47 protein-coding genes are annotated in these 52,548 nt (G+C 36.8%); 35 read left to right on the top strand and 12 right to left on the bottom strand.

Annotated elements, in window-relative coordinates:
- Nucleotides 1-135: 135 nt before the first annotated feature.
- On the bottom strand, nt 136-1,572 hold the full coding sequence (locus AAIE21_RS18940) for an MDR family MFS transporter (RefSeq protein WP_343268197.1): 1,437 nt from the start codon (nt 1,570-1,572) through the stop codon (nt 136-138).
- A gap of 110 nt (nt 1,573-1,682) precedes the next feature.
- Nucleotides 1,683-2,954 (bottom strand): BaiN/RdsA family NAD(P)/FAD-dependent oxidoreductase, encoded by a 1,272-nt coding sequence (locus AAIE21_RS18945; protein ID WP_343268198.1) that lies wholly within the window; start codon nt 2,952-2,954, stop codon nt 1,683-1,685.
- A gap of 150 nt (nt 2,955-3,104) precedes the next feature.
- Here AAIE21_RS18945 and AAIE21_RS18950 point away from each other — a divergent pair, with 150 nt between their 5' ends.
- Both AAIE21_RS18950 and AAIE21_RS18955 read left to right on the top strand, forming a co-directional pair.
- The gene (locus tag AAIE21_RS18950) at nt 3,105-4,757 is read left to right on the top strand and encodes a putative polysaccharide biosynthesis protein (RefSeq protein ID WP_343268199.1); all 1,653 of its coding nucleotides are present in this window, start codon (nt 3,105-3,107) and stop codon (nt 4,755-4,757) included.
- A gap of 42 nt (nt 4,758-4,799) precedes the next feature.
- Entirely contained in the window at nt 4,800-5,534 is a 735-nt protein-coding gene (locus tag AAIE21_RS18955) for a pseudouridine synthase (RefSeq protein WP_343268200.1), read from the top strand.
- 84 nt (nt 5,535-5,618) lie between these two features.
- On the opposite strand, the gene AAIE21_RS18960 is transcribed toward AAIE21_RS18955, so the two are convergent.
- Entirely contained in the window at nt 5,619-5,840 is a 222-nt protein-coding gene (locus tag AAIE21_RS18960) for a DeoR family transcriptional regulator (protein WP_000805512.1), read from the bottom strand.
- A gap of 357 nt (nt 5,841-6,197) precedes the next feature.
- Between AAIE21_RS18960 and pepV the strand changes: the two genes are divergently transcribed.
- The 4 genes from pepV (at nt 6,198) to AAIE21_RS18980 (ending at nt 11,897) form a co-directional block, all read left to right on the top strand.
- Nucleotides 6,198-7,604 carry a dipeptidase PepV gene (gene pepV / locus AAIE21_RS18965; protein ID WP_343268201.1) on the top strand — a complete coding sequence of 469 codons (1,407 nt, stop codon included), beginning with the start codon at nt 6,198-6,200 and terminating at the stop codon, nt 7,602-7,604.
- 111 nt (nt 7,605-7,715) lie between these two features.
- Nucleotides 7,716-8,270, top strand: coding sequence for an RNA 2',3'-cyclic phosphodiesterase (gene thpR, locus AAIE21_RS18970; RefSeq protein WP_343268202.1), 555 nt, complete (start codon nt 7,716-7,718; stop codon nt 8,268-8,270).
- Nucleotides 8,271-8,699: 429 nt separating this feature from the next.
- Nucleotides 8,700-10,841 (top strand): type I pullulanase, encoded by a 2,142-nt coding sequence (gene pulA, locus AAIE21_RS18975; RefSeq protein WP_343268203.1) that lies wholly within the window; start codon nt 8,700-8,702, stop codon nt 10,839-10,841.
- A gap of 258 nt (nt 10,842-11,099) precedes the next feature.
- Complete coding sequence (locus AAIE21_RS18980; protein ID WP_343268204.1) at nt 11,100-11,897, top strand: phosphotransferase; 798 nt, start codon at nt 11,100-11,102, stop codon at nt 11,895-11,897.
- Between the two features lie 4 nt (nt 11,898-11,901).
- Here AAIE21_RS18980 and AAIE21_RS18985 read toward each other — a convergent pair whose 3' ends face one another.
- On the bottom strand, nt 11,902-12,180 hold the full coding sequence (locus AAIE21_RS18985; protein WP_343268205.1) for a YtzH-like family protein: 279 nt from the start codon (nt 12,178-12,180) through the stop codon (nt 11,902-11,904).
- A gap of 278 nt (nt 12,181-12,458) precedes the next feature.
- On the opposite strand from AAIE21_RS18985, the gene trmB reads away from it, so the two are divergent.
- From trmB to AAIE21_RS19015, 6 genes are all read left to right on the top strand, one after another.
- The gene (trmB, locus tag AAIE21_RS18990; RefSeq protein ID WP_343268206.1) at nt 12,459-13,112 is read left to right on the top strand and encodes a tRNA (guanosine(46)-N7)-methyltransferase TrmB; all 654 of its coding nucleotides are present in this window, start codon (nt 12,459-12,461) and stop codon (nt 13,110-13,112) included.
- A gap of 72 nt (nt 13,113-13,184) precedes the next feature.
- Nucleotides 13,185-14,048 carry a YtnP family quorum-quenching lactonase gene (locus AAIE21_RS18995; protein WP_343268207.1) on the top strand — a complete coding sequence of 288 codons (864 nt, stop codon included), beginning with the start codon at nt 13,185-13,187 and terminating at the stop codon, nt 14,046-14,048.
- Between the two features lie 183 nt (nt 14,049-14,231).
- Entirely contained in the window at nt 14,232-15,791 is a 1,560-nt protein-coding gene (locus tag AAIE21_RS19000) for a fatty acid--CoA ligase (protein WP_343268208.1), read from the top strand.
- Nucleotides 15,788-16,933, top strand: coding sequence for an acyl-CoA dehydrogenase family protein (locus tag AAIE21_RS19005; protein ID WP_343268209.1), 1,146 nt, complete (start codon nt 15,788-15,790; stop codon nt 16,931-16,933). The genes AAIE21_RS19000 and AAIE21_RS19005 overlap by 4 nt, the downstream gene beginning before the upstream one ends.
- A gap of 131 nt (nt 16,934-17,064) precedes the next feature.
- On the top strand, nt 17,065-17,937 hold the full coding sequence (locus tag AAIE21_RS19010; RefSeq protein ID WP_343268210.1) for a 3-hydroxyacyl-CoA dehydrogenase family protein: 873 nt from the start codon (nt 17,065-17,067) through the stop codon (nt 17,935-17,937).
- Complete coding sequence (locus AAIE21_RS19015; protein ID WP_343268211.1) at nt 17,934-19,085, top strand: thiolase family protein; 1,152 nt, start codon at nt 17,934-17,936, stop codon at nt 19,083-19,085. The genes AAIE21_RS19010 and AAIE21_RS19015 overlap by 4 nt, the downstream gene beginning before the upstream one ends.
- 156 nt (nt 19,086-19,241) lie before the next feature.
- On the opposite strand, the gene AAIE21_RS19020 is transcribed toward AAIE21_RS19015, so the two are convergent.
- Nucleotides 19,242-19,553, bottom strand: coding sequence for a PepSY domain-containing protein (locus AAIE21_RS19020; protein ID WP_098491931.1), 312 nt, complete (start codon nt 19,551-19,553; stop codon nt 19,242-19,244).
- Between the two features lie 142 nt (nt 19,554-19,695).
- Here AAIE21_RS19020 and AAIE21_RS19025 point away from each other — a divergent pair, with 142 nt between their 5' ends.
- From AAIE21_RS19025 to AAIE21_RS19085, 13 genes are all read left to right on the top strand, one after another.
- The gene (locus tag AAIE21_RS19025) at nt 19,696-20,769 is read left to right on the top strand and encodes a M42 family metallopeptidase (protein ID WP_343268212.1); all 1,074 of its coding nucleotides are present in this window, start codon (nt 19,696-19,698) and stop codon (nt 20,767-20,769) included.
- 517 nt (nt 20,770-21,286) lie between these two features.
- Nucleotides 21,287-21,796: a DUF84 family protein gene (locus AAIE21_RS19030; RefSeq protein WP_343268213.1), complete on the top strand. Its 510-nt coding sequence runs from the start codon at nt 21,287-21,289 to the stop codon at nt 21,794-21,796.
- 82 nt (nt 21,797-21,878) lie between these two features.
- Nucleotides 21,879-22,193 carry a thioredoxin family protein gene (locus tag AAIE21_RS19035; protein WP_343268214.1) on the top strand — a complete coding sequence of 105 codons (315 nt, stop codon included), beginning with the start codon at nt 21,879-21,881 and terminating at the stop codon, nt 22,191-22,193.
- Between the two features lie 79 nt (nt 22,194-22,272).
- On the top strand, nt 22,273-23,085 hold the full coding sequence (locus AAIE21_RS19040; protein ID WP_343268215.1) for a DUF1444 domain-containing protein: 813 nt from the start codon (nt 22,273-22,275) through the stop codon (nt 23,083-23,085).
- Entirely contained in the window at nt 23,082-23,696 is a 615-nt protein-coding gene (gene ytpR, locus AAIE21_RS19045) for a YtpR family tRNA-binding protein (protein WP_343268216.1), read from the top strand. Before AAIE21_RS19040 ends, ytpR begins: the two co-directional genes overlap by 4 nt.
- Before the next feature lie 149 nt (nt 23,697-23,845).
- Nucleotides 23,846-24,193, top strand: a complete 348-nt coding sequence (locus AAIE21_RS19050; RefSeq protein WP_343268217.1) for a thiamine transporter — start codon at nt 23,846-23,848, stop codon at nt 24,191-24,193.
- A gap of 219 nt (nt 24,194-24,412) precedes the next feature.
- Complete coding sequence (locus AAIE21_RS19055; protein WP_343268218.1) at nt 24,413-25,378, top strand: N-acetylmuramoyl-L-alanine amidase; 966 nt, start codon at nt 24,413-24,415, stop codon at nt 25,376-25,378.
- Between the two features lie 526 nt (nt 25,379-25,904).
- A complete protein-coding gene (locus tag AAIE21_RS19060; protein WP_343268219.1) occupies nt 25,905-29,741 on the top strand; it encodes a DNA translocase FtsK in 3,837 nt (1,278 codons plus the stop codon).
- A 60-nt stretch (nt 29,742-29,801) separates the two neighbouring features.
- Complete coding sequence (locus AAIE21_RS19065; protein ID WP_343268220.1) at nt 29,802-30,920, top strand: nicotinate phosphoribosyltransferase; 1,119 nt, start codon at nt 29,802-29,804, stop codon at nt 30,918-30,920.
- 251 nt (nt 30,921-31,171) lie between these two features.
- A complete protein-coding gene (murC, locus tag AAIE21_RS19070; RefSeq protein WP_343268221.1) occupies nt 31,172-32,482 on the top strand; it encodes a UDP-N-acetylmuramate--L-alanine ligase in 1,311 nt (436 codons plus the stop codon).
- 187 nt (nt 32,483-32,669) lie between these two features.
- A complete protein-coding gene (locus AAIE21_RS19075) occupies nt 32,670-33,218 on the top strand; it encodes a GNAT family N-acetyltransferase (protein WP_343268222.1) in 549 nt (182 codons plus the stop codon).
- 147 nt (nt 33,219-33,365) lie between these two features.
- On the top strand, nt 33,366-33,764 hold the full coding sequence (locus tag AAIE21_RS19080) for a PH domain-containing protein (protein WP_343268223.1): 399 nt from the start codon (nt 33,366-33,368) through the stop codon (nt 33,762-33,764).
- Nucleotides 33,765-33,776: 12 nt separating this feature from the next.
- A complete protein-coding gene (locus AAIE21_RS19085) occupies nt 33,777-33,962 on the top strand; it encodes a hypothetical protein (protein ID WP_343268224.1) in 186 nt (61 codons plus the stop codon).
- A 132-nt stretch (nt 33,963-34,094) separates the two neighbouring features.
- Here the strand turns inward: AAIE21_RS19085 and AAIE21_RS19090 are convergent, their stop codons facing one another.
- Complete coding sequence (locus AAIE21_RS19090; protein ID WP_033796453.1) at nt 34,095-35,210, bottom strand: aminopeptidase; 1,116 nt, start codon at nt 35,208-35,210, stop codon at nt 34,095-34,097.
- 142 nt (nt 35,211-35,352) lie between these two features.
- Between AAIE21_RS19090 and AAIE21_RS19095 the strand changes: the two genes are divergently transcribed.
- Both AAIE21_RS19095 and ytxJ read left to right on the top strand, forming a co-directional pair.
- On the top strand, nt 35,353-35,901 hold the full coding sequence (locus tag AAIE21_RS19095) for a DUF948 domain-containing protein (protein ID WP_343268225.1): 549 nt from the start codon (nt 35,353-35,355) through the stop codon (nt 35,899-35,901).
- A gap of 1 nt (nt 35,902) precedes the next feature.
- Nucleotides 35,903-36,229: a bacillithiol system redox-active protein YtxJ gene (ytxJ, locus tag AAIE21_RS19100; RefSeq protein WP_343268226.1), complete on the top strand. Its 327-nt coding sequence runs from the start codon at nt 35,903-35,905 to the stop codon at nt 36,227-36,229.
- 50 nt (nt 36,230-36,279) lie between these two features.
- Here the strand turns inward: ytxJ and AAIE21_RS19105 are convergent, their stop codons facing one another.
- The 3 genes from AAIE21_RS19105 to AAIE21_RS19115 are packed head-to-tail and all read right to left on the bottom strand — an operon-like array spanning nt 36,280 to nt 41,121.
- Complete coding sequence (locus AAIE21_RS19105; RefSeq protein WP_481858692.1) at nt 36,280-38,100, bottom strand: ABC transporter substrate-binding protein; 1,821 nt, start codon at nt 38,098-38,100, stop codon at nt 36,280-36,282.
- Nucleotides 38,101-38,132: 32 nt separating this feature from the next.
- Entirely contained in the window at nt 38,133-39,647 is a 1,515-nt protein-coding gene (locus AAIE21_RS19110; protein WP_343268227.1) for an ABC transporter permease, read from the bottom strand.
- Between the two features lie 13 nt (nt 39,648-39,660).
- Complete coding sequence (locus tag AAIE21_RS19115; RefSeq protein ID WP_481858693.1) at nt 39,661-41,121, bottom strand: ABC transporter permease; 1,461 nt, start codon at nt 41,119-41,121, stop codon at nt 39,661-39,663.
- A 129-nt stretch (nt 41,122-41,250) separates the two neighbouring features.
- Here AAIE21_RS19115 and AAIE21_RS19120 point away from each other — a divergent pair, with 129 nt between their 5' ends.
- From AAIE21_RS19120 to ccpA, 3 genes are all read left to right on the top strand, one after another.
- Complete coding sequence (locus AAIE21_RS19120) at nt 41,251-42,978, top strand: ABC transporter ATP-binding protein (protein WP_343268228.1); 1,728 nt, start codon at nt 41,251-41,253, stop codon at nt 42,976-42,978.
- A 287-nt stretch (nt 42,979-43,265) separates the two neighbouring features.
- Nucleotides 43,266-44,336, top strand: coding sequence for a bifunctional 3-deoxy-7-phosphoheptulonate synthase/chorismate mutase (locus AAIE21_RS19125; RefSeq protein WP_343268229.1), 1,071 nt, complete (start codon nt 43,266-43,268; stop codon nt 44,334-44,336).
- Between the two features lie 274 nt (nt 44,337-44,610).
- On the top strand, nt 44,611-45,609 hold the full coding sequence (gene ccpA, locus AAIE21_RS19130) for a catabolite control protein A (RefSeq protein WP_343268230.1): 999 nt from the start codon (nt 44,611-44,613) through the stop codon (nt 45,607-45,609).
- 119 nt (nt 45,610-45,728) lie between these two features.
- On the opposite strand, the gene AAIE21_RS29620 is transcribed toward ccpA, so the two are convergent.
- A complete protein-coding gene (locus AAIE21_RS29620; RefSeq protein ID WP_481858694.1) occupies nt 45,729-45,923 on the bottom strand; it encodes a DUF3949 domain-containing protein in 195 nt (64 codons plus the stop codon).
- A 251-nt stretch (nt 45,924-46,174) separates the two neighbouring features.
- On the opposite strand from AAIE21_RS29620, the gene AAIE21_RS19135 reads away from it, so the two are divergent.
- The 3 genes from AAIE21_RS19135 to AAIE21_RS19145 all read left to right on the top strand — a co-directional run bounded on the left by AAIE21_RS19135 (nt 46,175) and on the right by AAIE21_RS19145 (nt 49,229).
- Nucleotides 46,175-46,477 (top strand): hypothetical protein, encoded by a 303-nt coding sequence (locus AAIE21_RS19135; RefSeq protein ID WP_343268231.1) that lies wholly within the window; start codon nt 46,175-46,177, stop codon nt 46,475-46,477.
- A 71-nt stretch (nt 46,478-46,548) separates the two neighbouring features.
- Entirely contained in the window at nt 46,549-48,579 is a 2,031-nt protein-coding gene (locus AAIE21_RS19140; RefSeq protein ID WP_343268232.1) for a hypothetical protein, read from the top strand.
- 2 nt (nt 48,580-48,581) lie between these two features.
- Entirely contained in the window at nt 48,582-49,229 is a 648-nt protein-coding gene (locus AAIE21_RS19145; RefSeq protein ID WP_343268233.1) for a putative bacteriocin export ABC transporter, read from the top strand.
- A gap of 120 nt (nt 49,230-49,349) precedes the next feature.
- Here the strand turns inward: AAIE21_RS19145 and dhp61 are convergent, their stop codons facing one another.
- Nucleotides 49,350-49,652, bottom strand: coding sequence for a protein Dhp61 (dhp61, locus tag AAIE21_RS19150; protein ID WP_343268234.1), 303 nt, complete (start codon nt 49,650-49,652; stop codon nt 49,350-49,352).
- A gap of 190 nt (nt 49,653-49,842) precedes the next feature.
- On the opposite strand from dhp61, the gene AAIE21_RS19155 reads away from it, so the two are divergent.
- Nucleotides 49,843-50,115 carry a DUF3917 domain-containing protein gene (locus AAIE21_RS19155; RefSeq protein WP_343268235.1) on the top strand — a complete coding sequence of 91 codons (273 nt, stop codon included), beginning with the start codon at nt 49,843-49,845 and terminating at the stop codon, nt 50,113-50,115.
- A gap of 50 nt (nt 50,116-50,165) precedes the next feature.
- Here the strand turns inward: AAIE21_RS19155 and mscL are convergent, their stop codons facing one another.
- Nucleotides 50,166-50,564 (bottom strand): large conductance mechanosensitive channel protein MscL, encoded by a 399-nt coding sequence (gene mscL / locus AAIE21_RS19160; RefSeq protein WP_343268236.1) that lies wholly within the window; start codon nt 50,562-50,564, stop codon nt 50,166-50,168.
- Nucleotides 50,565-51,074: 510 nt separating this feature from the next.
- Between mscL and AAIE21_RS19165 the strand changes: the two genes are divergently transcribed.
- Nucleotides 51,075-52,548 (top strand): MSCRAMM family protein (locus AAIE21_RS19165; protein WP_343268237.1); only part of this gene is annotated, 1,474 nt, incomplete at its 3' end.

Consider the following 52,548-nt stretch of genomic DNA (forward strand, 5'->3'; position numbering starts at 1 on the left):
ACAATGAGTGGAAGTCTCTTTCTGTTCTTCATAGCCACAATTTATATGTTAGAAAATCAAATTGGATTTATATATATGGGAGTTCCGCTAATATGCTAAAGAGGCTGATCGCTATAAGCGATCAGCCTCTTTTTTTTACTGTTCAGCTGTCTGCCCAGCTGGCTTTAATAGAAGCCAACCGATGAATAGTGTAAGCAGTGCGAGCGCAAATGTACTCATATAAATAACATGTACGCTAGAAGCTAATGCTTCTTGTGAGTCCGTCACTATGTTAGTTGCTGCCCCATGTCCGCCAGAGGAAACTAAATCAAGATTTTTAATGCCTTGTGCATGAATCATCGTATTAAAGATCGTTCCAAAGATAGCAGCACCTAATGTTTGGCTAAATGTATTAATAAATGTATTTAAGCCGACGGCTGTTCCGCGTGTATGCGCTGGGACAGCTGCTTGGATTGTTACCATATAAATTGGTGTGATAAGGCCCATTCCTAAACCGAACAATCCAACGGCAACATAAATAAGAAATGCTGGTGAATGAGTTGATAATGTAAATAATAAGAAGGTAGCAATGGATAAAATGCTAGCTCCAAGTAAAATAATTTGTTTCGTTTGTAACTTACCAACTAAATTCCCAGAGAAAATGGCACCAAATGTCCACAAAACAGGAATTGGCATTAGAATAAGTCCAGCTTCTGTCGCATTTTTTCCTAATACACCTTGGCTCCAAATTGGAAGGTACATGGTAATACTAATAATCATTGCACCAGCAATAAGTGTTAATATGTTTACCGTTGATAACGTCCGATTAGAGAAAAGGGCTAACGGAATTAATGGCTCCGGAGATTTTTTCTCAACGAATAAGAAAATAATGAATGAAACAGCTGCAAAGATTAAGAGGCCAATAATTGTAATGTCGCCCCAGTTTTGTTTACTGCTCCCTGTTAAGAGTGCATAGAGTAACGCAATTGTACTTAGTGAGAAGATGATTGCACCAGGATAATCGATATGGTGTTTTGCTGGTTTAATCGACTCTTTATAAGAAATTGCAATCATCGCACAAGCAAGAATTCCAAATGGAACGTTTAAGAAAAAGATGTAACGCCAAGAAAGAGAATCCACTAAAAATCCACCTACTAGCGGCCCAATAACACCAGAAACGCCCCAAACAGCACTCATCCAGCCTTGTGCTTTTGCGCGATCTTTCGCTTCGCTATATAAGTCTCCGATAATTGTCATTGTAATTGGCATAACAGCACCAGCACCTATACCTTGAAGAGCGCGAAAGACAATTAATTGTTCCATCGATGTCACAATTCCGCACAGCGCAGAACCGATTAAAAAGATGGCCGCGCCAATGAGTAGTACTTTTTTACGGCCGAATAAATCGGCTAGTTTTCCATAGATTGGAGTCGAGACAGCTGTTGCTAGCATATAGATTGCATATACCCAGCTAACAAGTTCGACACCAGATAAATCGCTCGTTATACGAGGGATTGCTGTACTTACAATCGTTCCTTCCACAGCGGAAAGAAACGTCATTAACATTAAAGATATCATGACTTTTTTTCGCATATGTTTTCCCCTTTGTTTCGATTATTCAACAATATAAAATATAAAGCTACTAAGCTATATAAAGCAACAAAAAAGAAACAGGAGTGGAAAGAATCCACCCATGTTTCTTTTTAGTACTGTATTTTTACATTTTGTCCTGCAGTTGTTCCGGCAATTCGGCCTGTAACAAGGGCAGAAGTAATATTATAGCCACCTGTATAGCCGTGAATATCAAGAACTTCTCCGCAAAAGTATAAGCCGTTCATGAATTTAGAAGCCATTTCTTTCGGATAAATTTCTTTAACAGAAACGCCGCCTCCTGTAACGAATGCTTTTTCAAGTGGCTGTGTGCCATTTACAGTTACTTTAAACTCTTTGAAGTCTTTTACAAGTGCACGAATCTTTTCGTGAGAAACTTGCCCAGCTTGCTCGCTACCATCAATTCCGTTTCTTTCTAATAAGAATAGGAAATAACGTTCAGGAACATATCCTTTTAACACATTTTTGATTCCTTTTTTCGGTTCTTCTTTCATTTGTTTCATCATGCGCTGGAAGATCTGTTCGCTATTTTCTTCTGGCAATGCATCGATGCTCATTTCTACCGCGCGCATTTTAAATTTTTTCATCGTTTTTACGACGAACTGACTACAGCGAAGAGCAGCTGGTCCTGAAAGACCAAAGTGAGTAAAGAGCATGTCCATTTTATGAGAAATGACAACTTTGCCTTTTGGATTTAATACACTTACATTTACATCGCGTAAGGCAAGACCTTGCAGTGTACGGTCACGAATAAATGGTTCATTTGAAGTAATTGGAACTTCTGTTGGGAACAGCTCTGTAATTGTATGTCCAGCTTTTTCAGCCCAAGCATAACCGTCCCCAGTTGAACCGGTGTGAGGGACGGATTTTCCGCCAACAGCGATAACAACATGATTTGTTTCCAAAACTTCACCTGTTTTGAGAACAACGGATTTCGTTTGCCCGTTTTCATATTCAATCGTTTCAACAGGTGTATTCGTACGCATCTTAACACCTAGTTCCTGTAATCTCGTTAATAAAGCATCGACCACAGATTGCGCTTTATTAGATACAGGAAACATGCGACCGTGATCTTCTTCTTTTAGCTTTACGCCAAGCTTTTCGAAGAATGTAATAATATCTTCATTATTAAAGATAGAAAAGGCACTGTATAAAAAGCGACCGTTTCCTGGTATATGTTTTACAATTTCATCAAGTGGTAAGCGGTTTGTTACGTTACAGCGACCGCCACCAGAAATTGCAAGTTTACGTCCTAGTTTATTTCCTTTATCAAGAAGCAAGACGCGCGCGCCTTCTTCAGCAGCACCGATTGCGGCCATTAATCCTGAAGGGCCTCCTCCGATGACAATAACATCATAATGCATAGTATATCGACCTCGTTTTCTACATTTCCTGCCTAAAAGAATAGCATGTTTTCGTAGAAAAGAAAAATTCAGTGAGGTACTGTTTCGCTGAAGAATTGTGGTACAATACAAAGGTTAGAGTTCAGCGTTATATATGTAGGAGGATCATCTATGTCCGATTCAAAATTTCTGCGCGGAACGCTTATTGTGACGTTAGGAACTTTTTTAGTTAAGTTCTTAGGCATGATTTACGTCTTTCCATTTCATGCATTAGTGGGCACAGAAGGCGGAACGCTCTATACGTATGGATATATTCCATATACGATTTTTTTAAGTATTGCAACGGCGGGAGTGCCGCTTGCTGTTTCAAAATTTGTTTCTAAATATAATGCGCTTGGAGACTATAAGACGAGCCGGAGAATGTTCCGCTCAGGAATGGTTATGATGATTGCAACAGGAATCCTTTCCTTCTTAGTTCTTTACATGTCTGCGCCATTATTTGCTAAGGCAATGCTTGGTAAACAAAGTATACACAATAGTATAGAAGACGTTACGATGGTTATTCGCCTCGTAAGTTTTGCGCTTATTGTTGTACCAGCAGCAAGCTTAATTCGTGGTTATTTCCAAGGTCATCAATCAATGGGACCAACTACGGTATCACAAATTATTGAACAAATTATTCGTATTGTCTTTTTATTAGCGGGTAGTTTTATTGTTGTTAAAGTAATAGGAGGATCAGTAGCAGCAGCAGTTGGAGTGGCAACTTTTGCAGCGTTTGTTTCAGCTGTGGGAGCGCTCGGTGTGTTAATATGGTACTGGTTAAAACGCAAAAAGCATCTCGATCAATATTTAATTGAACAAACTATACCAGAATCAACAGTAAGTACGGCTCAATTATTTAAAGAATTATTTGCATATGCAATTCCTTATGTTGTTATTGGGTTAACAATTCCTTTATATCAACAAATTGATACATTAACATTTAACTCTATTATGCAAGCGATTGGGCAAGGGGATATTGCAGAGCGAGCACTTGGTATTTTTACGATGTGGACGCATAAGTTAATTATGATTCCTGTTTCCCTAGCAACAGCATTTAGTTTAACGCTTGTTCCAGCAATTACAAAATCATTTACAGAAAAACAATTTCGTTATTTAAAACTACAAATTACACAAACGTACCAGGCAAATATGTTTTTAACATTACCGGCAGTAGTAGGTATTTCTACGCTTGCGTATCCGATTTATACAGCGTTTTATGAAAAGGATCCATTAGGTGGACAAGTGCTTATGTGGTATGCACCAGTAGCTTTATTATTTGCTTTATTTACAGTAACGGCAGCGATATTGCAAGGTATTAACCAGCAAAAACATGCGATTATTGCGCTTGGTATGGGTGTTGTTTTAAAGTTTTTATGTAATGTTATTTTAATCCGTTATTTCGGTGCAATTGGTGCTATTGTAGCGACGGGCATCGGATTCCTAGCTTCCATTTGGTATACGAATAAACAAATTCAAAAATATGCACACTATTCATTCGGTGTTGTATATAAGCGAACATTCCAAATTGCAGTGTTAACACTTGCGATGGTCATTTTCGTAAAACTATCACAATGGCTGCTATCCTTTATGATTTCGCCTGAGAGCCGATTTGGGGCGCTCGTTACAGTTGCGATTTGTGCAGGTATTGGTGGCCTTGCTTACGGATTGTTAGCAATTCGCACAGGTGTACTTGAAAGAGTATTTGGCGGAGAAGCTTTAGAGAAGATTCAGCGTAAGCTTGGTGGTAAGTTGAAATTAAAGATGAAATCAAAAGGGGCGTAATACACGTCCCCTTTTCTATGATAAATATAAGAAGGTGAAAGAATGAGATTAGATAAATTATTAGCAAATATGGGATACGGAAGTAGAAAAGAAGTAAAGAAATTATTAAAAGACGGTGTTGTAAAAATTGATGGAACGTCAGTAAAAGATGCGAAGTTTCATGTGAATGTAGAAGAACAAGAAGTGACGATTCACGGTGAGATTGTTGAATATAAGGAATTTGTATATTTAATGCTGCATAAACCACAGGGCGTTATTTCGGCAACAGAAGATGATAACCATGAAACAGTTGTCGATTTATTGGAATTGGAAGATGCAATCTTTGATCCGTTTCCAGTTGGAAGACTTGATATTGATACAGAAGGCTTTCTATTATTAACAAATGACGGGAAACTTGCGCATCAGCTACTATCTCCGAAAAAGCACGTGCCGAAAAAATACTATGCACATGTAGCTGGCATTGTAACAGAAGAAGATATCGAAGAATTTGCAAAAGGTGTTATTCTAGATGATGGCTATGAAACGAAGCCAGGTGAGCTTACAATTTTGAAAAGTGACGATGTGTCTGAAATTGAGCTTGTTATTACAGAGGGAAAATTCCATCAAGTGAAGCGTATGTTTGAAGCTGTTGGGAAAAAAGTTGTCTATTTAAAGAGAACAGAGATGGGACCTTTAGTGTTAGATGAAGAATTAGAACTTGGTCAGTACCGCGAATTAACAGATGAAGAAGTAGAAATGTTAAAAACGTATCAAGTTCAAACAGAGAATCAAGATTGAGACCGATTCCCTAAAAATAGAAAGAACCCCTTTCTGATTTCACAGAAAGGGGTATGTATTATATTTTAGATACAATTGTTTTCGTTATGAGGTCATTCTCACTTTCTTTCCTGTTGTTGTCCACTTACCGCGGCAAGGGCTATACACGAGCTCATTAAACTGCAACACATTCAGATCACGTTGTATTGTTCGTGGTGTGATCCCGAACTCATCTACAAGGTCTTTCGTCGTTACCGTACCATTCTCATTGATGTACATATAAATTGATTTAATGCGTGTTAGCATACGAGTAGTCGTAGGTTTCAAGAGAAAACCACTCCTCTACTAGTTTTTTTGACCCCATTCAGGAAAGAAGGTCCTTACTCCCATTGTACTCCACTTGACAAATTTCATGCTTTAACCTAGTTAAATTTTACAAAAGTTTAACAAATAATGAAATAGAAAAATATTGGTAGTTGATACTCTATGTCTCTTCTATCAACTACCACATAAATTTCTACGTAAACCGCCAAATTCCTGCAAATTTTTTTAGAAAAATAAAAGAAAAACTAATGCGAAGTATCTGAAATGTTAAAATTGTTCGTTATTGAATGTTCTCTTGTTGGCATATCGGATTTTCGTTTGCTATGATGAAAGAGAGAATATAGAAGAGGTGAATCAGTTATGTCAGCAATTAATTGGACAGAAGAAGTTGAGAAAAGAAAAGATGAATTAATTCATGATGCGCAGCAATTCCTGCAAATTAAAAGTGTATGGGAAGAAGAAACAGCAAAAGAAGGTGCACCGTTTGGAGAAGGTGTAGCGAAAGCATTATCCTTCATGTTACATAAAGGGGAAGTAGAAGGATTTACTTCTAAAAATTTAGAAGGGTATGCAGGGCATCTGGAAATGGGACAAGGAGAAGAATTAGTTGGTATTCTTTGTCATGTTGACGTTGTGCCAGAAGGAGATGGCTGGACAACTCCTGCATACAGCGCTGATATTCGTGATGGAAAGATTTTTGCACGTGGTGCGATTGATGATAAAGGACCGACAATGGCGGCTTATTATGCAATGAAAATTGTAAAAGAATTAGGATTGCCACTTTCAAAACGCGTTCGCATGATTTTAGGAACGGATGAAGAAAGCAACTGGAAGTGTGTAGATCATTATTTCAAAAATGAAGAAATGCCAACAATTGGTTTTGCACCAGATGCAGATTTCCCGATTATTAATGCGGAAAAAGGAATTTCTGATATACAAGTTGTGCAAAAGAATAGTGAAGCAAAAAGCGGAGAATATGAGCTTGTTTCATTTTCTTCAGGGCGCCGTTTAAATATGGTTCCTGATTTTGCTGAAGCAGTGATTACGACTGAAAAAGCAGCGACGATTAGAAATGCTTACGAACAATACTTACAAACTGCTAAGAAGACAGGTAAAGCAGATGTAGAAGGAAATATTGTGACGTTACAAGTAGAGGGAGTTTCCGCTCACGGTTCTACTCCTGAAAAAGGTGAAAACGCAGGTCTCTTGTTAGCGAACTTTTTAACAACGGTTGCTCTTGACGGTAAAGGTGCTTCATTTGCGGCATTTGTTACAGAAACTTTTACAGATGATACGCTTGGAGAAAAAGCAGGAATCGCTTATAAAGATGAAATTAGCGGATCATTAACAGTGAATGTGGGGCGCCTTTCTTATACGAAAGAAGAAGGCGGAAACTTTGGTTTAAATGTACGCTACCCAGTAACAACGAATTTTGAAGAGACAGTGCAGAAATTAAAAGACTATGTCGGCAATAACGGCTTCCAAGTAGCTGATTATTCTAACTCACGTCCGCATCATGTTGATAAAGATCACGTTTTAATTCGTACATTGCAACGTGTGTATGAAGAACAAACAGGAGAAAAAGCAGAGTTATTAGCAATTGGCGGTGGTACATATGCTCGTTCACTAGAGGCTGGTGTAGCATTCGGCCCGCTATTCCCTGGAAAAGAAGAACTTGCTCATCAAAAGGATGAGTATATTGAAATAGAAGATTTACTAAAAGCAACAGCAATTTATGCACAAGCAATTTATGAATTAGCGAAATAGGTTGATTGTATGCTGAAATATGACCGCTCTCCATTTGGAGGGCGGATTTCTTTATATTGTTGGAATGAGATACAAAAGAAAAGCAACAATAACAAAAAGGAGAAGATATAGATGGTTCCACATTATTTTTTAGCGGTTACTCTGCCGAATCATATAAAAGAAACGCTCGCGAGCTTTAAAGAAGAAATGAAGGACAAGTTACCCTTTCGTTCGTGGGTACATAAAGAAGACTATCATATTACACTTGCTTTTTTAGGGAGCGCGGAGCAGGAACAACTGCAAGGAATAGAGAAAGGGTTACAACTCCTTGTGAATAAACCAGAGTTAGAGCTCACGCTGCAAAACTTTTCTACATTCGGCTTAGTAGAGAGCCCACGCATATTTTGGGCTGGATTAAAAGAAAATCAAGCATTATTTGATTTGCAAAAACAGGTGCATGCGATTTGTGAGAAAAACGGTTTTTCTCTTGAAACACGTCCTTATCATCCGCACATTACTATTGCCCGTAAGTGGAGTGGAGAAGGAAAATTTAATCCTAAAAATTTAAAACAAATGGATGCAGTATTGTTTAAGGCTGATACCGTTACATTGTACGAATCTCACGTCCATCAAACTCCAAAGTATAAGCCAATTTATGAAATGAAGTTACAGAATCTTAAAGTGTAAAAACGTTTCTTATGAATGTGAATATACTATAGAAAATAGTAAGTTTGTGTAATTTTCGATTTATCCCGCTATTTTCGAGCGGTAAGACCCCCACCTCAAGATTCAGAGAGAAACAAGAAAGCTGAGTGGAGATGAAGAACCCCCCCCGCTGATGGAAGTTTCACTTTATCTTTAGGGGATACTTATTTCGTACAGATATATAAATCCATTTTGATTTTTCAACACAAAATCCCCTGCTATGTAAAGCAAAAAGTGACTGCTGCTTGTTTTCTCTTTTTGTTTTAACGTTGCACGGGGCAGGGAGAGGGTCTGACCGCTTCTATGCATGGCCAGTTGCTCTCTCCCACCTAAAAAGAAAGGGTTTATGTCGGTTTTTCAATTTATATTCATATAGTTTCATTTTAATTTCGAGAATGATGGTGATTTTTTATGCTGAAAGTAAAGCGTCCATTTGAAGCTTATTTAGATGAAATGAATAAAATTACAATTTTGCTCCCGCATACGTATGGAACAAGCCGGACATTTTTTATGCAGGAAGGAAATCGTGTATGGGAGCTTAAGATTGCTCAAATCATATCTCTTCCAGATATAACAAAGTATGAATGCTATATAGAATATCCACTTGATTTAGGAAAGTATTATATAGTGCGAGATGAGCGAAATGAAGAAACAGATTTACAAATTGGAGCGGTTATTCGCACGGATGTATTTGATGAAAAATATTATTATGATGGTAGTGATTTAGGAGCTTGTTATGGAAAGGAAAAAACAACTTTTAAAATGTGGGCACCAACTGCACGACTTGCGAAAGTAAGAATTTATAAAAACGATAAAGAGTATATGGATTATGAGATGCAAAGAGAAGAGAATGGTGTTTGGTCCCATGTTTTACAAGGGAATTTTGAGGGAGCGCAGTACACATTTCTCGTTTGTATTAATTTAATATGGAATGAAGCTGTAGATTCATATGCAAAATCCGTATCAGTGAATGGTAAGTATGGAGTTGTGGTTGATCTTGAGAAGACATATATAAAGAAGCAAAATGTGTTACCGAAACTAGATTTTTTTACCGATGCAATCCTTTATGAAGTCCATATTCGTGATGCCACTATGCATCCCAATAGTGGTGTGGTAAAAAAGGGGACATATGCGGGATTAACGGAAGAGAATACGAAGGGGAAACTTGGGACAGAGACGGCTTTTTCTTATATAAAAGAATTAGGAATTACACATGTTGAAATTTTACCTCTTCATCATTTTGCTGGAGTAGATGAAACACGTCCGTTTGCGGCGTATAACTGGGGCTATAACCCATTATATTACAACGTTCCAACAGGAGTGTATGCAAGTGATCCTACCGCCCCTTATAATCGAATCAAGGATTGTAAACAACTTATTGAAAAATTTCATGAACATGGACTCCGCGTGATTTTGGATGTTGTATACAATCATGTATATGAAAGAGAAACGTCACCTTTTGAAAAGCTTGTACCAGGATATTATTTCAGACATGATGAAAATGGTATGCCATCAAATGGAACGGGAGTTGGGAATGATATAGCATCAGAGCGAAAAATGATGCGGAAATTTATTGTTGATTCTGTTCTATATTGGCTTACGGAATATAACGTTGATGGTTTTCGATTCGATTTAATGGGAGTTTTAGATGTAGAAACAATGAATGAATTAGAAAAGGAAGTAAGGAAAATAAAAAAGGATGCGCTGTTATTAGGTGAAGGCTGGGATTTACAAACACCGCTTCCGCTAGAGGAGAAAGCAACGCTTAACAATGCAAACAAAATGCCGCGAATTGCGCAGTTCAATGATCAATTTCGTGATGCGATAAAAGGTAGTACGTTTGATGTAAGTAAACGTGGTTTTGCATTTGGAGGAAGTGTAGACCCTGTACATTTACAATATGTGTTAACAGGAAGTCTTATAAATGAAAAAGGAGACGGATTATTTTTAGAGCCGATTCAAAGTATTAACTATGTAGAATGTCATGACAATATGACGATGTGGGATAAACTCGTGCGCAGCAATCAGGAAACAGAAGAAGTGCAAAAAAGGCGTCATCGCCTAGCGACAGCGATGACATTACTCTCACAAGGAATACCATTTTTACATGCAGGACAAGAATTTTATCGTTCTAAGAAAGGAAATGAAAATAGTTACAATGCGCTTGATGAAATTAATCAGCTTGATTGGGATCAGAAAGAGCAAGAAATCGAAACGATTGCGTATATACAAGGCTTGATTGCGATTCGTAAGGCGCATAGAGCGTTTCGCTTACAGGCGGCTCACCTTATAAAGAAGCATATGACATTTTTACAAGTATCTCCTACTGTTGTTGCGTATCATTTACAAAATGTAGGAGAGTTCGGTCCTTGGAAGGAAATTGTTGTTTTATTTCATAATGGTGTGCAATTAGAGACGGTTTCGCTGCCAAAACATGAAATGTGGTACGTATTAGCAGATAGTGTAAAAGCAAAAGTACAGCCAATTTCTTCATTTCAAGGAAGTGAATTTCAAGTGGCTCCTATTAGCTCGTATATATTGACGATAATGTGACAAATAGCTACTTGACGATGAGAATGTAATAAATGTAGAATTGACAAAGGTGACGATTTCGATAAGTTGTCATTCTAATATTGTTTTTGTAAAATAAAGTAAAAGGATGGGCGATTCGTTTGTCCTCATCTCTTGGCTTATGCCAAGTTTTCTTTCATTTAACTACAGTAAAAAAAATATATGAATCCACAACATGTTTAAAAGGTGTTGCGGTTTTTCTTTTCATAACTATAAAAGATAAGGATTTGTTAACGGGTAATGAATATGGAATGGTTGGAACAATTATTAGGAGAAGAGTGGAGTCTTATACCAGCTGGTGGGGCAACGGGCGATGCGTATATTGCACAAAATGGACAACAAAAGCTATTTTTAAAGCGTAATACATCGCCTTTTTTAGCGGTATTGTCGGCAGAAGGAATTGTTCCAAAATTACTTTGGACAAGAAGAGTGACAAACGGTGATGTGATTTCAGCTCAAAAGTGGCTTCAAGGGAAAAAGCTAGAGCCAGAGGAAATGAAACTTGAACGTGTTGCGAAGCTTTTAAAAAAAATACATTCGTCTAAAGCACTTGTGCAGATGATACAAAGGCTTGGAAAGCAGCCACTACATGCACAGGAGTTATTAGAACAATTGTATTTCATTTTAAGAGGAGACATAAGAACGGATGAAACGATTCAGACAGGGCTGGGGTATTTAAAAGCTACACTGAACGATATTGAATATGATGAGTTTGTCGTATGTCACTGTGACGTGAATCATAACAATTGGTTATTATCGGATGAAGATGAATTATTTTTAATTGATTGGGATGGGGCTGTTATTGCAGATCCTGCCCTTGATCTTGGCATGTTATTACATTGGTATGTTCCGCGTCACGAATGGGACGAGTGGTTAGCGTATTATGGGATTCAAATGAATGAATCATTGGTTCAGCGTATGAAGTGGTATGTAGTGGCACAAACTATTTTATCTGTTCAATGGCATACAACAAAAAAACAGCAAGCAGAAGCTGAATATTGGCATCAATATTTACAGCAACTACTTGCTTCAGAGTAAAAAGTTAAGAAAAATTGTCCATTCCAGAAATCCATTGCGTAAGTTGCTCTTGATTACTAGAAATATGATTGTCTAAATCAGGAGAATATTTACCCGATTGACTATAGTAATATACATCGTTTAGCATTGCTTTTACATCGCTGTTTACACTATCGTTTGCAAGTAGTGATTGAATGAGCCGTTCTAATTGTTCGCACTCAGAAACCGTTCCACAGCAATCACTTTGGTGATTGACTAAAATATCTTTTAAAATTTCTAATTGATGTTGTTGATTGATCGGCATGACTGGATCATCCTTTCGATTGTTGTTCAATTTGAACAAGTAAGAGAAATTTTCTATTTCATCATGGAGTAGCTAATCAGTGGCTAACGAAACGTTTCTACAGAAGTGAAAGTTTCGTTCTATGCTCTTTGTAGTTTGTATCAAAATGATACACCTTATACTTGAAAGAAACGGACCGAGTGCTCGTACGTACTTGGTTTTTTGTTTGATAGATTGATTAAAAAAGAAAGAAGGAATAAACCTTCTAAAAATAGTCTGGTAAAGAGAGGGAGACATCTATGCGTTTAAGACATAAACCATATGCAATGGATCGAATTAATGAGTATTCACAGTTTGTGATTGGAAATCCAGAGGAGCGTCGTGGCAATTGGAAAGAAGTGTTTGGAAATGATAATCCAATCCATATTGAAGTAGGTACAGGTCGTGGCCGTTTCGTTTATGAGATGGCAAAAGCAAACCCGCATATTAACTATATCGGAATTGAGAAATTCACAAGTGTTATTGTAGATGCACTTGATAAGTTAATTGAAGAAGAAGTACCAAATTTAAAATTGATTAATAAAGATGCTGAAGATTTAACAGTTTTCTTTGCGGAAGGCGAAATTGATCGTGTGTATTTAAACTTCTCAGATCCATGGCCAAAAAATCGTCATGCCAAGCGTCGTTTAACGTATAAAACGTTTTTACGTAATTATGAAGAAGTGTTAGTAACGGGCGGGGAAATTCATTTTAAAACAGATAACCAAAGTTTGTTTGAATACTCTCTTATGAGTATGGCTGAATATGGTATGCTACTAACATTCCTTAGCTTAGATCTTCATAATAGTGATTTCGAAGGCAATATTATGACAGAATACGAAGAGAAGTTCTCTAGTAAAGGACACCGTATTTATCGTGTTGAAGCGAAATATCGCATGGAACCTACGCAGTAATGTGTAGGTTTTTTCTTGCGAAAAACATTCTGAATTTTGTGTTAAAATCAAATAGAAAAGGGGGAATATAGGATGGAATGTTTACAAATAGGAGAAATAAAAGTGGCATGGCTGCGTGGCGGAAACACTCATTTAGATGGAGGTGCAATGTTTGGGGTTGTACCGAAAGTAATGTGGTCACGAAAATATAAACATAATGATACAAATCATATTTATTTACGGACAGACCCATTGCTTGTGCAAACGAAAGATGGAAACATGCTTATCGATTCAGGAATTGGAAATAATAAAATGAATGAAAAGATGAAGCGGAATCAAGGTGTAACGGAAGAATCATCAGTTGAAATTTCTCTAGAGGAGCGTGGTCTAAAGCCAGAAGATATTCATTCCATATTAATGACACACCTTCATTTCGATCATGCGTCAGGATTAACGAAATGGGAAAATGGTAAGCTTGTTCCGACATTTCCAAATGCAAAAGTGTACGTGTCAGAAACAGAATGGAACGAAATGAGAAACCCTAATATTCGTTCTCGTAATACATACTGGACAGAAAATTGGGAGCCAATTGTAGAGCGAATTGTCACCTTTAAAGAAGAAATCCAAATTTCAGATGAAGTAAGAATGGTGCACACAGGTGGGCATAGTGATGGTCATGCTGTGATTGTTCTCGAAAGCCAGGGGGAAACAATGCTGCATTTGGCAGATTTACTGCCAACGCATGCCCATCAAAATGTACTATGGATTATGGCTTATGATGATTACCCAATGACATCTATTGAACATAAGCAGAAGTGGCTGAAGTATGGAGTGGAGAAAAAGGCATGGTTTACATTTTACCATGATGCGTATTACCGTGCTGTGAAGTGGGATGAGGAAGGAAATATGTTTGAGAAAGTAGAAAGAAAAGAAGTGAATGTATCAAGCGAAGTGTAAGAAAGATGGAAGCATGGAGGGGAGGGCCCTCCATGCTTCCTGACAACTACAAACTATTTCGTTGTCAGGATTTGTCGAAAGAATAAACTTTAAAATATTCTGAAAATTGTTATAATATCTCTGAGCTACTGCATTAACACACGTTCTATATGATAAGCGTTTTATTTGAAAGGGGGAAACATATTGTATATAACGATTGGAAATTTGCTTGAACTGACCACTGGAAGATATCCAAATAAAGAAGCCATTGTTGAACCGGAAAAAAATATTCGCTGGACGTATACGGAATGGAACGAACAAGTGAATAAGCTAGCTTATGCGCTTCAAAAAAGTGGTATAAAAAAAGGTGACCGCGTCTCGACATTCCTGTTTAATAGTAGTGAACTAGCAACTACATGTTTTGCTTGTGCGAAAATTGGTGCCGTATTTAACCCAATTAATTTTAGATTAAAGCCACAAGAACTCAGTTATATATTAGAAGATGCCTCTCCAAAAATCGTACTTTTTGAACAGCAATTATCCTCTCAAGTGCAAAGCATTCATAAACAATTTCCTCATATTCAGTTCTGGTACATTGACCAAACTCATCCGTCGTTTTCTATTTCATATGAAGAAAAACTATCCAATGCATTACCACAATTTGAAGCAGTAGAAGTAAAAGAAGATGATATTTGTTCCATTATGTATACAAGTGGAACAACTGGTTACCCAAAGGGGGTACTTCACCGGCACCGAGAAATTATCGATCAAAGTTTGATGGGAATCGCATATTTACATTATACCGAGAATAGTCGTGGTCTTGTAACAGCACCAATGTTTCATTGTGCAGAGCTGCATTGTTGCTTCGTTCCAAGGGTACATAGCGGTGGTGCGAATATTATTCTACACCATTTCGATGCAAAGAATGTTCTTGAAACAATTGAAAAAGAAAAGGTTACTGTTATGTTTGCGGCACCTACAATGTGGAATATGATGTTGCAGGAAGATTTAATGCGGTATGATTTATCTTCTCTTCGGTACGGTTTGTATGGAGCAGCTTCAATGGCACCAGCACTTGTAAAAGCATGTGATGAAAAATTGAACGTTTCATTAGTACAAGCTTACGGTATGACAGAAATGGGGCCGGCAGTTACTTTTTTACGAGAGAATGAGCAGCTTACTAAAGTAGGTTCTGCAGGAAAAGCTGCCTATAATCATGAAATTCGTATTGTCCGTCCAAATGAAGAAGGGCCATCTGAGCCCAATGATATAGTAAGGCCGTATGAAATCGGAGAAATTATTATGCGAGGTTCCTGTTTGATGAAAGGGTATTACAACAATGAAGAGGCGACAGCAAAAGCGCTATATAAAGGATGGTACCATTCAGGAGATTTAGGCTATGTAGATGCAGATGGTTATTTGTATGTTGCAGATCGCGTTGACGATATGGTTGTTAGTGGTGGAGAAAATATTTATCCACGTGAAGTCGAGGATTTTTTGTATACGCATGAAAGCATTTTAGATGTTGCGGTACTTGGAGAGAAAGATGAGCTTTGGGGAGAGAGTGTTCTAGCGTACATCGTTTCAAAAGATCAGTCTCTCACCGCAGAAATATTAGATGAGTACTGTAAAGCAAGTGATAAACTTGCTGATTACAAGCGTCCGCGTCGCTATGTATTTGTTGAACAACTCCCAAGAAATGCAAGTGGTAAAATACAAAAGTTTATTTTGCGTAAAGCAGGAGCAGAAGGGAGGATAGGATGAAACATAAGTATTTACAGGAGGAGCATCACATTTTCCGTGATGCTTTTCGCAAATTTTTAGAAAAGGAAGCATATCTATACTATAACGATTGGGAAAAAGAGGGGATGATTCCTCGTTCTTTCTGGACGAGCATGGGGAGTAAAGGTTTTCTTTGTCCCATGGTAGATGAGCGGTATGGTGGAGCAGGTGCTGATTTTGGATATTCGGTTGTCATTAATGAGGAACTTGAAAAGGTTGGATCAAGTTTAATTGGAATTGGTTTGCATAATGATATTGTTGTTCCATACTTCACGCAGTACGGAACAGAAGAACAAAAGAAACGCTGGTTACCAAAATGCGTAAGCGGTGAATATATAGCTGCAATTGCGATGACAGAGCCAGGAGCAGGTTCTGACTTGGCGAGTATTCGAACAACGGCAAGGAAAGAAGGTGATTATTATGTCGTGAATGGTGAAAAAACATTTATTACAAATGGTATTCATGCGGATTTAGTCATTGTTGTTTGTAAGACAGACACAAATGTTAAACCAGCTCATAAAGGAATGAGCTTGCTCGTTTTAGAAAGAGGAATGGAAGGATTTAAAAGAGGGAAAAAACTAAAAAAAATTGGTTTACATAGCCAAGATACAGCAGAACTTATTTTCGAAGATGTAAAAGTCCCTGCCGCGAATTTGTTAGGGGAAGAAGGAAAAGGCTTTTATTATCTTATGGAAAAGCTGCAGCAAGAACGTCTCATCGTTGCAATTGCAGCGAAAACAGCGGCGGAAGTAATGTTACACATAACGCAAAAGTATGTAAAAGAGAGAAAAGCATTTGGGAAAAGTATAAGTGATTTTCAAACTGTACAGTTTCGATTAGCAGAGATGTATACGGAAATTGAAATTGGTAGAACATTTGTAGATGAATGTATTACCGCTCATATGAATGGTGAGAATATCGTAACAAAAGTATCGATGGCGAAGTGGTGGTTAACAGATCTTGCAAAAAAGGTGTCAGCAGAGTGTATACAATTGCACGGAGGATATGGCTATATGGAAGAATACGAGATTGCGCGGCGTTATCGTGATATTCCGGTAAGTTCGATTTATGCTGGAACGAATGAGATTATGAAAAATATAATTGCAAAAAGTATGGGCTTATGATGCTGAAAGGAATAACAGTTATTGATGTTTCTCATTATATTGTCCGCGAATATTCAAGACTATTTCGAAACGAATGATTTGTTTGGATGCATTACATAGAAAAAATGAAAAGTAATGATAGGAGGGTAATGATGATTCAAAATATCGCAGTAATTGGTGTAGGAATTATGGGAAGTGGAATTGTCCAAGCGTTAGCGATGGGTGGTAAACAGGTGAAAATGTATGACGTATCAGAAGAAAGTTTACAAAAGGCTTATGGAACGATCACCAAAAGCTTGAGTCGTTTCGTTACCGCAGGACGTATGACAGAGGAGGAGAAGAATTGTATTCTAGCTCATATTACTTCTACAGTTATACTGGAAGAAGCTTGCCAAAATGTAGAACTTGTTATTGAAGCGGTACCGGAAATATTACAGTTGAAGAAGGAGATTTTTCAAAAGCTAGATTTCTATACAGCGCAATCTACTATTCTAGCAACAAATACGTCTGAGCTAAGTGTAACTGCGATTGCAAGTGCAACGAGTCGCCCCGAAAAAGTAGTGGGAATGCACTGGTTTAATCCTGCTCCTGTTATGAAGCTCGTTGAAATTGTGCGAGGAGTAGTTACGGCAGAAAGTACGATACAAGCAGTAAGAGCGGTGTCAGAAGAACTTGGGAAAGAAACGGTAGTTGTGAAAGATATGCAAGGATTTGTGACCACGCGGGCAATTGCTATTCATATGTTAGAGTGCATGCGTATGTATGAAGAAGGCATTACAAGTAAAGAGGAGATTGATAAAGCAATTAAGCTTGGTTTGAACTATCCTATGGGACCATTTGAATTAGCAGATTATGTAGGGCTAGATACAATGCTATTTGCGAGCAAAGGACTAACAGAAGCATTTGGTGATAGATTTAGAGCACCGCAAACACTTGTGAAACTTGTAGAAGCAGGGCATCTTGGAAGAAAGACTGGGAAAGGCTTTTATGATTATTCCAAAGGGAAAGTAGGAGAGAAAATATGAAGCGAGATGTTGTCATTGTTGAAGCTGTACGTACGCCAGTTGGTAAAAGAAATGGAGCGTTTCGTTTACTTCATCCCGTACAACTTGCGGCAGCTGCACTAGATGAAGTAACAAAACGGGGAAATATAGAGAAAGAGATCATAGAAGATATTGTTATGGGTTGTGTAACGCCAATTAACGAACAAGGTTTTAATATTGGAAGACTTTCGGCACTTGAAGCAGGTTTTCCTATAACAGTTCCGGCAGTAACGATTAATCGTCTTTGCGGTTCTGGGCAACAGGCTATTCACTTTGCCGCGCAAGAAATTAAATCAGGAGATATGGACATTACAATTGCAGCTGGTGTAGAACATATGACAAAAGTTCCTATTTTAAGCGATGGAAATGAACAGACTATCCCAAGTAGTCTTCATGAAAAGTATCAAATTGTACATCAAGGTGTATCTGCTGAGATGATTGCAGAAAAATACGGTATTACCCGTGAACAGTTAGATACTTACGCACTAGAAAGTCATAGACGAGCACTTCAAGCTACCGAATCTGGACACTTTCAGCGAGAGATTGTCCCACTGCGCGGTGTAGATAAAGAAGAAAATGAAATAGTAGTTGAAAATGATGAAGGACCGAGAAGGGATACTTCTTATGAAGCGTTGGCCAATTTAAAAACGGTGTTTAAAGAAAATGGAGTGATTACAGCAGGGAATGCAAGCCAAATTAGTGATGGTGCTGCAGCAATCTTGTTAATGGATAGTGAAAAAGCGAAAGAGCTGGGGTGTAAAGCGCGTGCTCGTATTGTGAATCAAGTGGTTGTTGGCTCTGATCCGACGACAATGCTTGATGGCGTTATCCCCGCAACGAAAAAAGTGCTGCAAAAATCAAATTTAACAATTCAGGATATGGATGTTATAGAGATTAATGAAGCATTTGCATCGGTTGTTTTAGCATGGCAAAAGGAAATGGAAGCAGATTTGCAAAAGGTCAATGTTAATGGTGGTGCAATTGCATTGGGTCATCCACTTGGGGCAACTGGTGCGAAATTAATGACTTCTCTTCTTCATGAATTGGAGAGGAGGCAGGGAAGATACGGCCTGCTGACAATTTGCATTGGACATGGGATGTCGACTGCAACGATAATTGAAAGAATGTGAAAAGGCGTGCAGAAATTCGTCTGCACGCTGTTATGTGGCTACTGCCTGTAAAATATCGATTGGTGAGAGTTAATAATCAGTTGGTGAGGAAGCAAACTTCCACTGATTAAATTTTCACTTTAGTTAAACGTATGTTTTCAGATTTTTAGAGTTCCTTTAAGCAGCGTTTACTTCTAAAACTGTACCTGTTTTTGCATCTACTAAAAATTCAAATCGTTCTTGAATGTCATTCAAAATTGTTGTAAGACCGCCGCGGTATACTTCATACGCGACATCATATTTTTCAAATGTCTCTGGAACCATATGTACCCAAGAGCCAGTAACTTCGCCTTTATGACTTAATGCTTGTTTCACCATTTTCAATGCTTTTTCTGAAGAAATATGGGATTGTTCTTGCACTTTGTTTGCAACAAGATAACCAGCTGCAAAACCAACACCAACACCAGCTAGTAAACCTTTCCAGCTCATATATTCACCTCACTTCTATAAAATAGTGTATTGATAATAATTATAATGCAATTTTAATGAAAAAAGAAGAAACTAGAAACATTTCGAAAATTTCGTTACAATAAAAGAGGTATTCTACTAAGGTTTGAAAGAAGGGAACTTCGTGAATAAAGAGACATTAGAATTATTTCGTACGTTAACAGAATTACAAGGTACATCAGGGTTTGAACATGATGTGCGCCGTTTTATGAAACAAGAGCTAAGTAAATATGCCGATGAAATCGTCCAAGACGGTTTAGGTAGCGTGTTCGGTCTGAAAAAAGGGGATGAAAATGGCCCACGCGTACTTGTTGCTGGTCATATGGATGAAGTTGGCTTTATGGTTACGCAAATTACGAAAAATGGGATGATTCGTTTTCAAACGCTAGGAGGCTGGTGGAGTCAAGTATTACTAGCACAGCGTGTACAAATTATGACGAAAAATGGACCGGTTGTTGGGGTTGTTGGTTCCATTCCACCTCACTTATTAAGTGATGCGCAACGTGCAAAACCGATGGATATAAAAAATATGTTAATTGATATCGGTGCAGATAGTTATGAAGATGCACTTGAAATTGGTGTGAAACCGGGTCAACAAATCGTTCCAATTTGCCCGTTTACACCGATGGCAAATGAAAAGAAAATCATGGCAAAAGCTTGGGACAACCGTTACGGCTGTGGCCTTGCGATTGAATTATTAAAAGAATTAAAAGACGAAACGCTGCCAAATACATTATATTCTGGTGCGACTGTGCAAGAAGAAGTAGGTCTTCGCGGCGCACAAACAGCTGCAAATATGATTCAGCCAGATATTTTCTATGCGCTTGATGCAAGTCCAGCAAATGATGCATCTGGGGATAAAACGCAGTTTGGCCAATTAGGTAAAGGAGCGCTTCTTCGTATTTATGACCGTACAATGGTAACACATAGAGGAATGCGTGAATTTATTTTAGATACAGCAGAAACACATAACATTCCGTACCAATACTTTATTTCGCAAGGTGGTACAGATGCAGGTCGTGTACATACAAGTAACTCTGGTATTCCGTCAGCGGTAATTGGTGTTTGCGCTCGTTATGTTCATACACATGCATCTATTTTACATGTTGATGATTATGCAGCGGCGAAAGAATTGATTACGAAGCTTGTGAGAGCAACAGATAAAACAACGTTGGAAACAATTAAAAATAACGCTTAAAGGAAGGGCCTAAAAGCCTTTCTTTTTTTAGATTAGAGAGAGGACCCAGCCGTGTGTGGAAGCGGTTGGTGCCTATTTTCGTCTCGTGTCATGTGAACCACGAAAGAGGGAATGAGAGGGTGATCTGTTTGTGCTTTCATAGCTGGAAACTATGGAGTGTGAAAGCGAAGGATTATCTCCCCCTTTTCTTTTTTGGGATTAGAGAGAGGACCCAGCTATGTGTAGAAGCGGTCAGTGCCTGTTTTGGCCCCGTGCCATGTGAAACCAAAAGGGAAAAATGAGTGGTGGTCTTCTTTTGGTTTCATAGCCAAAATATATCTGTTGGGAAATCGAAGAAGGTATATATGGTGAAGAACTGAGAGGAAATCATTCTTTTAAGGTAGAAGAGGGCGTCCATTCATGCATAGAAACACTCGGGTTTTCTGTTTATCCCCATACAGAGCCAAAATAAAGAAAGAACAAGAGTATCAATTATCTTTTGTTTTTTGTAGCACTTATTTATATAGAGGTGAATGAGATGAAAGTAGCAGTTGGATCGAAAAATCAAACGAAAGTAGGAGCCGTGCAAGAAGTATGGAAAGAGGCGAATATTACTTCTGCCTCGGTTCCTTCAGGAGTCGCAGCGCAACCATTTTCTGATGAAGAAACGATGCAAGGTGCAATCAATAGAGCAAAGCGAGCGCTAGAAGCAGAGAAAGCTAACATCGGGTTTGGATTAGAAGGCGGCGTTATGAAAACAGAGCATGGTTTGTTTATGTGTAACTGGGGGGCTTTAGCAACGAGTACAGGTAAAATATTTGTAGCGGGCGGTGCACGTATTAAGTTACCAGATGATTTTCTTGCTCCTCTTGAAGGTGGGAAAGAACTGAGTGAAGTGATGGAGGAATTTGTAAAACGAAAAGACATTCGTAGCCATGAAGGTGCAATCGGTATTTTTACAGATCATTATGTTGATCGGACACAATTATTTGTACATGTTGTAAAGCTGTTAGTTGGGCAATATAAGTATGATGAAAAACAAGCATAAACCTTGCACCATACGTGATGTATGGTAGTATAAAAGAAGATTAAACATGAAAAGATACACTTCGTTAGAGGAGGAAATATAGATGAAATCATTAGAAAGCATGGAGCAATTTCAAACGTTAAAAAATGAAGAGAAAGTGATTTTTATGTTTTCAGCAGAATGGTGCCCAGATTGCCGTTTTGTTGATCCATTTATGCCGGAAGTAGAAGAGAAATATAATGATTTCTCATTTTACTATGTAGATCGTGATGAATTTATTGATCTATGCGTAAAATTAGACGTATTTGGCATTCCTAGCTTTGTAGCGTACAATAAAGGTGAAGAAACTGGACGCTATGTAAACAAAGATCGTAAAACACAAGAGCAAATTGAAGCGTTTATTGAAGGGTTAAAATAAGGCGAGTAGCCAATTAAATTGTAAAAACAACCTCTACCTTCGCGGGGGAGGTTATTTTTTTGGAAGGGAGGCAAACGACATGAAAATGACAAGTAAAAAAATGAAAGAAGAGCTAATAAAGAGGTTGGCTCGCCCGGAATGGGAATTTCATTATGATAGCGAAAAAGATGCACTTCGCATTGAACAAAAAGATACGAAAAAAGGTATTACTGTGTCACTCCCAGGAGTTGTAGCGAAATGGGAAGTGAAAAAAGAAGCGGCAATTGAAGATGTTGTCTATTACGTACAAGAGGCGTTAGTTGCGATGCATAAAGAAGAAAGCAGTGCAGCAAAAATTCTGCCAGTTATTCGCTCTACTTCTTTCCCGCAACAAGCGGAGGAAGGCAATCCGTTTTTAATGACAGATCATACAGCAGAAACACGTATTTATTATGCATTAGACTCTAATAAAACATATCGATTAATTGATAAGCGTTTGTTACAAAAGCTAGGGCTTACTGAGCAGCAAGTACGTGAAATGGCATTGTTTAATGTACGTTCATTAGGCTATACATTTAAACAAGATGAAGTAGCAGGAAATACATTTTATTTCTTAAACACAAATGATGGCTATGATGCGAGTCGTATTTTGAATGAATCGCTATTACAATCAATGCGTGAGAAGATTTCAGGCGATATGGTTGTGGCTGTTCCACACCAAGATGTATTAATTGTTGCTGATATCGTGAACGAAATCGGTTATGATATTATTGCACAAATGACAATGAAGTTTTTTGCTGAAGGTCATGTTCCGATTACATCACTTTCATTTGTATATGAAGATGGAGACTTTGAACCAATCTTTATTTTAGCAAAAAATCGGAAGAAGACAGATGGAAAAGAGAAAGGATGAACAAAGTGAACGTTTTTTACAACCTTGAAGGAATTGGCGACACATTAATTGTTGCTTTACAAGATATTACATTAGAAAATCGTACGTTTGACCGCAAAGAAGATGTTGCTCGCGTTTATGATCGTGAAAGCAATGTAACAGGAGGATTTAACATTTTTAATGCGTCTTCTTATGTAGAAGTAAAGGAAAATGGAAACCTTACTTTAACAAAAGAGCTAGTTGCAAAAATCAATGAGATTTTAGCAGAAAATGGCTTTGAAGAAAAAGTAGAAGCTGATCTCACACCGAAATTTGTTGTTGGTTATGTAGCTGAAAAAGAAAAGCATCCAAATGCTGATAAATTAAATATCTGTAAAGTAGAAATCGGTACAGATACATTACAAATCGTATGCGGTGCACCAAACGTTGATGCAGGACAAAAAGTTGTTGTTGCAAAAATTGGTGCTGTAATGCCAAGCGGTATGTTAATTAAACCGGCAGAGCTTCGCGGCGTTCCGTCTGCTGGAATGATTTGCTCGGCACGTGAATTAGAGCTTCCAGATGCTCCACAGGAAAAAGGTATTCTTGTATTAGAAGACAGCTATGAAGTTGGACAAGAATTTAAATTTTAATTGATATAGAAAAGTAGCCTCATTATAAAATGAGGCTACTTTTTTTTGCAGAAATGTCCCTAGATTGTAACGCTTTTCCCAAAAAAACATATTGTATTTCAAAAACAATTTAGTTAAAATTTAGAAAAAATAGAAGGGGATAGGGATGCATGAAACAACATCCAAAAGTAAAAGAGCTTTTAGGGCTTATTGAAACTTCGAAGAAACATGATATTGAATTACAATCATTTGAAATATATTTATTTCACGAAAATGAATTGGAAAAGGGACAAATTGGATATCGATATGATAAAAACAAAAATTCGCTTATTGGTGGGAAAAAGGGAGATTGGCAAGAGGATTGGATCGTTATTGGATATGAGACGGATATGGGTGATCCTATCTTTGTTGATATAGGCGATCCACTTCATCCGATATACACAGCCGAAAAAGGGTCAGAGATATGGAAACCAGTTTGTATCGCACATAGCATTGATGAGATTATGAAACAATTTTAAATATGGAAATACAAAGTGAAAAGCCTGATTGAAAACCTTTCTCTTAAGGTGGAAGAGAGCGTCGATCCAAGTATAGAAGCGTACCTTATGCGGAGTGAAAACAAAGAGAGAATAAGAGTAGGTCTTCTTTTTTCTTCATAGCCGCGATCTATATGTGAAAACCTAAATAAAAATTGAAAAACCGGCATGAAATCTTTCTTTTTAGATGGGAGAGAAACAATGAAGTATATAAAAATAATGTGTGTAGTTGCAGTACTTGGAATATATATGGGCGCATGCTCGAAGGAACAAGAAAAAGAAACACTATCTACTGTTCAAGAAGAGAGTAAAAAGGTTGTAGAAAACACGAAAGAAGCCCCGCCAGAGAAGCAAGAGAAGAAAGTAGAAACTGAATTACCAGTGGAACAAAATGGAGAACAAGAGAAAAAAACTGAACAAGAGCTATCCACGGAGCAAGATCAAAAACAAGAGCCAAAGGTAGAACAAGTACCACCGGCTGAGGAATCGGCGAAAACGCCTGAGGTAAAAGCAGCTGCTGAGCAAAAACAAGGGCAGTTCCTTGTTGTGATTGATCCAGGGCATCAAGAGAAAGCAAATTTAAATTTAGAACCAATTGGTCCGGGGGCAACTGAGAAAAAATATAAAGTGACCGATGGAACGACCGGCGTTGTGACGAAAAAACGAGAATCTGTTCTCGTATTAGAAGCTGCTGTTATGTTGAAAGAGAAGCTCGAAGCAAAAGGTATACAAGTGCTTATGACGAGAACGTCGCATGATGTTGATATAAGTAATAAAGAGCGAGCGACATTCGCAAATGATCATCAAGCAAATTTATTTTTACGCCTTCATGCGGATGGTTCAGAAAATCCGGCGCAAAAAGGGTTTGCTGTGTTGACGCCAGCCGAAGGAAATACATATACAAAAGGAATTTATGCAGAAAGCTTACAAGTTTCTCAGGTTATTGTGAAGAAAATGAAAGAAAATAGCCAGGTGAAAGTAAATGGGATTAAGTTTCGTGATGATCTTTCTGGATTCAATTGGTCAAAAGTTCCGGGTGTTTTACTGGAGCTAGGATTTATGTCGAATCCTGAAGAAGATCAGAAACTATCAGACGCACAGTATCTAGGCTCTTTACTGCAAAGTGTGGCGGAGAGTGTAGAAGAATATCGGAAGAGTAAAGCTTAGTCGGCAGTCTTATATAGGAGACTGCTTTTTTATATAAACAAAAAGTGGAAAACGATATAAAATCTTTCTTTTAAGGTGGGAGAGAGGGGCCGTCCATGGATAGAAGCGGTCAGAGCCTTTTTTAGCTCCATGCCGAGTGAAACTAAAAAGAGAAAACGAGTGTAGGTCTTCTTTTAATTTCACATCCGGAACTTAGGAGCCAGTAAGGAAAACCGGATTTACAAAGTGAAAAATCGATAGAAAGCCTTTCTTTTAAGTTGAGAGAGAGGGGCTACCCATGGATGGATGCTGTCAGATTATCCTCTTGTTTTATGCCAAGTAAAACCAAAGAGAGAACACGAGAAAAGGTCACCTTTTGTTTGTTATGGCACCGACTTATATGTTGGAAAATCAAAAAAGATTTGTATTATACTTACTGAAAATTTGAATATGGTGGACAAAATACAAGAACGCAATTTTACCTGCACTTTTTGCCGAATGCTGATACAATAAAGGATGTTACTATTTAGTAGAAAGAGTGGTAAGCATGTTAGATTGGATGAAAAAGCTGTTTAACAAAGAGGAACATCAGGAAGAAAAAACAGCGATGAATAAAGAAGTACCGAAGAATACTGAAAGTAAGCCGAAAATTCCTCGTGTAAACCACTACACTGCAGCAAGAGAAGCACAAATGGCTAGTCGGAATTCAGGTGTGAAATGTCGATTTCCGTTAGTACCTGATGATGGATTTGATGAGGAGAATGTGGAAGAATCAACACAGGTTGAAGAGCAACAGCTGCCGAGAGTAACGAATATGGAGAGGCGTGGGCCGAGATATGTAGAAGAACCAATTCATACATTTGTCCCTCAACAAGCTGAACGAGAAATTGAGCCAGAGCCTTTCGTGCCAAAAAAATCTGTTCCAGCACAAGAAAGCAATCGAAGACCATTTCGTCCAACAGAAATGATTTCGCCGATTTTTGGATATAAACGTCCATCCGCGGAGCAACAAAAAGTGAAGGTGGAAGAAAAAGGGCAGGAAGACCTTGAAATATCGGTTGAAGGTAAATCAGTTGTCGATGCTTGGTTGGAGAAAAAAGGATACTCACTTACGAATTTCTCAGACGAATCTGTTACTCCTTCTAAGGAGTATGATCAGCACCAAGAAAGTAAAAAAGAGGAAAAGTCCGTTGTTGATCAGTGGTTAGAGAAGAACGGTTATGATTCCGAACGTGCACTTACTTCGTTAGAGGAGCAAGAAAAGGTAGATGTCACTTCAGACTCTCATCCATTTGTAACTGATGGCTTGTTACATAAATCAGTTGGACAGGATCATAAGAAAGAAGAGCATACTGCTGAAACCGTACAGGTATTTGAGTCAGAACCAGATGCAGTGGTGTTATCAGAATATGATAACGGAGGAAATGAAGAATCTCTACAAGGTGAATTATTAGATTCTACTGTAGAGAACATGGATACAACGTCAACGGAAGAAAGTGAATATAAGAGAGAAATAGAAGAAGAACAGCTAGTGAAGAAAACTACTGTGGAAGAAAATGCTGTTGAAGTAGTAGAGGAAACAGCGAAAGAGGTTAAAGAAACTGCACCGGAAGCAGAAGAAGTGGAAGAGCCTGAAGCAACGCCGGAAATTGAAGAAGTGGAAGAGCCTGAAGCAACACCGGAAGCAGAAGAAGTGGAAGAGCCTGAAGCAATGCCGGAAGTTGAAGCAGTGGAAGAAGCAGAAACAGCACTGGAAGCAGAAGAAGTGGAAGAGCCTGAAGCAACGCCGGAAATTGAAGAAGTGGAAGAGCCTGAAGCAACGCCGGAAATTGAAGAAGTGGAAGAGCCTGAAGCAACGCCGGAAATTGAAGAAGTGGAAGAGCCTGAAACAACGCCGGAAATTAAAGCGGTGGAAGAAGCAGAAGCAACACCGGAAGCAGAAGAAGTGGAAGAGCCTGAAGCAATGCCGGAAGTTGAAGCAGTGGAAGAAGCAGAAACAGCACTGGAAGCAGAAGAAGTGGAAGAGCCTGAAGCAATGCCGGAAGTTGAAGCAGTAGAAGAAGCAGAAACAGTGCCAGCAGTTAAAATAGAAGAAGAATCTGTTCAAGTAGTAGTTGAAGAAACTGCAGAACAAGAGAAGGTTGTTTCTAAAGTAGAAAATAGTATTTCTGAAACACCGTTAGTAGCGGATGAGAATACGAAAGAAGCTGTTCAAAACTTTGCAAATGTATTAATCGAAGAGGCAGAAGAAAAGCAAGAGGTTGCTTTGGAGCAGACTGCTATGCAAAAAGAAGAGCCGAAGCGTGAGAAAAAGCGCCATGTGCCGTTTAATGTTGTGATGTTAAAACAAGATAGAAGAAAGTTGATGGAGAGGCATGCGGTTAGAGTGCAAAAACCGCAGACTCCTGTAAAACAAGCTGAAGAAACTTCGCAAGTGAACGCACAGCCTGTGCAACAAATGGAAGAGAAACCAGCACAGCAAGTTATAGCGGAAACTCAAGTGGAAGAGAAACCAGCACAGCAAGTTATAGCGGAAACTCAAGTGGAAGAGAAACCAGCACAGCAAGTTATAGCGGAAACTCAAGTGGAAGAGAAACCAGCACAGCAAGTTATAGCGGAAACTCAAGTGGAAGAGAGACCAGCACAGCAAGTTGTAGTGGAAACTCAAGTGAAAGAGAGACTAGTAGAACAAGTTGTGGTAGAAACTCAAGTGGAAGAGAGACCAGTAGAACGAGTTGTAGTGGAAACTCAAGTGAAAGAGAGACTAGTAGAACAAGTTGTGGTAGAAACTCAAGTGGAAGAGAGACCAGTAGAACGAGTTGTAGTGGAAACTCAAGTAATAGAGAAGCCAGTACAGCAAACGGAAGTGAAGGCACCTGTTGCAAATGAAGGAGTACAAGAAAAAGCATACGTTGTAGCCAAAAGAGAGAATGATGTGCGTAACGTACTGCAAACACCACCTGAATACGCAATGCCGCCATTAACATTGTTGACAATCCCGAGTCAGACATCATTTGATAACACAGGGTGGTTAGAAGAACAGAAAGAATTATTAGATACGACGTTTAATAATTTTCATGTTGGGGCTCATGTTATCAATGTTTCACAAGGACCAGCTGTAACTCGTTTTGAAGTACAACCTGATCCGGGTGTGAAGGTAAATAAAATTACAAACTTAAGCGATGATATTAAGTTGAGTTTAGCTGCAAAAGATATTCGAATTGAAGCACCAATTCCAGGGAAAAGTGCAATCGGGATTGAGGTTCCGAATAAAGAGAGTAAGCCGGTATTTTTAAGAGAAATCTTGAGAAGTCCTGTGTTCACGAAGAGTGAATCACCGCTTACAGTTGCGCTTGGGCTTGATATTTCCGGAGAACCAATTGTAACGGATATCAGGAAGATGCCACATGGACTGATTGCTGGTGCGACTGGTTCAGGTAAAAGTGTGTGCATTAACGCTATTTTAACGAGCATTTTATATAAGGCGAAACCACATGAAGTGAAGCTAATACTGATTGATCCAAAAATGGTAGAGCTTGCACCATATAACTCTGTTCCGCATCTTGTAGCACCTGTTATTACGGATGTGAAAGCAGCTACAGCAGCACTAAAATGGGCTGTAGAAGAGATGGAACGCCGTTATGAATTATTTGCACATGCTGGTGCACGTGATTTAACTCGTTATAATACAATTGTGAGCGGGCAGGAAGTTCCAGGTGAGACATTGCCATATATTGTTATTGTAATTGATGAGTTAGCTGATTTAATGATGGTTGCTCCTGGTGATGTTGAGGAAGCAATTTGCCGTATCGCTCAAAAAGCACGTGCTTGCGGCATCCATCTATTAGTCGCAACGCAGCGTCCATCTGTAGATGTTATTACAGGATTAATTAAATCAAATATTCCAACGCGTATTGCGTTTACAGTATCCTCTCAAGTCGATTCACGTACAATCATTGACATTGGAGGAGCAGAAAAATTACTTGGCCGCGGTGATATGCTATTTTTAGGAAACGGTACGTCAAAAGCGGTTCGTGTGCAAGGTGTGTACGTATCGGATGATGAAATTGAAAAAACAGTTGAACATGTGAAAAAGCAAATGAAACCGAACTATTTATTTAAACAAGAAGATTTATTGGCGAAAACAGAGCAACATGAAGCCGAAGATGAACTGTTTTTTGATGCATGTCAATTTGTTGTAGAACAAGGGGGAGCGTCCACATCTTCTGTACAGAGAAAATTCCGCATCGGTTATAATCGTGCGGCACGTCTTATTGAAGAGATGGAAGCACAAGGGATTATTTCTGAAGCAAGGGGAACAAAACCGAGGGATGTTCTTATTTCAGAGGATGAGTTTGCTGCTATGCAGGAAACGAATGTATAGGAAGCGGTTTTGCTGTATACTAAGAGAAAATGTTGGATAGTAAAGTAGGGAGTAAACGACATGAAAGAAATTGAATTAAAATTAAAAGGTGAAATCAATCGACTAACAAATAAAACATTTAAATTTGATGAACGAGTTGGGGAAGGCTGGTTCTCTGCCGTTTACTTTTTAAAAACTCGTGATATTATTCAAGAATTTCGCCCGAAAAGTGTTGTGACAATGCAATTTTTCCAAAAAGAACATGCGGTACTTTGCGGAACAGATGAAGTATTAGCATTGTTACAAACATTTGCTGAACATCCAGAAGAGCTTGAAATCCATTCTTTAAAAGATGGGGACAATATTAATCCATTTGAAACAGTTCTAACAATCACTGGACCTTATGAATATTTCGGGTTTTTAGAAGGTGTAATCGATGGGATCTTAGCTCGTCGTACATCTGTTGCAACAAATGTATATAATGTTGTACAAGCTGCTCGCAGTGGTGAAAAAGCAAAACCTGTTATTTTCATGGGAGACCGTGATGATCATTATACACAGCAAGCTGGTGATGGGTATGCTGCGTATATCGGTGGCATGAGCGCACAAGCAACGCATGCAATGAATGAATGGTGGGGCAAGAGTGGAATGGGGACAATGCCTCACGCATTAATTCAAATGTTTAATGGTGATGTTGTAGAAGCTGCGAAAGCATACTACAAAAAGTTTCCAGAGGACGATCTCGTTGTACTGATTGATTATAACAATGATATTATTACAGATGGGCTTCGCGTTGCACGCGAATTCGGTTCAGAATTAAAAGGTGTACGCATTGATACATCACGTACAATGATTGATCAATATTTCATTCGTCATCCAGAAGTGCTTGGAACATTTGACCCGCGTGGTGTCAATCCATCACTTGTTTTCGCTCTTCGTAAAGCGCTCGATGAGGAAGGGTTCCAGCACGTAGATATTGTTGTAACTGGTGGATTTGATGAAAAACGTATTCGTGAATTTGAAGCGCAAAATGTTCCTGTAGATCTATACGGAGTAGGAAGCAGCTTGTTGAAAATGAACATTGGTTTTACAGGTGATAATGTAGAATTAAATGGAAAACCAGAAGCGAAGGCTGGACGGAAATATCGTCCAAATCCACGTTTAGAGCGTGTTCAATTAGAAAAAAGAGAAGATATGTAAAAACTCGAAAAACTGATAGGTGATTGACCCTATCAGTTTTTCTGTTATCATAGTATAACGGATTGTTTTTTGCTATAATAAGTTTGTTGTGGACATATAAGAAGTACGTACGTGTTTATCCCGATTGGTGAGAAATGATGAAAGTTCCGCTATATCGAAAATGTATGATGATTACCAAAATAAGAAAAGATTCATATACTGTCTTATAGATAGGCCGTTGTATTAGTTCGAAATGTTGGAGGTTCTTTAAGATGACAGTTTACCATTTTGTAGGAATTAAAGGAACAGGAATGAGTTCATTAGCACAAATTCTTCATGACATGAAGCATACTGTTCAAGGTTCTGATTTTGAAAAGCGTTTCTTTACACAAACAGCATTGGAAAAGCGTGGTATCTCCATCCTTCCTTTTGATAAAAATAATGTAAAAGAAGGACAAGTGATTATCGCAGGAAATGCATTCCCTGATACACATGAAGAAATTGTAGCGGCGAAAGAGTTAAATATCCCAGTACACCGTTACCATCACTTTTTAGGGGACCTTATGAGTAAGTATACAAGTGTTGCTGTAACAGGTGCACACGGAAAAACATCAACAACTGGTTTGTTAGCCCATGTAATGCAAGGTGCACATCCAACATCTTATCTTATTGGAGATGGAACGGGGCATGGGGTAGAAAATAGTAAGTATTTTGTGTTTGAGGCATGTGAGTATCGTCGTCATTTCTTGTCTTACTATCCAGACTATGCAATTATGACAAATATTGATTTTGACCATCCAGACTACTTTACAGACATTAATGATGTGTTTAGTGCATTCCAAGAGATGGCGCTTCAAGTGAAAAAAGGAATTATTGCATGTGGTGATGATGAAGAACTTCAAAAAATTCAAGCGAAAGTACCTGTTATTTTCTATGGATTTGGTGAAGATAATGATTTCCAAGCACGTAACATCCAAAAGAGAACAGATGGTACTGTATTCGATGTATTCGTTCGTAATACGTATTATGAAACGTTCAAAATCACAGGATACGGCAATCATAGCGTCTTAAATGCATTAGCGGTTATTGCGCTTTGTCACTATGAAAATGTTGATGTAGAAGCAGTAAAACATCAATTAACAACGTTTGAAGGCGTAAAACGTCGCTTTAATGAAAAACCGATGGGAGAACAAGTCATCATCGATGATTATGCGCACCATCCGACAGAAATTAACGCAACGATTGAAGCTGCACGTCAAAAACATCCAGAGCGTGAAATTGTCGCTGTATTCCAGCCACACACATTCTCGCGTACAGAAAAATTCTTAGATGAGTTTGCGGAAAGCCTAAGCAAGGCTGATCAAGTATACCTATGTGATATTTTCGGATCAGCACGTGAAAACAAAGGTGACTTAACAATTCAAGACCTGCAACAACGCATTGATGGTGCAGAATTGATTACAGATACAACAACGGATGTATTAAAGAAACATAAAAACGGCGTTCTTATTTTCATGGGCGCAGGTGATATCCAAAAATTCGAAGCAGCTTACGTGAAAGAAGTGCAAGTTGCGGAGAAGTAATAAAGTGAAAAAGACGTGCAGCGGTGGCTGTACGTCTTTTTTGTTTGTTTTTTGTAGTGAATTATGTCGAATCGCCGATATATAATGAGAAACGGTCGATATATTTCAAAAATCGCTGATATATTGAGGGAGATTAACAAATTGTGCTCTGAAGTGTTAGAATAATAAGAAAAAAAGGGGTGAAAAAATGTTCACACTACGAGTAGATGATGAAATTGAACTTCAATTACTAGAAAAACATCATAAAGAAGAGTTATATCAATTAGTAGATCAAAACAGAGAGCATTTAAGAGAATGGCTTCCATGGGTCGATGGGACAAAATCAGCTGATGCATATGATGAAATTCTTCCGATGTGGCTGAAGAAACTTGCAGATGGAAACGGTTTTGAAACAGGTATACGCTATAATGGAAAACTCGTTGGAATGCTTGGTATCCACGAGGTGAACTGGGCTAAGAAAGCAACAAGTCTTGGATACTATCTTGCAGAAGAAGCAGGCGGAAAAGGAATTATGACGCGAAGTGTAAAAGCGGTAATTCGTTATGCGTTTGAGGATTTAAAATTAAACAAGATTGAAATCCGTTGTGGGGTAGAAAACAAGAAAAGCCGTGCGATTCCAGAGCGACTTGGTTTTAATTTAGACGGTATTTTGCGAGATGAAGAATGGTTATATGATCATTTTCATGATCTTGCGGTGTATAGTTTATTGGCTTCAGAATGGAAGGAGATTCGATGAGCGATACGATTTGTGTTCAGTTAAGGAAGGGACCGTTAAAGAATATTGTTGAATAAGGAGTTTCATAGTTTTTGAAAACTGGAGATTAAAGTAGTCTCTAGTTTTTTTATGGTTAAAAATGGTATAATTTGGTTGAGGGGTGATGGCATGAATTTTCCTATCCAAAGAAGCATACCAATTATGATTTTTGTAAGTGTAATGTTAATTCTTATGGTTGTTTGGCCAATCGGAATGCTGATTATAGACAACGGAAACTGGGGATCAGCACTAATTGCAATGGTAATTTGCCTCATTGTAAATGTCCCGCTTGTTTGGGAAGTATTTATAAAAAAACATACTGTAGAAAATGGTGTATTGAAATACGGGATATTAAATGCTGATATTGTCTTATCTGATGTGAGAGTGGTTCGCCAAGTTGGAAAATCATTAGAACTGACAACGAATCAATATAAAGTACATATGATTGCCATGCCTCGAAATAAGGAAAAGCTGTTGCTGCTTATTCAAGAAGCAAATCCGTATGTGAAGATAGATATGAAAGCATAACTGGGGTGAGCAATGAAGCATATTAGACTGTTATTTTGTTTTGAATTATTGATGGTGCTGGTCGCTTGTGTTAGAGGATATGTTCGCTGGGGATGGCCATTGTATGTATCGATAGGTGTAGGCATTTTAGCAGTTGTACTTTTGTTTTATTATCATTTTCGTCAAACCAAAAGTAAGGAGCATAAAGTGGAGAAATAATATTGGTGTTTTTTTGAATATATCGACCGATTCTCATAATATATCAGCGATTCGACACAGCAAATCGATCGTTCGAAAAAACAAGACATACAAAAAGAGCTCTCCTATTCAAAAGGAGAGCTCTTCTTCTTTTTATTTTAAATTCTCAGGATTCAATGCTTCTAATTCAGGTACAACGAAGCGTCCATCTTTACGGATTAATACGTCATCGAAGTAAATTTCACCGCCGCCGTATTCAGGGCGTTGGATGCATACTAAATCCCAGTGGATGTTAGAATTGTTGCCGTTCCATGCATCATCGTAAGCTTGTCCAGGTGTGAAATGGAAGCTGCCGTCGATTTTTTCATCAAATAGGATATCGCCCATTGGATGTAAGATGTACGGGTTTACGCCGATTGCAAACTCACCAACGTAACGTGCGCCTTCGTCTGTATCAAAGATTTTATTAATGCGTTCTGTATCGTTTGCAGTTGCTTCAACGATTTGACCGTTTTTAAATGTAAGCTGTACATTTTCGAATGTATAGCCGTTATATGGTGATGGTGTGTTATAAGAAACTGTACCGTTAACAGAATCGCGAACTGGTGCAGAGTATACTTCACCATCTGGAATATTTAAATGACCAGAGCATTTAATAGCTGGGATATCTTTAATAGAGAATGTTAAGTCAGTTCCAGGACCAGCAAGGCGAACTTTATCTGTTTTGTTCATTAATTCAACAAGGTTATCCATTGCTTTGTCCATTTTACCGTAATCTAAGTTACATACTTCAAAGTAGAAGTCTTCGAATGCTTCTGTGCTCATTTTTGCAAGCTGTGCCATAGATGCATTTGGATAGCGAAGAACAACCCAGCGTGTTTTCGGAACACGAATGTCTCTATGTACTTTTTTACCAACGGTTTGACCGTGGATTTTCATGCGTTCACTTGGAACGTCAGCTTGTTCGTTAATGTTGTCGCCAGAGCGAAGACCGATATAAGCATCCATATCTTTCATTACGCTTGCTTCATACGCAGCGATTTGCTCGAAATGTTCTTCAGTAGCGCCCATTAATAAAGAGCGGTCTACTTGATGATCCTTTAATGAAACGAATGGGAAACCACCAGCTGCATATGCTTCTTTTACAAGTGCAGTTACAAGTTCTTTTTGCAGACCAAAGTTTTCAATCAATACTTTTTCGCCTTTTTGTAAGCGGATAGAGTAGTTAATTAAATTGTGTGCTAAAGTTTCAATACGTGGGTCTTTCATATGTAAAGCCTCCCTACTAATTATGTATCCTTTCTTATTGTACCCTAATTGGTGGTATTTGTTTAATGATTTATGTTACAGTTGACGAACAAGTATGAAAATTCTAATGAAATTATAAGGATTAGAACGAAACGGAAAATGATTGTATAATAGGAGAAAGTATGAAAAAGATAAAGGAAGTGATGAAATGCAAGTTCTTTTATACGTAAGTGCAGCTATTATCGCAATTGCTTTTGCTATATTGGTGGTGTACACATGTAGAACGTTACTATCCGTTCAGAAGACGCTTGAAAATGTTGCAAGCACGCTGGAAGGTTTAGAAAAGCAAATGCAAGGAATAAGCGTAGAGACAGAGCAATTATTACATAAGACGAATGCATTAGCTGACGATATTCAACAAAAATCTCAGTCGTTAAATAAAGTAGTAGAAGGCGTAGATGGAATCGGAACAACCATTCATTCTTTAAATACGAAGCTTCGTAATGTATCAGATTCTGTAACAAATGAAATTGAAAATAATGCAGACAAAGTAGCACAAGTTGTACAATGGAGTAGTGCAGCAATTGAAGTGTATAATCATTTTCGTGCTACTAGACAAGAGAAGAAAGTAGAAAAAGAGGAGAAGAAGTTAGAGAAGGCAGAGAAAAAAGAGAAACGCTCTAGACTTCCAATTCGTATGAGAGGTGAATAACATGAGCATGACGAAAATTGAAACAATAGAAGAGTTTGACGCATTATTAGAAACAGCGGAACCATATATTCTTTTTAAACATAGTACAACATGCCCAATTAGCCAAGGGGCGTACGCGGAGTTCGAGGCATATTGTCACGATGCAAAAGAAACGCCTGCTTATTATTTATACGTGCAAGATGCAAGAGAGGTTTCGAATCGTATTGCAGAGCACTTTGGTATTAAACATGAGTCGCCGCAAGTGTTATACATAAAAGATGGGGTAGTGGTATGGCATACATCTCATTGGAATATTAAGAAGCAAACTTTAGAAGAGAACATCCAATAAAAAAGAGAGTGAACTAAAAGATTTTCTTTAGGTTCACTCTCTTTTTGTTTTTATTTTTTGCTTGCTTTATAGTTACTCAAGAATTTTTGTACTTTATCTGGATCGGCTTTCAGCTTATTTCCTGTTTTCACAATTGGACTAACTGTAGAAATAGCTTTAATTTTTTTGTTTTGATAAAAGCTTAGGATTTCATCTTGATTAATAGAGTAGAGAACAGCTTTTCGTAAGTCTTCACTCTTAGCAACTTCGCGATTTGCTGTGTTAAATAGTAGATAGCTTACACCATTACTCTCGATATTTTGTAGTGCTAATTTGTTATCACTTTTGATAAGATCATGCTTTGTTTCTGGAACACCGGAATATAAATGAATTTCATTGTTGCGTAGTGCAGAAAGTGCACTGTCCGTGTCTTTAATAAATCGAAGTGTTACATTTGAAATTTTAGGCTCATGCTTTGTTCCTTTTAAATAATTTGGGTTCTTTTGGAAAATTGCTTCGTAATCATTTTTGTAAGAAAGAATATATGGACCGCTTGCATACAGTGTATTATTGTACTTATTTCCATCTGTAACTGTATTTTGATCACCGTAAGGAATATCTTTATTTACATCAAATGAAGCTACATCATAAGTGTTGATACTTTCTACTTGTTTTTTAGAGACAATCCCTGCGGATTGATGAGCTAAATAGTTTAATACCTGTGGAAAAGGTGTTGTAGTTGTAAGTTTCACAACTTGATATTTGCCTTCCTTGTTATTCGCCTGTGTTTTATTAGTTACGAGTTCAGTGATTTTTGCAGGTAAGCCTTTTTCGAGTTCTTCTTTCACTGATTTAGTATTGCCTGATTGTTTCACTTTATCAAGTGTGCTGAGATCAGTAACGATTTCTACATTTTGAATATGTTCATGTAAACTATATGTGCGGTGATCAGGAACCGAGTTTTTATCTTTTGCTCGATTCAATGAGAAAATAACATCATCAGCTCCAACACGTTCTCCAGTATCTTCTGCTTTTTTGTTCGAAATTTTTGAGAAATTTATATCATCTCTAAGCAGGAAATAATATTCTGAGTTACCTTCCGCCATACTGTAGTTATGAGTTAGAGACCCATCTGATGTGATTTTGTCATTATCTGTAAGGTTAATGAGTCGAACATACATGTTTGTATTGATCATATTAATAGAACCATCATTGCCTTTAACAGGATCAAGTGATGTTAGTGTTGAAGCAGTTTGCGTAAGAATAAGAGGTGCTGATTCACGTTTACTAGTGTCTTTGAAATCAATCGCTTCCCATACGAGGGCACGAGATTTTGCCAATCTTACTGAATCCGTATTTAGAATATCTTTGTTAATAGCTTGTGTTTTCAAAGATGTGTAAAGTGGTACAATATAGGCCTTATTAAATACAAGAAGCTGTTCTAATTGTTTGTACGTATTTACATATTCTTTCGGAGCCTGCGTGCTCGCTTTATCAATTAGTTTATCGATTTCTGTATCAGCTAGGATGCTGTAATCTCCACCCGTTTTAAATAAGGAACGTACTGCGTAATCCGGATTACCAGTAACTGTTGTCCAACTAGACAATGCAATATCATAGTTACCAGCATTTTGCTGTGCTTTGAAACTTCCATAGTCGGGCTGGAGGTTTAATTTCACTTTGAATCCATTCTTGGTAAGCTGGTCTCGAACGATATTAATGTCAGTTTCACTACCACTTTGGCCAAGAATTTCGATTTCCACCGGATTTTTATCATCGACCACGTCAGCTTTCTTCTTTGTTTTTTCGGCCACTTCTGATTTGGTGTTTACAGAGCATCCTGCTATTAATAATACAAATGCTAGCAGAAGGGAAGTTAAAATTTTTTTCACAATAAATTCCTCCTCAAAGTATAGTGATAGATTCAATCTAATTTTGGATCTAGTGCATCTCTCAAACCATCTCCCAAAAAGTTGAAGGATAGAACAAGGGCAATTATGGCAAGGCCTGGATATATTGCCAAGTATGAATGAGACTCAAGGTATGTGCTTCCAATCTTCAAAATGTTCCCCCACTCTGGTATGTGCGGTTCGACACCTAATCCTAGGTAGCTCAAGCTACTTGTAGCAATAACAGCACCGCCAATCGTAAGGGTAGATTTAACAATCATTGGTGCAAGTGAGTTCGGGACAATATGTTTGAAAATAATGGAGAAATCATTCAATCCGTATGCACGTGCGGAAAGCACGTATTCATAATTTGATACCATCATTACATTTGCTCGCATTGTTCGGGCGTATGTTGGGATGGACCCTATGCTGAGTGCCACAATTAAGTTTGCTGTGTTAGCTCCAAAAGCAGCAATGATTGCAATTGCTAATAGAATACCTGGAATTGCATATAAGATATCTAAGAGTCTCATAATAATATTGTCTGTACGGTGACCGTAATAGCCGGATAATGCTCCCAAAATACCGCCAATAACTACAGGGATGATTGTAGAGATTAAACCGACAACTAGTGAAATACGAGCTCCAAATACGATTCTAGAGAACAAATCTCTTCCGAAATTATCTGTTCCGAATGGATAAGCAAGACTTGGGGCCTGAAGGATGACATTGTAATTGTTTTCCACCGCCATACCGTAGTCGAATGTTAAATAGCTACATATAGAAAGAGAAAATATAAAAACGATAAAGAAAAGTCCTAACATAGCTGTCGTATTTTGCGTGATTTTTTTCCAAATACTATCCCATTGCATGATTCGCGATGTATCACTGCTGTGGATTTTCATAATCAGATTTATTCCAAGCAATAGAGCAAAAAGGTTACCTGTAATAGCTGTAAGTAAAAGCGGAATGGCTATGTATATGAACCAAGGTGCTAGTTTATTACTTTGTACATACTTTTCTACTAAGAAAAGTGTGATTAGTTGAAAAATTAACACTGCAAGTAGTATAAACATTGATAAAAGAAATGTATCTGCAACATAAGGTTTAAACAGGTTAAGTGTTGATAGCGCAATAATAAGGAGTTGTGTAAGCAACATGTATATAGCGAATGTATATTCAAGTGTCTTTTGTTTTTTTATTAAATGGAATGCAGAGATAGTAATAAAGATATTACCGATGAAAATACTTAAAAGTTGTATGTAGCCCAGTAGTCTCGTCTTATTTTGTACATAACCTAAATTAAGAAGGTCGTGCTTAATTTTCAGTGTGATAATAAATTGTAAGCATGTAAATAGAGTGTAGGCTACAAATGTCACGAATATATATATGTTTAATGTTTGATGGTTAAAGTCATAGATATTTAGGCCTAGAATAAAAGTGAGTGCTAAAGATAGGATGCATGTAAAACTAGCTTGTGTGTATTCTGGGAGTGAATTTAGAATTTGTGTCTTTTGATGGTTTTTTATCGATTTTATGGTTTTGAGCATGAATACACCTTCTTTAATATTGTTTCATTTTTGAACGGATACGAGGATCAAAAAATGCATACAAGATGTCAATAAATACATTAACTAAGGAAATTGTAATAGCTACATAAATAACCCCGCCCATAATGCTTGGAATGTCAGGGATAAACTGCTTATCAATGATATAACTTCCAATACCGCTTATATTGAATACTTTTTCAGTAACAGCAGCTCCGCCCAGCATTCCTCCGAATAGCAGGCCGATTACAGTAATAATTGGGATCATGGCGTTACCGATAGCATGTTTCCAAAGAATATAGTTCTGACTTAAACCTTTAGCTTTAGCTGTAATAATGTAATCTTCATTAATTACTTCGAGTGTTGATGAGCGTGTCATTCTGGCAATTGAGGCTGTAAGTCCAGTTCCTAGTACGATGATTGGCATAATGATAGATAGCCAATTTTCAGGATTAAATGTAGCTGGTAACCAATGTAATTTAATAGAGAAATTCAAGATAAATATGAGGCCTTGCCAAAAATTTGGAATAGATAATCCAATAAGAGCGATGAACATAAAAGTATAATCGAAAAATGAATTAGGTTTTGTCGCTGAAATAATACCGATTGGGATGGCGATAATTATAGCCATGAGTAATGAGATGACGGCTAGTGTAAGTGTTATAGGGAATTTTTTCGCTATACTTGCAATCACCTCTTCATTACCTGAGAAAGATATGCCTAGGTCGAAAGTTGCAATACCTTTAAGAGTATTCCATAGCTGTTGAAAATATGGCTGATCTAGGCCATACAAATGATTAAATGCAGTAATTTGTTCTTTTGTTGCTGTTTCACCGAGGATGTTTGAGGCTGGATCAAAAGGTGACAAATATAAAATGGTAAACACGAGAATAGAAACCCCAAAAATTACAAACATACTCATAATTAGTCTTTCAAAAATATATTTTAGATAGGAATTACTATAGAGAAGAATGAATATGTACATAAGTAAACCTGGAATGAAAGATAAAGCTAAAAAAACAGGATATGTGAGAAGTGATTGAAAAGTATTTTCAAATGTTATTCTTTGCTTACCTTGTTGTTCAAGAGCTTGATTCGCTTTTTCAATCAAAGTTTTGTGAAATTGTTCTTTTGTCAATTTTTCTATCAGTTGATTGGTTTTCTGTATATTTACCTTTTGCCCAAAAAAGTCCTGTTTCCGTAGGGATTGATCTAATAACTCGAGCTTTAAATTTTCACGATATCCAGATTCAAGTAAAGAGTTCTTTGTTTCTTCCAAAATAGAAAAATATGAATCTGCTCTTTTTCTATATAGGTAGATAAAAAAGATAGCAATGTTAACTGGTAAACCAAGTATAAGAACCAAATATTTGTAGGGAAGACGCAGCTGCATTTTTCCATAAGTACGGCTAATGATATCTGATAGGTTGAATTTTCCATAGGTGTTACTTGTTTTTTTTAATCTGGTTACTTCCAATGAATTGGACCTCCTTTTTAAAAAGTAAATTGAATTATTCCGATGTGTATAGTATATTTTATTTTAAGGAGTTTAAAAAGTCAATATTCGGATTATTTTAAAAATATATACAAAAGGAGGGTTGGAGATTTGGGATCTATTTTGGAAGTTAGAAATTTACGTGTGTCTTTTCAGTCAAGAAATCAAGAGTTTGAGGCTGTTCGAGGTGTGAATTTTGAGGTGAAAAAGGGAGAGACATTGGGAATTGTAGGAGAATCAGGAAGTGGGAAAAGTGTAACGGCTCGGTCTATTATGCGCCTTCTTCCATCAGCTACTTCTGATATGAAAGAAGGAGAAATTGTCTTTCTAGGAGAAAACCTTGCTCACAAAACGGAGAAGGAAATGGAAAGCATACGTGGCAAGGAAATTGGAATGATTTTTCAAGATCCGATGACTTCTCTTAATCCAACTATTCGAATTGGAAAACAAATATCAGAAACTTTGATGAAACATCAAGGTTTATCTAAAAAAGAAGCTAAGGAACAAGCAATTGAAATGCTTGAACTTGTAGGTATCAGGGGCAGTGAAATACGCTATAATCAATATCCACATGAGTTTTCTGGAGGGATGCGTCAGCGTGTTATGATTGCTATGGCACTTGCTTGTCGTCCTACTTTACTAATTGCTGATGAACCGACTACTGCGCTTGATGTGACGATTCAGGCACAAATTTTGAATGTAATGAGAGATATTCAAGATCGTTTTGGAATTTCAATTATATTAATCACACATGATTTAGGAGTTGTTGCTAGTATGTGTGATCGAGTTGTTGTCATGAAAGATGGAGAGATTGTAGAGACTGGAACGACAGAAGAGATTTTTGAAAGTGCTGAGCACCCGTATACATTAAAGCTTCTACATGCATTGCCGCGTTTACATGAAAAAAAGAAAACTAAATTCGTACATAGTAAGCCTCTCGATAAGCCTTTAGTTGAAGTGAAATCGTTGAAGCAATATTTTGACCTAGGAAAAGGTAATGTTTTAAAAGCAGTAGATGATATTAGCTTTCATATTCGGGAGGGTGAGACCCTGGGGTTTGTGGGAGAGTCTGGTTCAGGAAAGTCCACGACAGGACGTGCAATATTACGTCTTCATGAACCAACAGGTGGAGATGTATTATATCAAGGGATGGCAGTGAATCGTTTCTCAAAAAGTGAAATGAAAATGATGCGTCGGCATATGCAGATGATTTTTCAAGACCCATATGCATCTCTTAATCCCCGCTTTAAAGTCATTGATATTATCGGTGAGGTATTGGATGTGCATCGATTGAGTGGAAGTAAAAAAGAAAGAACAAGAAGGGTTGAAGAATTGCTTGATATGGTTGGGCTTGATCCTACGCATACAATGCGTTATCCACATGAGTTCTCTGGTGGACAGCGTCAACGTATTGGAATTGCGCGTGCGCTTGCGGTAGAACCGAAGTTCATCGTATGTGATGAACCGCTGTCTGCACTTGATGTATCTATTCAGTCGCAAATTGTAAAGTTGTTAGAGGAATTACAGCATCGATTAGGACTAACTTATTTATTTATCGCACACGATTTATCGATGGTGAAGCACATTAGCGATCGGGTAGCTGTGATGTATGCTGGGAAAATTGTGGAGATTGCTGAAAGTGAAGAGCTCTATACGAATCCTCAACATGAGTATACGAAGTCTTTGTTGTCTGCAATACCAATCCCGGATCCTAAAATTGAATCGGAGAAAAAAAGAGTGATAATAGAAGAAACAAATGAAGAGGATAAATATTCTTTACGGAAATCTAAGCTTGTAGAGGTGTCTGAAGGACATTGGGTTGCTCTTCCAGTGGAATAAACGAATGGAATTGCAATTCTAAATAGTAATAGGAGATATGCGCTTTACTTCATTTTCATTAACATTTAAAGTATCAGTGACTTTTAGCTTTTTGGGAGCTATAAAGTTTTAACTTGATGGCTATTTGTTGCTGTTATTGAGTTAAAACTTCATAGTCTTCCTTTTTTTTGAGTTTTTTGAAGCCGAGTATATCATGTGACAACCTGACAGCTATCGGATATAATAAATTATCTTAACTATGATAATAAGGTAATCTTTATATATAACTTGAAAGAGGTGGCATTCTTATGGCATCACAAGAATTAGATCGTCTACGTTCTCAAATTGATCAAATGAACCTACAAATTTTAGAATTACTAAATGAAAGAGGTCGTCTTGTACAAGAGGTCGGTAAGTTAAAGGAAGTGCAAGGTGTAAAGCGATTTGATCCTGTACGTGAAAGAAGCATGCTTGATTTAATTGCTGAGAAGAATAATGGGCCGTTTGAAACATCGACTCTTCAACATATTTTTAAACAAATTTTTAAAACAGGTTTAGAATTACAAGAAGATGATCACCGTAAAGCGCTTCTTGTTTCACGTAAGAAAAAATCAGAAGATACAATTGTTGATATAAAAGGTGAAAAAATTGGTGATGGCAATGCTCACTTTATTATGGGACCATGTGCGGTAGAAAGTTATGAGCAAGTGCGCCAAGTGGCAGAAGCAATGAAAGAACAAGGCTTAAAATTGATGCGCGGCGGTGCGTTTAAACCTCGTACATCGCCTTATGATTTCCAAGGTCTTGGGTTAGAAGGTTTGAAGATTTTACGTCAAGTAGCGGATGAATATGATTTAGCGGTCATTAGTGAAATTTTAAATCCGAATGATATTGAAATGGCATTAGATTATGTTGATGTGATTCAAATTGGTGCTCGTAATATGCAAAACTTTGAACTTTTGAAAGCTGCTGGATCGGTGAAAAAACCAGTATTATTAAAACGTGGTTTATCAGCAACGATTGAGGAATTTATGTATGCGGCAGAATATATTATTGCGCAAGGTAACGGAGATATTATTTTATGTGAGCGCGGCATCCGGACTTATGAAAAGGCAACGCGTAATACGCTCGATATTTCCGCTGTGCCGATCTTGAAGAAAGAAACACATTTACCTGTTGTAGTGGATGTAACGCACTCTACAGGGCGACGTGACCTCTTATTACCGACTGCAAAAGCAGCGATGGCAATCGGCGCGGATGCGGTTATGGCTGAAGTACATCCAGATCCGGCTGTTGCGTTATCAGATTCAGCACAACAGATGGATATTCCAGAATTCAATGAGTTTATGAAAGAATTAAAAGCATTTCGCGATAGATAATCAAAATAGATTTTAAAGTCTATGCGACACCTGTTGCATAGACTTTTTCGCGAAAATTGTCCTTTTTTACATGAAAAATACGAAAATAGGAGAAAAGAAGCGAATTTTTTCGAAACTTTTGCGGGAACATATTGTATGAGCCTGCATTTTTATCGTATCATTAGTAAAAGGACTCGGGAGTGACATCTTCAAGTAGAGTTGATGTCTTTTTTTCATTTAAGTGAACCGATACATAAAGATAGATAACATAATATAGAAGGAGTGTGCGAAAAAGATGAACGTAACAATCTATGACGTAGCGCGCGAAGCAAACGTTTCAATGGCAACTGTATCACGCGTTGTGAACGGTAATCCGAATGTAAAGCCTACAACAAGAAAGAAAGTATTAGAAGCAATTGATCGATTAGGATATCGCCCGAATGCGGTAGCACGTGGACTAGCAAGTAAAAAGACAACAACAGTGGGTGTTATTATTCCAGATATCTCTAATACATTTTATGCAGAACTTGCACGTGGAATCGAAGATATCGCAACAATGTACAAATATAATATTATTTTAAGTAACTCTGACCAAAATAGAGAAAAAGAATTCCATTTATTAAATACGATGCTTGGTAAACAAGTGGACGGTATTGTATTCATGGGTGAAGATATTACAGATACGCATGTAGAAGAGTTCAAAAAGTCTCCAGTACCAATCGTGTTAGCAGCATCATTTGATGAGGAAAATGAAACATCATCAGTAAATATTGATTATACACAAGCGGCTTATGATGCAATGAAACATTTCTTAGAGCAAGGGCATAAGCGTATCGGTTTCGTATCAGGTCCTTACATTGACAAAGCTGGAAGTGCAAAGAAATTACAAGGTTATAAAAAAGCTTTAGAAGAAGCTGGTATCGCTTATGATGAAAATCTTGTAATTGACGGAGATTACACATACGATTCAGGCCTAGAAGCATTTGAAAAGTTTTGGGAACTTGATCAAAAGCCAACAGCCATCTTCGTATCTTCAGATGAAATGGCACTAGGTGTAATCCACGCGGCACAAGACGCTGGATTAAACGTACCAGAAGACATAGAAGTACTTGGCTTTGATAACACGCGCCTTGCATTAATGGTACGCCCGCAACTTTCAACAGTTGTACAGCCAATGTATGATATCGGTGCAGTAGCAATGCGCCTATTAACAAAATATATGAACAAAGAAAAAGTAGAAGATCATACAGTTATCTTACCTCACCGTATTCAATTTAGGGATTCGACGAAGTAAGAATAGGAAAAACTCACAGGGAATCCTGTGAGTTTTTATTTTGTTCCAATGATGTTTTCATTTTCAATGACTTTTTCTATGTAGGTTCTCTAGTTAGAGAAAGAAATCATGTAAGATTATCATTGATGCGTGGCTATGGAATATACATTTCCTTGATAATGAAGATATGTATGAGGTTCTGGATAGGGCGTATTTTCGTATATTTCAGGTTGAGAAACATATATTTTTTCTGTTTTTCTTTTAAGGTAATGATATTGGACCGGGGGTATAAGTAAAGAGTATGCTGATACAATCGTTTGTAAAATCGAGCTTATATTGAAACGCTCCTCGCAAAAAACGGTGTATTAATATTATAGTAATAAATAAAATTTTTAAAATTATACTATCTATTTTTGTTATAAATTGTTCATAAAAATATTCTTGTTTACATGTGTTTTGTCAAGATTTGTTCTGTTGAGGAAAGTCGTATTTTCAATTTTTAGAAAATAATAACAAATTTTAAAATTGTGTTATATTGAGTTCGGGGAAAAGGGACAATAAATATAGGGGTGGATACGATAAAAAAATGAATCGAGTTATCATTGCATTTTTAACAATCATTACGTTTGCAATCCCAGTAGGAATTGCTTCGGCAGCATCAGTAGCAAATGGGGAATTAATCTACAAAGGCGGACAAACAGATTCAAAAGTATACTCTGATATTAGAGATGCAAAGCCTTCTAATAATAAAAAATATATGGTATGGGCAGCTGTAAAGGTTTGTGGCAGCACATATTCATCTGGATGGAAAGCAGATCAAGCTTATAAAGATGCGGACAGAAAATGGTATTGTGATGAGACTTCACATTACGATTACTACCAAAGGTAATATCTAAAAATTTTTGTCCTTTTCCCTTCCTAAATGTATGTTTAGGTTGAATATGATGTGCAGGAGGCATTATGAAAAAGTTATTATTTATCTTTTTAATTGGGCAGCTATTTCTGCTATCTTATATATTTAATAAATCTGTTTATGATATATATGAGCTGAATAATTTAGGAGATACATCTCTTGATGGCTATATTGTAGAAGATGTTTCGGGAGATAAGTTGAATGAACTATATAAAGAGGTAAGCTCCACGTGCTTATCAAATAAAACATGTGGATTACAGCTTATCAAAACACCTGTCTCTAAGCATAATCAGTTTATTTATGATATATATCATAGCCAAGTGAAGGATATAAATAAACCGAAATCAATTTCATCTGATACAGTTTTAAATTATCACCCATTAACCAAAGAAGATTTTGTTGATAGTAATGGTGTATTTTATACGAATTTATCATTTGATAGATTAAGTGACTTATCAAAGAAAATTGGAATTACAATTGAGCCGTATCATAACGATATTGCTTATAGTCAAATTGTTACATACAATGTTTTAAACTTTGTCATTCTTTTAATACTAACACAATTAGTTTTATTGATTTATACATTTACAAGAATCAAAGTAAATGCGATCAAAAAGATGCTTGGTTATTCGAAATTTAAAATGGTACAAGCGTCATTAAAAGATTTTATATTCATGGAAAGTATTGTACTTGTTATTACGTTAGGTGTTCATTTTCTCTATTATGTACTCATTGCCAATGTTGTACCACGTTATTTTTATTTATTAGTAGTGTTTTTAGTAGTAGTAATTGTAATAAATGTTATCATGCTATTGTTTACACAAATTAGTTTAAGGTTTATTGATATAAATTTGATGATAAAAAACAAAGTGTATTCTAACAGATTAAATTATATTTTATACGCAATTAAGATTCTCTTAATATTATCTATTACAGTTTCTATTTCTTCGTTTATCTCGAATTATAGAGAATATCAAGCTAAATCAAAAGACTTAGAGCGGTATACGAAACTAGAGGGTTATTTTACATCGAATGGGTTTAACTCTAATGAGGATGAAAAAGCACGAACTAACCCTAAATTAATAGCAGAATACGGTGATGCTGTTAAGAGAATATATCATCATTTTGATGAACAAGAAAAGTTATATGTGAATGATGCTTACATTCTTGAATTATTAACACCGACATATTTAGAAATGAACGGCTTAAAAAAAGAGGATTTATATACTTCTATAAAAGATAATTACATAGTAGTTAATGAAAGATATATACATGATTTTATGAGAATTAAGAATGAAACAGGGACAAAAATAACAAATTTTCATGTAACAAAGCCTACGATCTTGGTGCCAGTTAAATATAAATCTCAAGAATCAAAAATTAAAAAGATTTATATTGAACGATATAATCAGTTACTGAATTATAATGAAAATTTTGGACTTCCTAAATCCGAATCGAAGAACATTGATAATGTAGAAGTTATCTATATTGCTAATAATCAGGAATATGAATTGTTAGGTAAAAATATGTCTGAAGATGATTCTGATGTGAAACTTAAAGATACAATTATTATGATCGATCAAGGGAACTTTGGTAGCTTATATTATTATGATCAGTTAAGTTCGGGTAACGTTTATTTTCATTTAAACCAAAGAGATGAATTTAACCAAATACTTGCGAAGCATCACTTGAATAAACTTGTAAATGTTGGCACGCTGTTAACGCCTTATATGGATAAAGTGCATTTTGTAGAATTTATTATGTACAATTCTTTAGTCTTTACGTTACTATTCTTATTCACATTAATCTTTGTAATTTGTATTTCAAATTATGTGGATATCATATCGAATAGTAAAAGGTACGCAATCCAATATATTTATGGTTATAGTATAATGAAAACATTTAAATTACATTTGATCGTATATGCGATGTTGCTAGGTATGATTGTTATGAATATATTTATAGAGTTTAACGTTCCTTTCTATATTTGCATACTCGTAATAGATTTTATTGTTTTATTATATTTATACAAGAAGATTATTAAAAACGATATTCACAAAATCGTTAAAGGTGGATAAAGATGGAGATTATAAAACTCGTGAACGTGTCTAAAACATATGAAAAAGAAGAAGTACTCTCAAACGTTAATTTAACTGTAGAGAATGGTGAAATGATTGCAATTACGGGAGAAAGTGGAAAAGGAAAAACGACACTCTTAAATATTATCGGCTTAATTACGAAAAAAGATAAAGGGGATTTATTGTTATTTGGTATAAAAAATCCGCCGATTCATTCTAAAGAAGCGATGATGTTCAGAAGAGAAAAGATAGGTTATTTATTTCAAAACTATGGGTTAGTTGATGATGAAACGGTAAAATGGAACTTAAATTTAGCCCTAGAATACAAGAAGTTAAGCAAAAAGGAGAAAATCGAAAAAATCGATGCACTTTTGAATGAATTTAGACTATCTCACTTGAAAGAAAAAATGGTCTATCAATTAAGTGGTGGAGAGCAGCAACGAATTGCAATCATAAGGCTAATCCTACAAGAAAGTGATGTAATACTAGCAGACGAACCTACTGCTAGCTTAGATGCGGAAAATGAAAAAGTAATACTAGGGTATTTGAAACAATTAAATGAGAAAGGAAAAACAATTGTAGTTGTTACACATAATCAAGATATATTGCCTTATTTTTCACGTGTCATTCGTTTACATGAATTGTCTTAAAGGTAGAGGAGAGTGCAGAGTTATGAGAAGGAATTTTCATCACTCTGCACTTTTCTATTTCTCAATGTAATAGATTTTGCTTAGCTGTACGAATGAAAAAGAATAACAGGGAGTATCCTTTTAATTATTTTCAATAAACTCCCATAGTTCCTTTGCATTACGCAGATTATTATCTATACACATTTGCGCCGTTATTTTGAATCCTGTTAACAAATCATCAATTTGTAAAGTGTGATACTTTTCTATATCTCCGCTTACTGTTGTTTGGTCTTTCTTTAAATCAAGTGATACACCTAATAATACTTTATTCGTTTTTATATCAATCACTTCAATATAAAAGAATTTGTTTTCTAAATCAATCGTAATATAATCAAACTTTTCTACTTGTTCTAATACGGCATAACTAGTATAGTCATCTTTCAATAGTAATCCCTCCATATATTTCAGATTAATTCGTATTTACAATGGGGTCATGATATATGAAAATTCGATACGTATTTCGGTACTCCTTGTTCATAACTTTTCTCTAACATCTTTTGTTTGAATGTAAATATCCCTATAACTACGCAATGTCATGTATAATAGAAAGAAAAGGCTTGTGAGGGGGGAAGAGATGATCATTCTTTGGATAATTACGCTTTGTATGACTGCTTTTTTTGCATATATGACGTTAAAACAAAATGGCTTAAAGCGATTTGTTCCAGGAAGTATTCTTGCAGGAATTGCCCTTATCACGTATGTAACTTCTATTTTTATTGAAAGTATTTCAGTAGATGTAAGCACAAGCTTCGTATTTGTTGCGATTACATTATTTGCAGGTTCTATTATGGTATTAATGGTTGCCGGTATTATTTTGTTCATTCATATGAATTCGGAAACGTTATAAGATATAAAGAAAGGCATGTCCCATAAGGGGCATGCCTTTTATCCGTTCAATTACGCGTTGTCTTTTGAAGTATTTTGTTGCTTCAATAGGTCGCGAATTTCGCCAAGAAGTACTTCTTCTTTTGTTGGTTCTGGTACTTCTTCTTTCTTTTCTTCTTCTTTTTTGAATGTTAGCTTGTTGAAAACTTTAATAAATGCGAAGATAGCAGCTGCGATGATTAAGAAGTCAAAGATAGTTTGAATGAAGTTACCATACATAATAGCTGTTTTACCAAACGTAATTTTTAAACCTGTAAAATCGATACCACCCATTAACATACCGATTAAAGGTGTGATAATATCTTTTACTAAAGAACTTACGATTTTTCCGAAAGCAGCTCCGATTACAACCCCGATAGCTAAATCAATAACATTTCCTTTTAGGGCGAACTTTTTAAACTCATTCCACATTTATGATTCCCATCCTTTCCACGATTCAGTATAAAATTTATAATTCCTATCAACATATTCTATATAAGTTAGGGACAGAAATAAAGGGGAAATGGGAATGAAAGTAAATTCTGAAAAATGTATCCGTTTTATTTTATAAAGTTTAAGCATAAATGAAAAAGTTTATCTCCGCTGAGGATAAAGGATTTTGTTGGTAGAGCTTATCCATAGAAAAATTTTTGTTTTCTACTGAATTGTGGGAGAAGGGGTTGTTGCCTGTTCATTTAAAGAAGTATTTTCTATTTATTAAGTTGTAAGAATATATTTCCTATTTTGTCAATAAGAGATTCTGTATCTTACTTTATTGGAAGATATACTTAAAGCGAAATTTCTCAATAACAATTCTCAATTATGTAACAATTATACATTAAAATTTCCGATTTTTTAATTTATAACGAAAAATATATTTATTTACATTATTCTAAATATTTGAATGATACGCATTTCGAGTTAAATTGGGAGGTTTCATGTATGGGGAAAAAGTTTGTTATAAGAATACTAGCTTTATTATCTGTATTATCTGTATTATCTCTAGTTTTTAATTTGATGTTACCGAAAGCAAGTGCAGAGGTTATGTCACATGAGAAGTATGCAATGAACTGGAGCTATAGCAATCAATTAGGTAAGTATATTAGAACTGAAGTTATCAAAACAGCTCACGGCCAAATTGCATATTGCTTAACATTAGGTCTCAAATCTCCAAGTGGACAAGATCTACCTGAAATGGGGAAAACCGATAATATTGTGTATCGTGTGTTATTAAATGGTTATCCACAAAAAAGTGCAGAACAGTTAGGTGTATCGAATTGGCAAGAAGCACATTATGCAACGCAGCTTGCAGTGTGGAACGCATTAGGGCAGCTTGATGTGAATGAATTAAAGCATGAGAATAAAAATGTAGAAAATGCGGCTAAAGCTATGATTAAAGCGGCAAATAATAGTCAAGAAACGCAAGATATTTCTATGAATGTAATTCCAGCGGAAAAGCAAAAAGCGGAATTAAAAGGTGACTATTTTGAAACAAATTTATATACCGTTCAAACAAATGTTAAAAACGGTACATTCAAAGTTACTACAAGTAATGCACCAGAAGGGGTGCGGATCGTTAATGAAAATGGAGAAGTGAAAGATCAACTTGCCCTTGGGGAAAAATTCCGTATTCAAATTCCAAAAGCAACGAAAACAGGTGAGTTTAATTTAAAAGTCACTTCCAACCTTACAAAAATACAAGCAATTGCATATCGGGGTACAGATACAATTCAAAATGCAACTGTACTATTAGAACGAAATGAAGAGAAAATTAGTGGTGAGCTTGCAGTGAATTGGGAAGCTGCTGGTTCTCTCAAAGTGAAAAAAGTTGGAGAAAATAATGAAGCTTTAGCAGGAGCTGTATTTGAGGTATTGAATGCAAATGGTGAGTCTGTAGGGGAAATTACAACAAATACGAATGGCATTGCGGAGCTTAGCAATATTCCTACAGGAACTTACACTGTAAAAGAAGTAAAAGCTCCAACTGGTTATGTATTAGGTGAACAGCCTCAAGTAATTGAAGTGAAAACAGGTGAAATAGGAACAATACAAGTAGTAAATAAGCAAATTAAAGGGAGTATTGAAATTACAAAAGAAGATATTGCAAGCGGTAACAATAAACTGCCAGGAGCCGAATTTACGATTTATAACGCACAAGGACAGGAAGTAGTGAAAGGGAAAACTGACGAAAAAGGAATTGCGAAATTTGAGAAATTACCGTATGGAAAATATACGTATAAAGAAACATTTGCACCAGAAGGATATTTAATTAATGAAGAAACTTTTTCTTTTGAAATCAAGCAAGATGGAGAAATTATTAAACATGTTGTACAAGATAAAAAGGTTACAGGCTCTTTAGAAATAACAAAAGTAGATGTAGCGGATGGAAATACCAAGCTTCCAGGAGCTGAATTTA

Origin of the sequence: Paenibacillus sp. 102, assembly GCF_039549175.1 — a bacterium.
Taxonomy (GTDB): domain Bacteria; phylum Bacillota; class Bacilli; order Bacillales; family Bacillaceae_G; genus Bacillus_A.

What these genes read in the sequence shown, in the direction of transcription:
- AAIE21_RS18940 (WP_343268197.1), bottom strand. Translation starts at nt 1,572, where the DNA reads ATGCGAAAAAAAGTCATGATATCTTTAATGTTAATGACGTTTCTTTCC.
- AAIE21_RS18945 (WP_343268198.1), bottom strand. Translation starts at nt 2,954, where the DNA reads ATGCATTATGATGTTATTGTCATCGGAGGAGGCCCTTCAGGATTAATG.
- AAIE21_RS18950 (WP_343268199.1), top strand. Translation starts at nt 3,105, where the DNA reads ATGTCCGATTCAAAATTTCTGCGCGGAACGCTTATTGTGACGTTAGGA.
- AAIE21_RS18955 (WP_343268200.1), top strand. Translation starts at nt 4,800, where the DNA reads ATGAGATTAGATAAATTATTAGCAAATATGGGATACGGAAGTAGAAAA.
- pepV (WP_343268201.1), top strand. Translation starts at nt 6,198, where the DNA reads ATGTCAGCAATTAATTGGACAGAAGAAGTTGAGAAAAGAAAAGATGAA.
- thpR (WP_343268202.1), top strand. Translation starts at nt 7,716, where the DNA reads ATGGTTCCACATTATTTTTTAGCGGTTACTCTGCCGAATCATATAAAA.
- pulA (WP_343268203.1), top strand. Translation starts at nt 8,700, where the DNA reads ATGCTGAAAGTAAAGCGTCCATTTGAAGCTTATTTAGATGAAATGAAT.
- AAIE21_RS18980 (WP_343268204.1), top strand. Translation starts at nt 11,100, where the DNA reads ATGAATATGGAATGGTTGGAACAATTATTAGGAGAAGAGTGGAGTCTT.
- AAIE21_RS18985 (WP_343268205.1), bottom strand. Translation starts at nt 12,180, where the DNA reads ATGCCGATCAATCAACAACATCAATTAGAAATTTTAAAAGATATTTTA.
- trmB (WP_343268206.1), top strand. Translation starts at nt 12,459, where the DNA reads ATGCGTTTAAGACATAAACCATATGCAATGGATCGAATTAATGAGTAT.
- AAIE21_RS18995 (WP_343268207.1), top strand. Translation starts at nt 13,185, where the DNA reads ATGGAATGTTTACAAATAGGAGAAATAAAAGTGGCATGGCTGCGTGGC.
- AAIE21_RS19005 (WP_343268209.1), top strand. Translation starts at nt 15,788, where the DNA reads ATGAAACATAAGTATTTACAGGAGGAGCATCACATTTTCCGTGATGCT.
- AAIE21_RS19010 (WP_343268210.1), top strand. Translation starts at nt 17,065, where the DNA reads ATGATTCAAAATATCGCAGTAATTGGTGTAGGAATTATGGGAAGTGGA.
- AAIE21_RS19015 (WP_343268211.1), top strand. Translation starts at nt 17,934, where the DNA reads ATGAAGCGAGATGTTGTCATTGTTGAAGCTGTACGTACGCCAGTTGGT.
- AAIE21_RS19020 (WP_098491931.1), bottom strand. Translation starts at nt 19,553, where the DNA reads ATGAGCTGGAAAGGTTTACTAGCTGGTGTTGGTGTTGGTTTTGCAGCT.
- AAIE21_RS19030 (WP_343268213.1), top strand. Translation starts at nt 21,287, where the DNA reads ATGAAAGTAGCAGTTGGATCGAAAAATCAAACGAAAGTAGGAGCCGTG.
- AAIE21_RS19035 (WP_343268214.1), top strand. Translation starts at nt 21,879, where the DNA reads ATGAAATCATTAGAAAGCATGGAGCAATTTCAAACGTTAAAAAATGAA.
- AAIE21_RS19040 (WP_343268215.1), top strand. Translation starts at nt 22,273, where the DNA reads ATGAAAATGACAAGTAAAAAAATGAAAGAAGAGCTAATAAAGAGGTTG.
- ytpR (WP_343268216.1), top strand. Translation starts at nt 23,082, where the DNA reads ATGAACAAAGTGAACGTTTTTTACAACCTTGAAGGAATTGGCGACACA.
- AAIE21_RS19050 (WP_343268217.1), top strand. Translation starts at nt 23,846, where the DNA reads ATGAAACAACATCCAAAAGTAAAAGAGCTTTTAGGGCTTATTGAAACT.
- AAIE21_RS19055 (WP_343268218.1), top strand. Translation starts at nt 24,413, where the DNA reads ATGAAGTATATAAAAATAATGTGTGTAGTTGCAGTACTTGGAATATAT.
- AAIE21_RS19060 (WP_343268219.1), top strand. Translation starts at nt 25,905, where the DNA reads ATGTTAGATTGGATGAAAAAGCTGTTTAACAAAGAGGAACATCAGGAA.
- AAIE21_RS19065 (WP_343268220.1), top strand. Translation starts at nt 29,802, where the DNA reads ATGAAAGAAATTGAATTAAAATTAAAAGGTGAAATCAATCGACTAACA.
- murC (WP_343268221.1), top strand. Translation starts at nt 31,172, where the DNA reads ATGACAGTTTACCATTTTGTAGGAATTAAAGGAACAGGAATGAGTTCA.
- AAIE21_RS19075 (WP_343268222.1), top strand. Translation starts at nt 32,670, where the DNA reads ATGTTCACACTACGAGTAGATGATGAAATTGAACTTCAATTACTAGAA.
- AAIE21_RS19080 (WP_343268223.1), top strand. Translation starts at nt 33,366, where the DNA reads ATGAATTTTCCTATCCAAAGAAGCATACCAATTATGATTTTTGTAAGT.
- AAIE21_RS19085 (WP_343268224.1), top strand. Translation starts at nt 33,777, where the DNA reads ATGAAGCATATTAGACTGTTATTTTGTTTTGAATTATTGATGGTGCTG.
- AAIE21_RS19090 (WP_033796453.1), bottom strand. Translation starts at nt 35,210, where the DNA reads ATGAAAGACCCACGTATTGAAACTTTAGCACACAATTTAATTAACTAC.
- ytxJ (WP_343268226.1), top strand. Translation starts at nt 35,903, where the DNA reads ATGAGCATGACGAAAATTGAAACAATAGAAGAGTTTGACGCATTATTA.
- AAIE21_RS19110 (WP_343268227.1), bottom strand. Translation starts at nt 39,647, where the DNA reads ATGCTCAAAACCATAAAATCGATAAAAAACCATCAAAAGACACAAATT.
- AAIE21_RS19125 (WP_343268229.1), top strand. Translation starts at nt 43,266, where the DNA reads ATGGCATCACAAGAATTAGATCGTCTACGTTCTCAAATTGATCAAATG.
- ccpA (WP_343268230.1), top strand. Translation starts at nt 44,611, where the DNA reads ATGAACGTAACAATCTATGACGTAGCGCGCGAAGCAAACGTTTCAATG.
- AAIE21_RS19135 (WP_343268231.1), top strand. Translation starts at nt 46,175, where the DNA reads ATGAATCGAGTTATCATTGCATTTTTAACAATCATTACGTTTGCAATC.
- AAIE21_RS19140 (WP_343268232.1), top strand. Translation starts at nt 46,549, where the DNA reads ATGAAAAAGTTATTATTTATCTTTTTAATTGGGCAGCTATTTCTGCTA.
- AAIE21_RS19145 (WP_343268233.1), top strand. Translation starts at nt 48,582, where the DNA reads ATGGAGATTATAAAACTCGTGAACGTGTCTAAAACATATGAAAAAGAA.
- AAIE21_RS19155 (WP_343268235.1), top strand. Translation starts at nt 49,843, where the DNA reads ATGATCATTCTTTGGATAATTACGCTTTGTATGACTGCTTTTTTTGCA.
- mscL (WP_343268236.1), bottom strand. Translation starts at nt 50,564, where the DNA reads ATGTGGAATGAGTTTAAAAAGTTCGCCCTAAAAGGAAATGTTATTGAT.